Origin of the sequence: Pseudoxanthomonas koreensis (genome assembly GCF_010093225.1) — a bacterium.
Taxonomy (GTDB): domain Bacteria; phylum Pseudomonadota; class Gammaproteobacteria; order Xanthomonadales; family Xanthomonadaceae; genus Pseudoxanthomonas; species Pseudoxanthomonas koreensis.
On sequence record NZ_PDWM01000006.1, the window covers coordinates 1 to 57671 of the forward strand.

General features: G+C 70.0%; 41 protein-coding genes, 2 tRNA genes, 3 rRNA genes and 1 pseudogene (1 of these 47 running past the window's edge). 27 read left to right on the plus strand and 20 right to left on the minus strand.

The features are described 5' to 3' along the window. Positions 1-199 precede the first annotated feature (199 nt). From rrf to hemH, 8 genes are all read right to left on the minus strand, one after another. Positions 200-313 (minus strand): 5S ribosomal RNA (rrf, locus tag CSC64_RS03090). A gap of 145 nt (positions 314-458) precedes the next feature. After that, positions 459-3322: ribosomal RNA gene (locus CSC64_RS03095) — 23S ribosomal RNA — on the minus strand. A gap of 227 nt (positions 3323-3549) precedes the next feature. Further along, positions 3550-3626, minus strand: a tRNA-Ile gene (locus CSC64_RS03100). Between the two features lie 16 nt (positions 3627-3642). Beyond that, positions 3643-3718, minus strand: a tRNA-Ala gene (locus tag CSC64_RS03105). Positions 3719-3810: 92 nt separating this feature from the next. Beyond that, positions 3811-5355: ribosomal RNA gene (locus CSC64_RS03110) — 16S ribosomal RNA — on the minus strand. The 16S, 23S and 5S rRNA genes sit together here with 2 tRNA genes alongside, the layout of an rRNA operon. A gap of 584 nt (positions 5356-5939) precedes the next feature. Then, the gene (locus tag CSC64_RS03115) at positions 5940-6914 is read right to left on the minus strand and encodes an NAD(P)-dependent oxidoreductase (protein ID WP_162433865.1); all 975 of its coding nucleotides are present in this window, start codon (positions 6912-6914) and stop codon (positions 5940-5942) included. 79 nt (positions 6915-6993) lie between these two features. Continuing rightward, positions 6994-7836 carry an alpha/beta fold hydrolase gene (locus tag CSC64_RS03120; protein WP_425501658.1) on the minus strand — a complete coding sequence of 281 codons (843 nt, stop codon included), beginning with the start codon at positions 7834-7836 and terminating at the stop codon, positions 6994-6996. Positions 7837-7838: 2 nt separating this feature from the next. Continuing rightward, positions 7839-8801, minus strand: a complete 963-nt coding sequence (hemH, locus tag CSC64_RS03125; RefSeq protein WP_162433867.1) for a ferrochelatase — start codon at positions 8799-8801, stop codon at positions 7839-7841. A 165-nt stretch (positions 8802-8966) separates the two neighbouring features. Between hemH and CSC64_RS03130 the strand changes: the two genes are divergently transcribed. Genes CSC64_RS03130 through tatC form a run of 4 tightly spaced genes read left to right on the plus strand, consistent with a single transcriptional unit; the run spans position 8967 to position 11320 of the window. After that, positions 8967-9848, plus strand: coding sequence for a lipid-binding SYLF domain-containing protein (locus CSC64_RS03130; RefSeq protein ID WP_425501659.1), 882 nt, complete (start codon positions 8967-8969; stop codon positions 9846-9848). Between the two features lie 49 nt (positions 9849-9897). Beyond that, the gene (gene tatA / locus CSC64_RS03135; RefSeq protein ID WP_162433869.1) at positions 9898-10125 is read left to right on the plus strand and encodes a Sec-independent protein translocase subunit TatA; all 228 of its coding nucleotides are present in this window, start codon (positions 9898-9900) and stop codon (positions 10123-10125) included. Between the two features lie 21 nt (positions 10126-10146). Further along, positions 10147-10581: a Sec-independent protein translocase protein TatB gene (gene tatB / locus CSC64_RS14055; RefSeq protein WP_162433870.1), complete on the plus strand. Its 435-nt coding sequence runs from the start codon at positions 10147-10149 to the stop codon at positions 10579-10581. Beyond that, positions 10562-11320, plus strand: a complete 759-nt coding sequence (gene tatC, locus CSC64_RS03145) for a twin-arginine translocase subunit TatC (protein ID WP_162433871.1) — start codon at positions 10562-10564, stop codon at positions 11318-11320. The genes tatB and tatC overlap by 20 nt, the downstream gene beginning before the upstream one ends. 16 nt (positions 11321-11336) lie before the next feature. Here the strand turns inward: tatC and CSC64_RS03150 are convergent, their stop codons facing one another. Both CSC64_RS03150 and CSC64_RS03155 read right to left on the minus strand, forming a co-directional pair. Continuing rightward, positions 11337-12224 (minus strand): BPSS1780 family membrane protein, encoded by an 888-nt coding sequence (locus CSC64_RS03150; protein ID WP_162433872.1) that lies wholly within the window; start codon positions 12222-12224, stop codon positions 11337-11339. A 90-nt stretch (positions 12225-12314) separates the two neighbouring features. After that, a complete protein-coding gene (locus CSC64_RS03155) occupies positions 12315-13064 on the minus strand; it encodes a glutamine amidotransferase (protein ID WP_238389736.1) in 750 nt (249 codons plus the stop codon). 116 nt (positions 13065-13180) lie between these two features. Here CSC64_RS03155 and glyQ point away from each other — a divergent pair, with 116 nt between their 5' ends. From glyQ to CSC64_RS03185, 6 genes are all read left to right on the plus strand, one after another. Further along, positions 13181-14080: a glycine--tRNA ligase subunit alpha gene (gene glyQ, locus CSC64_RS03160; RefSeq protein ID WP_162433874.1), complete on the plus strand. Its 900-nt coding sequence runs from the start codon at positions 13181-13183 to the stop codon at positions 14078-14080. 14 nt (positions 14081-14094) lie between these two features. Next, positions 14095-16266: a glycine--tRNA ligase subunit beta gene (gene glyS, locus CSC64_RS03165; protein ID WP_162433875.1), complete on the plus strand. Its 2172-nt coding sequence runs from the start codon at positions 14095-14097 to the stop codon at positions 16264-16266. Between the two features lie 57 nt (positions 16267-16323). After that, entirely contained in the window at positions 16324-18102 is a 1779-nt protein-coding gene (locus tag CSC64_RS03170) for an autotransporter assembly complex protein TamA (RefSeq protein ID WP_162433876.1), read from the plus strand. Next, positions 18099-21908 carry a translocation/assembly module TamB domain-containing protein gene (locus CSC64_RS03175; protein WP_238389737.1) on the plus strand — a complete coding sequence of 1270 codons (3810 nt, stop codon included), beginning with the start codon at positions 18099-18101 and terminating at the stop codon, positions 21906-21908. Before CSC64_RS03170 ends, CSC64_RS03175 begins: the two co-directional genes overlap by 4 nt. Positions 21909-22031: 123 nt before the next feature. After that, the gene (locus tag CSC64_RS03180; RefSeq protein ID WP_162433934.1) at positions 22032-24170 is read left to right on the plus strand and encodes a S46 family peptidase; all 2139 of its coding nucleotides are present in this window, start codon (positions 22032-22034) and stop codon (positions 24168-24170) included. Positions 24171-24276: 106 nt separating this feature from the next. Beyond that, positions 24277-26676 carry a Tex family protein gene (locus tag CSC64_RS03185; RefSeq protein ID WP_162433877.1) on the plus strand — a complete coding sequence of 800 codons (2400 nt, stop codon included), beginning with the start codon at positions 24277-24279 and terminating at the stop codon, positions 26674-26676. A 76-nt stretch (positions 26677-26752) separates the two neighbouring features. On the opposite strand, the gene CSC64_RS03190 is transcribed toward CSC64_RS03185, so the two are convergent. Genes CSC64_RS03190 through CSC64_RS03200 form a run of 3 tightly spaced genes read right to left on the minus strand, consistent with a single transcriptional unit; the run spans position 26753 to position 27908 of the window. After that, the gene (locus CSC64_RS03190) at positions 26753-27109 is read right to left on the minus strand and encodes a carboxymuconolactone decarboxylase family protein (protein ID WP_162433878.1); all 357 of its coding nucleotides are present in this window, start codon (positions 27107-27109) and stop codon (positions 26753-26755) included. Positions 27110-27165: 56 nt separating this feature from the next. Further along, positions 27166-27522, minus strand: coding sequence for an ArsR/SmtB family transcription factor (locus CSC64_RS03195; RefSeq protein ID WP_238389738.1), 357 nt, complete (start codon positions 27520-27522; stop codon positions 27166-27168). A gap of 2 nt (positions 27523-27524) precedes the next feature. Next, the gene (locus CSC64_RS03200; RefSeq protein ID WP_162433880.1) at positions 27525-27908 is read right to left on the minus strand and encodes a rhodanese-like domain-containing protein; all 384 of its coding nucleotides are present in this window, start codon (positions 27906-27908) and stop codon (positions 27525-27527) included. 106 nt (positions 27909-28014) lie between these two features. On the opposite strand from CSC64_RS03200, the gene CSC64_RS03205 reads away from it, so the two are divergent. Genes CSC64_RS03205 through CSC64_RS03220 form a run of 4 tightly spaced genes read left to right on the plus strand, consistent with a single transcriptional unit; the run spans position 28015 to position 33244 of the window. Continuing rightward, positions 28015-28218 carry a YgaP family membrane protein gene (locus CSC64_RS03205; RefSeq protein WP_162433881.1) on the plus strand — a complete coding sequence of 68 codons (204 nt, stop codon included), beginning with the start codon at positions 28015-28017 and terminating at the stop codon, positions 28216-28218. Between the two features lie 10 nt (positions 28219-28228). Further along, positions 28229-29266, plus strand: a complete 1038-nt coding sequence (locus CSC64_RS03210; protein WP_238389739.1) for an efflux RND transporter periplasmic adaptor subunit — start codon at positions 28229-28231, stop codon at positions 29264-29266. A gap of 1 nt (position 29267) precedes the next feature. After that, the gene (locus CSC64_RS03215) at positions 29268-32573 is read left to right on the plus strand and encodes an efflux RND transporter permease subunit (RefSeq protein ID WP_162433882.1); all 3306 of its coding nucleotides are present in this window, start codon (positions 29268-29270) and stop codon (positions 32571-32573) included. Continuing rightward, positions 32570-33244, plus strand: coding sequence for a Tll0287-like domain-containing protein (locus CSC64_RS03220; RefSeq protein ID WP_162433883.1), 675 nt, complete (start codon positions 32570-32572; stop codon positions 33242-33244). The genes CSC64_RS03215 and CSC64_RS03220 overlap by 4 nt, the downstream gene beginning before the upstream one ends. Positions 33245-33341: 97 nt before the next feature. Here CSC64_RS03220 and CSC64_RS03225 read toward each other — a convergent pair whose 3' ends face one another. Further along, positions 33342-35516, minus strand: coding sequence for a TonB-dependent hemoglobin/transferrin/lactoferrin family receptor (locus tag CSC64_RS03225; RefSeq protein ID WP_162433884.1), 2175 nt, complete (start codon positions 35514-35516; stop codon positions 33342-33344). A 222-nt stretch (positions 35517-35738) separates the two neighbouring features. On the opposite strand from CSC64_RS03225, the gene CSC64_RS03230 reads away from it, so the two are divergent. Next, on the plus strand, positions 35739-37838 hold the full coding sequence (locus CSC64_RS03230; protein WP_162433885.1) for a cytochrome D1 domain-containing protein: 2100 nt from the start codon (positions 35739-35741) through the stop codon (positions 37836-37838). Between the two features lie 105 nt (positions 37839-37943). On the opposite strand, the gene mnmG is transcribed toward CSC64_RS03230, so the two are convergent. After that, entirely contained in the window at positions 37944-39839 is a 1896-nt protein-coding gene (gene mnmG, locus CSC64_RS03235) for a tRNA uridine-5-carboxymethylaminomethyl(34) synthesis enzyme MnmG (RefSeq protein WP_162433886.1), read from the minus strand. A 436-nt stretch (positions 39840-40275) separates the two neighbouring features. Further along, a complete protein-coding gene (locus CSC64_RS13920) occupies positions 40276-41022 on the minus strand; it encodes a hypothetical protein (RefSeq protein WP_238389743.1) in 747 nt (248 codons plus the stop codon). Between the two features lie 145 nt (positions 41023-41167). Here CSC64_RS13920 and CSC64_RS03245 point away from each other — a divergent pair, with 145 nt between their 5' ends. The 3 genes from CSC64_RS03245 to CSC64_RS03255 all read left to right on the plus strand — a co-directional run bounded on the left by CSC64_RS03245 (position 41168) and on the right by CSC64_RS03255 (position 43222). Beyond that, entirely contained in the window at positions 41168-42124 is a 957-nt protein-coding gene (locus CSC64_RS03245; RefSeq protein WP_162433887.1) for a pyridoxal-phosphate dependent enzyme, read from the plus strand. Then, complete coding sequence (locus CSC64_RS03250) at positions 42121-42732, plus strand: YdcF family protein (RefSeq protein WP_162433936.1); 612 nt, start codon at positions 42121-42123, stop codon at positions 42730-42732. The genes CSC64_RS03245 and CSC64_RS03250 overlap by 4 nt, the downstream gene beginning before the upstream one ends. Before the next feature lie 61 nt (positions 42733-42793). Continuing rightward, the gene (locus tag CSC64_RS03255; RefSeq protein ID WP_162433888.1) at positions 42794-43222 is read left to right on the plus strand and encodes a ketosteroid isomerase-related protein; all 429 of its coding nucleotides are present in this window, start codon (positions 42794-42796) and stop codon (positions 43220-43222) included. Positions 43223-43381: 159 nt separating this feature from the next. Here CSC64_RS03255 and bioC read toward each other — a convergent pair whose 3' ends face one another. From bioC to bioB, 4 genes and pseudogenes are all read right to left on the minus strand, one after another. Beyond that, positions 43382-44269 (minus strand): malonyl-ACP O-methyltransferase BioC, encoded by an 888-nt coding sequence (gene bioC, locus CSC64_RS03260; protein WP_162433889.1) that lies wholly within the window; start codon positions 44267-44269, stop codon positions 43382-43384. Between the two features lie 16 nt (positions 44270-44285). Further along, complete coding sequence (gene bioH, locus CSC64_RS03265; RefSeq protein WP_162433890.1) at positions 44286-45050, minus strand: pimeloyl-ACP methyl ester esterase BioH; 765 nt, start codon at positions 45048-45050, stop codon at positions 44286-44288. Between the two features lie 25 nt (positions 45051-45075). Continuing rightward, positions 45076-46265 (minus strand): annotated as a pseudogene (gene bioF, locus CSC64_RS03270) (8-amino-7-oxononanoate synthase). A gap of 37 nt (positions 46266-46302) precedes the next feature. Continuing rightward, positions 46303-47352, minus strand: coding sequence for a biotin synthase BioB (gene bioB, locus CSC64_RS03275; RefSeq protein WP_162433891.1), 1050 nt, complete (start codon positions 47350-47352; stop codon positions 46303-46305). A 247-nt stretch (positions 47353-47599) separates the two neighbouring features. Here bioB and CSC64_RS03280 point away from each other — a divergent pair, with 247 nt between their 5' ends. From CSC64_RS03280 to CSC64_RS03320, 9 genes are all read left to right on the plus strand, one after another. Then, on the plus strand, positions 47600-48310 hold the full coding sequence (locus tag CSC64_RS03280) for a ComF family protein (RefSeq protein ID WP_238389740.1): 711 nt from the start codon (positions 47600-47602) through the stop codon (positions 48308-48310). A gap of 361 nt (positions 48311-48671) precedes the next feature. Then, positions 48672-49226, plus strand: coding sequence for an HdeD family acid-resistance protein (locus CSC64_RS03285; protein ID WP_162433893.1), 555 nt, complete (start codon positions 48672-48674; stop codon positions 49224-49226). Positions 49227-49310: 84 nt separating this feature from the next. After that, on the plus strand, positions 49311-49853 hold the full coding sequence (locus tag CSC64_RS03290; RefSeq protein ID WP_162433894.1) for an HdeD family acid-resistance protein: 543 nt from the start codon (positions 49311-49313) through the stop codon (positions 49851-49853). Positions 49854-49957: 104 nt separating this feature from the next. Next, positions 49958-51001 carry a LacI family DNA-binding transcriptional regulator gene (locus CSC64_RS03295; protein WP_162433895.1) on the plus strand — a complete coding sequence of 348 codons (1044 nt, stop codon included), beginning with the start codon at positions 49958-49960 and terminating at the stop codon, positions 50999-51001. Between the two features lie 148 nt (positions 51002-51149). Next, a complete protein-coding gene (locus CSC64_RS03300) occupies positions 51150-52349 on the plus strand; it encodes an AGE family epimerase/isomerase (RefSeq protein WP_162433896.1) in 1200 nt (399 codons plus the stop codon). 29 nt (positions 52350-52378) lie between these two features. After that, a complete protein-coding gene (locus CSC64_RS03305) occupies positions 52379-53209 on the plus strand; it encodes a tyrosine-protein phosphatase (protein ID WP_162433897.1) in 831 nt (276 codons plus the stop codon). 127 nt (positions 53210-53336) lie between these two features. After that, complete coding sequence (locus tag CSC64_RS03310; RefSeq protein ID WP_162433898.1) at positions 53337-54041, plus strand: polysaccharide biosynthesis/export family protein; 705 nt, start codon at positions 53337-53339, stop codon at positions 54039-54041. A gap of 36 nt (positions 54042-54077) precedes the next feature. Next, a complete protein-coding gene (locus tag CSC64_RS03315; RefSeq protein ID WP_162433899.1) occupies positions 54078-56366 on the plus strand; it encodes a GumC family protein in 2289 nt (762 codons plus the stop codon). 8 nt (positions 56367-56374) lie between these two features. Next, a protein-coding gene (locus CSC64_RS03320) for a hypothetical protein (RefSeq protein ID WP_162433900.1) crosses the window boundary here: on the plus strand, positions 56375-57671 show its 5' portion. Its footprint extends 149 nt past the window's final position; only the first 1297 of its 1446 coding nucleotides appear in the window; the start codon lies at positions 56375-56377; the stop codon falls past the right edge of the window.

Sequence of the window (57671 nt, forward strand, 5' to 3'; positions counted from 1 at the left end):
AACGAGGAGCGACCCAAGAAGGCAATCGGCGGGCTCACCCCGGAAGCCTATGCCAAAACCCTGACCATCTCGGATACCCTAACCGCGGACTCCAAAGCCGACCGCTACTGAAAGCGGGGGGACGTCGGCGGAAACGCACTTCTCCAGGGCGGAAAAAGAAGAAACCCCCAGCCACAAGGCTGGGGGTTCCGGATAAAGACCCTGACGATGACCTACTCTCGCATGGGAAACCCACACTACCATCGGCGCTGTTGCGTTTCACTTCCGAGTTCGGGATGGGATCGGGTGGTTCCACAACGCTAATTTCATCAGGGAGACGGTTGGAGCGTGCTGGTGAACATGGCCGCCCGCAAGGGACCGACCGTGCATACCGCACCGTCTCGCATATTTACTTGTGATGTAGTGAGCGACGGATGGCTATCGACGTGTTCGTCGAGTCCAAGGCCACTTGAGGTTATATGGTCAAGCCACACGGATCATTAGTATCAGTTAGCTCAACGCATTGCTGCGCTTACACACCTGACCTATCAACCACCTAGTCTTGATGGTTCCTTCAGGGGGCTTGTGCCCCGGGAGATCTCATCTTGAGGCGCGCTTCCCGCTTAGATGCTTTCAGCGGTTATCGCTTCCGAACATAGCTACCCGGCAATGCCACTGGCGTGACAACCGGAACACCAGAGGTTCGTCCACTCCGGTCCTCTCGTACTAGGAGCAGCCCCTCTCAAATCTCCAACGCCCATGGCAGATAGGGACCGAACTGTCTCACGACGTTCTGAACCCAGCTCGCGTACCACTTTAAATGGCGAACAGCCATACCCTTGGGACCGACTACAGCCCCAGGATGTGATGAGCCGACATCGAGGTGCCAAACACCGCCGTCGATATGAACTCTTGGGCGGTATCAGCCTGTTATCCCCGGAGTACCTTTTATCCGTTGAGCGATGGCCCTTCCATACAGAACCACCGGATCACTAAGTCCTAGTTTCCTACCTGCTTGATCCGTCGATCTTGCAGTCAAGCACGCTTATGCCTTTGCACACAGTGCGCGATGTCCGACCGCGCTGAGCGTACCTTCGAGCTCCTCCGTTACTCTTTAGGAGGAGACCGCCCCAGTCAAACTACCCACCATACACGGTCCCCGACCCGGATTACGGGCCCAGGTTAGAACGTCAAGCACATCAGGGTGGTATTTCAAGGATGGCTCCATGCCAGCTAGCGCCGACACTTCAAAGCCTCCCACCTATCCTACACAGACGAACTCAACGTTCAGTGTAAAGCTATAGTAAAGGTTCACGGGGTCTTTCCGTCTTGCCACGGGAACGCTGCATCTTCACAGCGATTTCAATTTCACTGAGTCTCGGGTGGAGACAGCGCCGCTGTCGTTACGCCATTCGTGCAGGTCGGAACTTACCCGACAAGGAATTTCGCTACCTTAGGACCGTTATAGTTACGGCCGCCGTTTACTGGGGCTTCGATCAAGAGCTTCGCCTTGCGGCTGACCCCATCAATTAACCTTCCAGCACCGGGCAGGCGTCACACCCTATACGTCCACTTTCGTGTTTGCAGAGTGCTGTGTTTTTGATAAACAGTCGCAGCGGCCTGGTTACTTCGGCCTCCCCCAGCTATTAACCAGAAGAGGCGCACCTTCTCCCGAAGTTACGGTGCTATTTTGCCTAGTTCCTTCACCCGAGTTCTCTCAAGCGCCTGAGAATTCTCATCCTACCCACCTGTGTCGGTTTACGGTACGGTCTTCGTGAGCTGAAGCTTAGGAGCTTTTCCTGGAAGCGTGATATCAGCAGCCTCGCCCTAAAGGGCTGGTCCTTGGTCTCAACGTTGCGCTCCCGGATTTGCCAAAGAGCACCGCCTCAACCCTCTCACCGGGACAACCAACGCCCGGCCTGCCTAACCTTCTCCGTCCCTCCATCGCACTCACGCGAGGTGCAGGAATATTAACCTGCTTCCCATCGACTACGGCTTTCGCCCTCGCCTTAGGGACCGACTAACCCTGCGTCGATTAACGTTGCGCAAGGAAACCTTGGGCTTTCGGCGTGCGGGCTTTTCACCCGCATTATCGTTACTCATGTCAGCATTCGCACTTCCGATACCTCCAGCAGACTTCTCAATCCACCTTCACAGGCTTACGGAACGCTCCTCTACCGCGCACAACAGAGTTGTGCACCCCAAGCTTCGGTTTATCGCTTAGCCCCGTTAAATCTTCCGCGCAGACCGACTCGACCAGTGAGCTATTACGCTTTCTTTAAAGGGTGGCTGCTTCTAAGCCAACCTCCTGGCTGTCTGTGCCTTTCCACATCGTTTCCCACTTAGCGATAATTTGGGACCTTAGCTGTGGGTCTGGGTTGTTTCCCTTTTCACGACGGACGTTAGCACCCGCCGTGTGTCTCCCATACAGTCCGTCTCGGTATTCGGAGTTTGCAATGGTTTGGTAAGTCGCGATGACCCCCTAGCCATAACAGTGCTCTACCCCCGAGAGGATACATATGAGGCGCTACCTAAATAGCTTTCGAGGAGAACCAGCTATCTCCGGGTTCGATTAGCTTTTCACTCCTAATCACACCTCATCCCCTACCTTTGCAACGGGAGTGGGTTCGGGCCTCCAGTACCTGTTACGGCACCTTCACCCTGGGCATGACTAGATCACCCGGTTTCGGGTCTACAGCCCGCGACTATGCGCCCTATTCAGACTCGGTTTCCCTTCGCCTCCCCTATACGGTTAAGCTTGCCACGAACTGTAAGTCGCTGACCCATTATACAAAAGGTACGCAGTCACCCTTGCGGGCTCCTACTGCTTGTACGCACACGGTTTCAGGGTCTATTTCACTCCCCTCTCCGGGGTTCTTTTCGCCTTTCCCTCACGGTACTGGTTCACTATCGGTCGGTCAGGAGTATTTAGCCTTGGAGGATGGTCCCCCCATGTTCAGACAGGGTTTCACGTGCCCCGCCTTACTCGTCTTCACTGGAATGGCCCTTTCAAATACAGGGCTGTCACCTTCTATGGCCAACCTTTCCAGGTTGTTTTTCTAAAGCCATACCAGCTTAAGGGCTAGTCCCCGTTCGCTCGTCGCTACTTAGGGAATCTCAGTTGATTTCTTTTCCTCCGGTTACTTAGATATTTCAGTTCACCGGGTTCGCCTCCAGCAGCTATGTATTCACTGCAGGATACTGCCGAAGCAGTGGGTTTCCCCATTCGGACATCGCGGGATCAAAGCTTGTTGCCAGCTCCCCCGCGCTTTTCGCAGGCTGCCACGTCCTTCATCGCCTCTGACCGCCAAGGCATCCACCGTGTGCGCTTATTCGCTTGACCATATAACCCCAAGTCGCCTCGGAGTTAATGACGTGCCAGTGGGGTACAAAGCCACCAGCGCGAACATACGACTCAATTTTTAGGGGCTCGAAGCCCCCGCCTTAGCCTCAACGACACGTCGAGATAGACATCTCAAACGCTCGCTACATCACAAGTTTTAAAAGAACACGTACCGGGCCTCAGCGCCTGGCGCGTAAATAGAAAGTGTGTGCGCTTGCCATTCAGAGTGGTGGGTCTGGGAGGACTCGAACCACCGACCTCACCCTTATCAGGGGTGCGCTCTAACCACCTGAGCTACAGACCCAAAAGTCGAACTCATATGGTGGAGCCTGTCGGGATCGAACCGACGACCCCCTGCTTGCAAAGCAGGTGCTCTCCCAGCTGAGCTAAGGCCCCTAAAAGGGACTTGCCTAGCCCGCTACCGGGCCAGGAACTCTGAATGCAGGTGACTTGTGAGGACGCCCGACAGGATGGAGCTGTCGTGCTCAAAAGGAGGTGATCCAGCCGCACCTTCCGATACGGCTACCTTGTTACGACTTCACCCCAGTCATCGGCCACACCGTGGCAAGCGCCCTCCCGAAGGTTAAGCTACCTGCTTCTGGTGCAACAAACTCCCATGGTGTGACGGGCGGTGTGTACAAGGCCCGGGAACGTATTCACCGCAGCAATGCTGATCTGCGATTACTAGCGATTCCGACTTCACGGAGTCGAGTTGCAGACTCCGATCCGGACTGAGATGGGGTTTCTGGGATTGGCTCACCCTCGCGGGATTGCAGCCCTCTGTCCCCACCATTGTAGTACGTGTGTAGCCCTGGTCGTAAGGGCCATGATGACTTGACGTCATCCCCACCTTCCTCCGGTTTGTCACCGGCGGTCTCCTTAGAGTTCCCACCATTACGTGCTGGCAACTAAGGACAAGGGTTGCGCTCGTTGCGGGACTTAACCCAACATCTCACGACACGAGCTGACGACAGCCATGCAGCACCTGTCTCACGGTTCCCGAAGGCACCAATCCATCTCTGGAAAGTTCCGTGGATGTCAAGACCAGGTAAGGTTCTTCGCGTTGCATCGAATTAAACCACATACTCCACCGCTTGTGCGGGCCCCCGTCAATTCCTTTGAGTTTCAGTCTTGCGACCGTACTCCCCAGGCGGCGAACTTAACGCGTTAGCTTCGATACTGGGTTCCAAGTTGAACCCAACATCCAGTTCGCATCGTTTAGGGCGTGGACTACCAGGGTATCTAATCCTGTTTGCTCCCCACGCTTTCGTGCCTCAGTGTCAGTGTTGGCCCAGGTGGCCGCCTTCGCCACGGATGTTCCTCCCGATCTCTACGCATTTCACTGCTACACCGGGAATTCCGCCACCCTCTACCACACTCTAGTTGCCCAGTATCCATCGCAATTCCCAGGTTGAGCCCAGGGCTTTCACGACAGACTTAAACAACCACCTACGCACGCTTTACGCCCAGTAATTCCGAGTAACGCTTGCACCCTTCGTATTACCGCGGCTGCTGGCACGAAGTTAGCCGGTGCTTATTCTTTGGGTACCGTCATCCCTGCCGAGTATTAATCAACAGGATTTCTTTCCCAACAAAAGAGCTTTACAACCCGAGGGCCTTCTTCACTCACGCGGTATGGCTGGATCAGGCTTGCGCCCATTGTCCAATATTCCCCACTGCTGCCTCCCGTAGGAGTCTGGACCGTGTCTCAGTTCCAGTGTGGCTGATCATCCTCTCAGACCAGCTACGGATCGTCGCCTTGGTGGGCCTTTACCCCGCCAACTAGCTAATCCGACATCGGCTCATTCAATCGCGTGAGGCCTTGCGGTCCCCCACTTTCACCCGTAGGTCGTATGCGGTATTAGCGTAAGTTTCCCTACGTTATCCCCCACGACAGAGTAGATTCCGATGTATTCCTCACCCGTCCGCCACTCGCCACCCAGAGAGCAAGCTCTCCTGTGCTGCCGTTCGACTTGCATGTGTTAGGCCTACCGCCAGCGTTCACTCTGAGCCAGGATCAAACTCTTCACTTAAAACTACAGACCCGAAGGTCAATACTTTCAGCTGCAGAAGTTCTACCCAGCTACGTATCGCTTGCTTAAAGCATTTGACTTGTTGCTGTTAAAACGTCTGCAAGATGGACAGTCATCCTTCCTGCAGGCGTCCGCACAAGTTACCTGCGCACACTTTCAAAGAGCGTCGGAATCGGCCTCAGCGCCTTCATCCGTGTCCCGACGTTTCCGTCGAGGTGAGCCGCACATTCTGGCAGCTCGTTCTGGAAGTGTCAACACCGCGTTGCGGGGTTTTCATCTTCCCCTCATCTTCGGCGGCGAACCGCTTCCGGCGAGGTGAGCCGCACATTGTGCCGACTCGTTCCGGACCCGTCAACACCTCGTGAAGAGATTGTTTCGTTTCCGTTCCCAGGTGGCTGCGGACCGTAGTCCGTTTCCGCCTGAGGGAGCCGCCCATTATAGGGGGCTTCCGGAGAACTGCAACACCTTTTTTCGAGGGTCCTGTTCCCGGCCCTGCCGCATTCAGCTTCCCGGGGGATGCGTTCAGCGGCGAGGGGCGCGCATTGTGCACGGGTGCCCGCGGCTTGGGAAGCCCCCGCCCACGCTCAGGCGATGCCGGGGATGCGGCGGCATGCGATGCGGGCCTGCGCGCACTGCTGTTCCAGGCGTTCGCAGGCGGCTGCGGCACCTTCCGCGCCGTGCAGCAGCACTACCCGCGCGCCTTCTTGCGCCAGCTGCAGCGCGCGCTGCGCCGCCGCTTCGGGATCGGCGGCACGGATGTGCCTTGCATCGCGGCGGGCCGGCTCAAGCGCCGCGTCGTCTATGCCATCCATGCACACGATGACGTCGGCCTCGTTGAGCGCACGCAGCGCACGCAGCGTATACAGGTCGGGCGCGTGGCTGGCGGCGACCAGCGCCACCGAACCGGCGGCTTCAACCGCACCGGCCGCGTTCTCCAGCTCCTCGAGGAACAGCGCTTCGGCGCGCGCCGCGCCGCCGCCTTCGTACGCCTGCTCCATGCATCCGTCGAGCATGCGTTCGAACCAGCGCCGGCGCTGTGATGTGTCGGGCAGCTGCGCGCGGATCCGCTCGCGGTGGCGGCCGAACAATGCCGCCAGGGTGCCGAGCGAGGGATCCACCAGGGTTTCCAGCTTCTCGCGGATGCGCCGCGCCAGCATCGGCGCGGTGCCGGCCGAGGAGATGGCCAGCACCAGCGGCGCGCGGTCCACCACCGCCGGCACCTGGAAGGTGGACAGCGCCGCGTCATCGACCACGTTGATCAGGCGGCGCCGGCGCCCGGCTTCGGCGGCAAGCCCGGCGTTGAAGGCGACGTCGTCGGTGGCGGCGACCACCAGCCAGGCGGTGTCCAGCCAGGCCGGATCGAAGTCGCCGCCGAGGCGCGCGATGCGCCCGGCGGCCAGCGCCGCGGCCAGGTCTTCATGCAGGACTTCCAGGGCGTGCAGGCGCACCCGCGCACCGGCCTTCAGCAGTGCCGCCACCTTGCGCGCGGCCACTTCGCCGCCACCCACCACCAGCACTTCGCGTCCGTCCAGTTCGGCGAACAGCGGATACAACCCCATGCCCGGCCCCCGCCCATGCATTCCTGGCCGCATCCTGTCGGTCGCGGCGGCGCTTGTCGATGGCAGGCGCGACGCGGGGTCAGCCGGCGAGGAACCGGGCGAGCACGGCGGCGACCGCGGCGGGCTGGTCCATGTGCAGGTGGTGGTGGCCGGGCAGCACCTCGAGCCGGGCCTGCGGCAATGCGTCTAGGCGCCCGCGACGCACGGCGTCGGGGAAATAGGGCTGGGCCGGGTCGGCGTACAGCCCCTGCACCGGGCAGGTTACCGCTTCCAGCAGCACGCGCACCTGGGCTTCGGTGAGGCGCGTGGCCGCCGGCAGGGTCAGCCGCGGGTCGCTGCGCCAGACGGGGCCGCCGTCGACTTCGCGGGTGCCGCGTTCGACCAGCAGGCGGGCGCCGGACTCGCCGATCGGGCTGGCCTGGATCCGCGCGCGCACCGCCACGGCCAGGTCCGGGAACACGCGCAGCGACTTGCCCGGCCGCCCGCGCGCGGCGGCCACCGCCTGCTGCAGGCGGGTGGCGGTGTGTTCTTCCGCTTCGGCCAGCGGCCCCAGGGTTTCCAGCAGCGCGAGCCGCTCCACCCGGGCGGGCACCGCGGCGGCGACCAGCGCGGCGATCGCCGCGCCCATGGAATGGCCGAGCAGGCCGAAATGCTCCCAGCCCAGCGCGTCGGCCGCATCGAGGACGGCGTGCAGATGGGTGGTGAGGCCGTATTCGGCGCCCGGCGGCAGGTGCGCACTGTGGCCGTGGCCGGGCAGGTCGAGCAGGAGCAGGTCCAGTCCGGGCAGGTGCGGCAGCAGCGGCAGGAAGCTGGCGGCGTTGTCGAGCCAGCCGTGCAGGGCGATCAGCTTCGGCCGCCCGGGGCGCTCCAGGCGCAGGCCGGCCAGTGCGCCGAACGCGACCGGCACGGCCACCTCGCGCAGGTTCATGCCTCGCGGCCGGCGGCGCAGCGGGCCAGCCGGGCGAGTGCTTCGGCGTGGGCCGGCGCGTCGTTGAGGCAGGGGATGTAGGCCAGGCGGCCGCCCTTGGCCTGGAAGTGCTCGGCCAGCCCCAGCGCCACTTCCTCCAGGGTCTCGATGCAGTCCACGGCGAAACCGGGGCAGACCACGTCGACCTGGCGCTCGCCGGCGGCGGCGAGCCGGTCCAGGGCATCGACCGTGGCCGGCTCCAGCCAGCGCTCGCGGCCGAAGCGGGACTGGTAGGAAATCGACCACTGTTCCGGCGCCAGGCCCAGCGCCGCGGCGATCGCGGTCGCGCTGTCCTGGCAGCGCTGCGGATACGGGTCGCCGGCATCGGCCACGCGCTGCGGCAGGCCGTGGAAGGAGAACAGCAGGTGCCCGCCGGCGCCGTGCTGGTGGCGGTAGCGGGCGATCGAGGCGGCCACCGCCGCGACCCAGCCGGCATCGCGGGAGTAATCCTCGATCAGGATCACGTCCATGCCCTGGGTTTCCTCGGCGACCAGGTCGGCAACCGAGGCGGTGGTGGTGGTGGAGTACTGCGGGTACAGCGGCAGCACCACCAGCCGGCGCACGCCTTCGGCACGCAGGTCGCGCAGGGCCTGGCGCAGGGCCGGGGAGCCGTAGCGCATGGCCGGCAGCACCTTCCACTGCGGCAGGCAGTCCTGCAGCGCGGCGGCCAGACGCCGGGTGTAGACCAGCAGCGGCGAGCCGCCTTCCATCCACACCTTGGCGTAGTTGGCGGCCGAGCGCGGCCCGCGCAGCGGCAGGATCAGGCCGTACAGCAGCGGCTTCCACAGCAGCGGCGGAATCGAGACCACGCGCGGGTCGCCGAGGAATTCGGCCAGGTAGCGGCGCACGGCCGCGGCGGTGGGCGCATCGGGGGTGCCGAGGTTGACGGCCAGCAGTGCGGTATCGGTGGCGTGCGACATGCGCGCATTCTGACAGAGCCGCCGTGCCGCTTCGCGCCGCGCGCGGGAGCGGCGGCATGGACGGGGGCGCGGGCGTCATGCACGATTCATCGCGGCTTCATTAGCGTCGTTCGCATCGCGGCAGCGCCGCTGCCCGCAACGATCCGGAGTCCCTGCATGACGCGTCTGCCGAAGTTCCTGCTGTCGCTGCTCGTCCTCGCCGCCACGCAGGCCGTCGCCGGCCATGCCGTCGCCTCTTCCCAGGAGGAGGAGCGCGCGCGCAACGCGGTGCGGGTGATGCAGGAGATCCAGCAGATCCCCGAACAGGCCATCCCGGACAAGCTGCTCGACGAGGCGCGCGGGATCATCGTCATCCCCGACACGATCAAGGCCGGGCTGGTGCTCGGCGGCCGCCGCGGCCACGGACTGATGTCGGTCAAGGGCGCCGACGGCACCTGGTCCAACCCGGTGTTCGTGACCCTGACCGGCGGCAGCATCGGCTTCCAGGCCGGCGTGCAGTCGGCCGACGTGGTCCTGGCGTTCCGCAACGACCGCAGCCTGGACGACATCGTCAACGGCAAGTTCACCCTGGGCGCCGACGCCGGCGTGGCCGCCGGGCCGGTGGGGCGCAATGCCGCCGCGGCCACCGACGGGCAGTTCAAGGCCGAGATCTGGTCCTGGTCGCGCGCGCGCGGCCTGTTCGCCGGGGTCTCGCTGGACGGGGCGGTGCTGCAGATCGACCGCAAGGCGCAGGCGGCCGTCTACGGCCCCACCACGACGCCGCGCATGGTGTTCGAAGGCCGCTCGCAGGTGGTCCCGCCGGCGGCGGTGGTCGCCTTCCGCGACGAACTCGAGGAAGCCACCCACAGCGCGCGCGTGGCCCGTTCGGGCTCGGGCAGTAGCGCCTCGGCGCCGGCCGCGCCGGTTGCAGCGCCGGCGGCGGCGACCACCCAGGGCACCGCCCCGGTGCGGACCGTGGAACCGGCCACCACCGCCACCGGCCCGGCGCCGACCCAGGGCTTCGAACCGGTCGAGGACAGCGGCACCACCACCGAACCGCTGCCCTGAGCGCTGCGCTATCCTGTCGTCCTGTATTCCATACACATGTGAGCGCGCCATGGGTGGTTTGAGCATCTGGCATTGGATCATCGTGCTGGTCGTGGTGCTGCTGGTGTTCGGCACCAAGCGCCTGCGCAATGCCGGCAAGGACCTGGGCGAAGCGGTCAAGGGCTTCAAGGAAGGCATGCGCGACCCGGACGACAAGCCGGCCGGCCAGCTCGGCGACGAGCGTCGCGAAGGCGTGCAGGACAAGGCCGAGTCCGAGCGCGACCGCGCCCAGCACTGATCCCGCGTCGGTCGCACGCGGATGTTCGATATCGGCTTCGGCGAACTGCTGCTGATCGCGGTGGTCGCCCTCGTGGTGCTCGGTCCGGAGCGGCTGCCCAAGGCGGCCCGCTTCGCCGGGCTGTGGGTGCGCCGCGCACGCGCGCAGTGGTATTCGGTCAAGGCCGAGCTGGAGCGCGAACTGGAGGCCGAGGAACTCAAGCGCAGCCTGCACGACACCCAGGCGGCGCTGAAGCAGGCGCAGTCGAAGCTGCAGGACGAGCTCGGCCAGGCCCGGGCGACGGTGAAGGAAGGCGTGGATTCGGCCGGCAGGCAGCTGGACGAGGTCCGGCGCCAGGTCGAGGCGCGGCCGGCCGCGCCGGCGGACGCCGCCGGTGCGGCGGAAACCACGGGCGGAACCGGCGGGACGGCGGCGCGGCCGCCGGCGGAAGGAAGCGATGAGCCACCCCGGTCCTGACCGCCCCGAGGCGGATGCCGAAAGCAGCCTGATGGAGCACCTGCTCGAGCTGCGCACGCGCCTGCTGCGTGCGCTGGCCGGGCCGGTGCTGGTGCTGTTGCTGCTGCTGCCGTTCGCCAACCGGCTCTATGCGTGGCTGGCGGCGCCGCTGCTGGACAAGCTGCCGGCCGGCGGCCAGCTGATCGCGGTGCAGGTGGCCTCGCCGTTCTTCACCCCGCTCAAGCTGGCGTTCTTCGTCGCCCTGGTGGCGACCGCGCCGTGGCTGCTGTACCAGGCCTGGGCATTCGTCGCGCCGGGCCTGTACCAGCGCGAAAAGCGGCTGGCGGTGCCGCTGCTGGCCTCGGCGGTGGTGCTGTTCTACGCCGGCTGCGCGTTCGCCTACTTCGTGGTGCTGCCGTCGGTGTTCGGCTTCCTCGCCGCGATCAAGCCCGAAGGCGTGGCGATGATGACCGACATCAACGCCTACCTGGACTTCGTGCTGGTGATCTTCCTGGCCTTCGGCGCCAGCTTCCAGCTGCCGGTGGCGCTGGTGATCCTGGTGCTGCTGGGCTGGGTTACGCCCGAGCAGCTGCGCGAAGGGCGCGGCTACGCGATCGTGGGCATCTTCATCCTCGCCGCGCTGATCACCCCGCCGGACGTGGTCTCGCAGCTGCTGCTGGCGATCCCGATGTGCCTGCTGTACGAGGCCGGGATCTTCGCCTCGCGGCTGGTGGCGCCGAAGAACGGCGACGCCGCCTAGGCGGCGCGGCCGCCGCTCAGGCTTCCAGCTGCCCCGCCACCGGCGCGGCCGCCGCGGCCGCTTCGCCGAACAGCTGGATCCAGGCGGTATAGACCGCACCGGCCAGCAGCGGCATCAGCACCGCCATCATCAGCACCTGCGCCACCCACAGCGCCAGCATCGGCCCGGCCAGCAGCTGCAGCACCACGGTGACGATCAGCACGACGAAATAGATCGCGAACACCGACACCATCACCAGCAGAAAGAACACCGCGATCGCCGGCAGGTTGTGCAGGCAGGCGCGCAGGCTGTCGCCCATGGCGGCCAGGCCGTCGCGGCGGTCGAACAGGATCCGCGGCACCGAGACGAACACGGTCAGCGCCACCGCCACGGCGGCGGCGAAACCCAGCAGCAGCCACAGCAGGATGCGCCCGGCGGGCAGGTCGCCGATCAGCGCCTGGACCTCTTCCGGGGTGGGCTGCTGCCCGGCCTGGGCCATGGTGTTGAGCTGCTCGCTGACCTGGGCCAGGTGCTGCAGTTGCTGCGAACCGACCAGCACCAGCAGCAGCACGCCCAGCAGCAGGCCGGCGGCCAGTTGCGGCAGCAGGGTGGCCAGCAGCGCGGGGACGCGCCCCTCGTGCACACCCTGCAGCAGGTGCGCCGGCTGCGCAGCACGGCCGTGCGCGACCTCGCGCACCGCCCAGACCAGGCCAGCGAAGAGCACCGGTCCGGCCAGCGCGACCAGCAGCTGCAGCGCCGTGGCCAGCGCCGGCACGGCCGCGCCCAGGGTCACCACCAGCGAGGCCAGCAGGCCCCATAGCGCGCCCAGCATGCCCAGCGCCAGCGGCGCGCGGCGCAGCAGGGCGAACCCGCCCAGCACCCATTCGGCGCCGGCGGCGGCCGGCAGCTTGCGTATCGAGTCCATCGTCTTCCCGTTGCGGCGCACCCGCGGAGCCGGGGCACGTCATGGATTATCGGTGATCGGGCGGCGGATTGCCGCGCCCGCGCCGCGCTTTCAGAGGTGTCCGGAGCGCCCGTGGGCGCCGCGTGCATGCCGGACGAAGCGCCGCAGCAGCTGGCGCGCCTGCGGCGCGGCGCTGACCTCGCGGGCCACGGTGCGCGGGCAGCGGCCATGGTTGCGCAGGCAGTCGGCGCGCGCGTTGACGTAGCCGCGCATGTGGTGGGTGGCGAATTCGGGGTGGAACTGCACGCCCCAGGCCTGCGCGCCCCAGCGGAACGCGTGGCAGCCGTCCTGTTCGGAACGGGCCAGCACGGTCGCACCCTGCGGCGGCTGCAGCACCGTCTGCAGGTGGGTGGCGTGGGCGGCGAAGCGCGCCGGCATCGCCGCGAACAGCGGATCCTCGAACGCCGGCGGATGCAGGTCGATGAACACCGTGCCCGACTCGCGCCCGGCCGGGTTGTAGTCGACCTGGCCACCCAGCGCGTGGGCCAGCAGCTGGTGGCCGTAGCAGATGCCCAGCAGCGGGGTGCCGCCCTCGACCGCCTCGCGGATCCAGCCCGCGGTGCGCTCGCTCCATTCGGCGCGGTCGGTGACGAAGGCGGCCGAGCCGCTGACGATCACCCCGGCCAGGCCTTCGGGCGACGGCAGCGGGTCGCCGCGCTCGGCGTTGACCTCCAGCACCTCGCGCGCGCCGAGCCCGGCGGCCACCCGGATCCAGTGCGGGAAGCGGCCGTAACGCTTGAGGCTGTCCACCGGCTGGCCGGTCTCGACGATCAGGAAGGGCGCGCGGCGGGCTGCGTTCACGGGTAGGGGACGGACCGGCGGAAACGGGGAAAAAGTAGCGTCTGAAACGGTGGAAACCCGCATGGTGCGGGGCCCGGCCCTATACTAGCCCGCTTTTCCGCAGCGCAATAAAACCGATGACCGGACCGACTTTCCAGGGACTGATCCAGGCGCTCAACGCCTACTGGGCCGAGCAGGGCTGCGTGCTGATCCAGCCGCTGGACCTGGAGGTCGGCGCCGGCACCTTCCACCCGGCCACCTTCCTGCGCGCGCTCGGCCCGGAGCCGTGGAACGCGGCCTACGTGCAGCCTTCGCGCCGCCCCACCGACGGCCGCTACGGCGAGAACCCGAACCGGCTGCAGCGCTACTACCAGTACCAGGTGGTGATGAAGCCCAACCCGGACAACATCCAGGAGCTGTACCTGGGCTCGCTGAAGGCGCTGGGCATCGACCCGCGGGTGCACGACCTGCGCTTCGTCGAGGACAACTGGGAATCGCCCACGCTGGGCGCCTGGGGCCTGGGCTGGGAGGTGTGGCTCAACGGCATGGAGGTGACCCAGTTCACCTACTTCCAGCAGGCCGGCGGCCTGGAGTGCCGGCCGGTGCTGGGCGAGATCACCTACGGCCTCGAGCGGCTGTGCATGTACCTGCAGAACGTGGACAACGTCTACGACCTGGTCTGGACCACCGGCCCGCAGGGCGTGGTCACCTACGGCGACGTCTACCACCAGAACGAGGTCGAGCAGAGCACCTACAACTTCGAGCACGCCGACGTGGCCGAGCTGTTCCACCGCTTCGACGCCTGCGAGGCCGAGGCGATGAAACTGGTCGAAGCCGGGCTGCCGCTGCCGGCCTACGAGCAGGTGTGCAAGGCCTCGCACTCGTTCAACCTGCTCGACGCGCGCCGCGCGATCTCGGTGACCGAGCGCCAGCGCTACATCCTGCGCGTGCGCCGGCTGGCCCAGGCGGTGGCCGAGGCCTACCACGCGCAGCGCGAGAAGCTGGGTTTCCCCGGATTGAAGAAGGCGGTCGCCTGAGCATGGCCGAGCACATGAGCGAACAGAAACCCCTGCTGGTCGAACTGGGCACCGAGGAGCTGCCGGTCAAGGCGCTGCCGGGCCTGGCGCAGGCCTTCTTCGATGGCGTCCTGGCCGCGCTGGAGAAGCGCGGGATCGGCTTCGAGGCCGGCGATGCGCGCCCGCTGCACACGCCCCGCCGCCTGGCGGTGCTGCTGCCGGCGGTGGACACCGCGCAGCCCGAACAGGCTTCGGAAGTGTTCGGCCCCTACGTGAACATCGCGCTGGACGGCGAAGGCCGGCCGACGAAGGCGCTGGAAGGCTTCGCCGCCAAGGCCGGGGTGGAGTGGACCGCGCTGGAACGCGCCACCGACGCCAAGGGCGAGCGCTTCGTGCACCGCGCCGTGCGCGCCGGCGCGCGCACCGCCGACCTGCTGCCCGAAGTCGTCGCCGAGGCGATCGCCGGCATGCCGATCCCCAAGCCGATGCGCTGGGGCGACCACGACTACGCCTTCGCCCGCCCGGTGCACTGGCTGGTGCTGCTGCTCGGCGACCAGGTGGTGCCGGCGCAGGTGCTGGGCGTGAGCTCGGACCGGATGAGCCGCGGCCACCGCTTCGAGCACGACAAGCCGGTGTGGATCGGCCAGCCCGACGACTACATGGCCGCGCTGCAGGCCGCGCACGTGCTGGTCGACCCGGCCGAGCGCCGTGCGCGGATCCTGGCCGAGGCGCAGCAGGCCGCCGCTTCGGTCGACGGCAGCGCGCGCGTCACCGACGACAACCTGGAGCAGGTGGTGTGCCTGACCGAGTGGCCGTCGGCGGTGCTGTGCAGCTTCGAGCGCGACTTCCTCGCGGTGCCGCAGGAAGCGCTGATCGAGACCATGGAGGTCAACCAGAAGTTCTTCCCGGTGCTGGACCCGGCCGGGCGGCTCACCGAGCACTTCATCGGCATCGCCAACATCGAGTCGCGCGACGTGGCCGAGGTGCGCAAGGGCTACGAGCGGGTGATCCGCCCGCGTTTCGCCGATGCGCGCTTCTTCTTCGACGAGGACCTCAGGCAGGGCCTGGCGTCGATGGGCGAGGGGCTGAAGACGGTCACCTACCAGGCCAGGCTGGGCACGGTGGCCGACAAGGTCGCGCGCGTGGCCGCGCTGGCCGAGGCCATCGCCGCGCAGGTCGGCGCCGATCCGGCGCAGGCGCGCCGCGCCGCGGAACTGTCCAGGAACGACCTGCAGTCGCGCATGGTCAACGAATTCCCCGAGCTGCAGGGTATTGCGGGTCGCCACTACGCGCTGGCCGCCGGCGAGCCGAAGGAGATCGCGCTGGCGATCGACGAGGCTTACCAGCCGCGCTTCGCCGGCGACGACATCGCACTGTCGCCGCTGGGCAAGGTGCTGGCGATCGCCGAGCGGCTGGACACCCTGGCCGGCGGCTTCGCCGCGGGGCTGAAGCCGACCGGCAACAAGGATCCGTTCGCGCTGCGGCGCAATGCGCTGGGGCTGGCGCGGACGGTGATCGAGAGTGGGTTCGACCTGGATATGAGGACTTTCATCTATCGGGCTTACGAAGCGGTCCAGTTTTCCATGTCGGCAGTTGTGCTCCGTCAAAAGGAGCAGGCTGCCGAAAAGGCCCGCCGTGAAGGCGTTGACACTCCCAAAGGTCATTCCAACATCCGAAACTTGGGCGCGTCCGAGCTGGATGAGGTTTACGACTTCATCCTCGACCGCCTGCGCGGCTACTACGCCGACAAGGGCGTGCCGGCCGCGCATTTCAATGCCGTGGCGGAACTGAAGCCGTCCTCGCTGTACGACTTCGACACCCGGATCGACGCGATCGGCACCTTCGCCGCGCTGCCCGAGGCCGGGGCGCTGGCCGCGGCCAACAAGCGCATCGGCAACATCCTGAAGAAGGCCGACATCGAAATCCCCGCGATGGAGGATCCGGCGCTGTTCGCCGAAGCCGCCGAGCGCGCGCTGGGCGAGGCGGTGGAAGCGGCGCTGGACGACACCACCGCGGCCCTGCACCAGCGCGACTACGTGCGCGTGCTGGAGCGGCTGGCGCAGGTGCGGCCGCAGGTGGACGCGTTCTTCGACCAGGTGATGGTCAACGCCGAGGACCCGGCCGTGCGCGGCAACCGCCTGGCCCTGCTCAGGCGCCTGTCCGAGCGCTTCGGCGCGGTGGCGGCGATCGGGCACCTGTCGACCTGAACGCCGGCGCGCCGGGACGGGCTAACGGGGCCGGCGCGGGCCCGTTATCCTGAGCCCATGCGTCGCCTCCCCCTCCTCGCATTGCTGCTGGCCTCGGCGACCTTCCCCGCCTGGGCCCGCGGCACCATCCAGCGGGTCGAGATCCGCGGCCTGGAGCACGACGAGGCCATGGAGAACAACGTGCGCCTGGCCCTGGGCGTGAACAGCGAGATCGGCAAGACCCAGGGCGAGTCGCGGCTGGAGTTCCTGCTGCTCAATGCCGAGCGCGAGGCGCGGCAGGCGCTGGAACCGTTCGGCTACTACTCGCCGAAGATCACCGTGGACGCGCCGCGCGACGCCGACGACAACATCGCCGTCACGGTCAACGTCACGCCAGGCGAGCCGGTGCGGGTGCGCGAATCGCGGGTGGAGATCCTCGGCCCCGGCGGCGAGGACCAGTACCTGGCGCGCGACCTGGCCGGGTTCCGGCCCACGGTGGGCGAAGCGTTCGACCACGCCACCTACGACGCCAGCCGCGACGGCATCAGCCGCCGCCTGGCCGAGCGCGGCTACTTCGACGCGGACTTCATGTCGCGCGAGGTACGGGTGACCCGCGCCGACCATGCCGCCGACATCGACCTGGTGTGGGACAGCGGCTACCGCTTCGACATGGGCCCGACCGTGTTCCACCAGGACTACTTCCTGCCCGGCCTGCTCGAACGGCTGGTGACCTGGGAGGAAGGCAGCTACTTCCACCAGGGCAAGCTGGACCGGCTGCGCCAGTCGCTGGTCAAGCTCGATTATTTCAGCGCCATCGACATCCAGCCGCTCACCGACCAGGCCAGCGACGACCTGCGCGTGCCGATCGACGTCAACCTGGTGCTGGCCAAGCGCACCGTCTACACCGCCGGCCTGAGCTACGGTTCGGAGAGCGGCGCGGGCGTGCGCTTCGGCATGGAGCGGCGCTACGTCAACGAGCGCGGGCACAAGCTTGCCACCGACCTGGACTGGGCGCAGAACCGCAAGAACCTGCTGGTCCAGTACCGCATCCCGGCGTTCGCCTGGCTCGACGGCTGGTACACCGGGGCGTTCAGCGCCTACGACGAGCAGACCGACTACATCGACCTGCGCAACGTGCGCCTGCTGGCCAGCCGCAGCGGCGAGATCAACGAGCGCTGGATCGCGGCCGCGTCGCTGATCGCGCTGCGCGAACGCTGGAGCTACGACATGGACGCGGCCACCGGCCAGCGCCTGTACACGTACTCGACCCTGCTCTCCCCGGAAGTGACCGGCACCTACACCGGCGTGGACACCCGCCTGTTCCCGCGCCACGGGCTCAGCCTCAGCCTGGCCATGCGCGGCGGCGCCGAAGGCCTGGGCTCGGACACCAACTTCGTGCAGGGCTGGGCCAGCGGCAGCTGGTTCCAGGGCGTGGGCGCGGCGGACCGGCTGATCCTGCGCGGCGAGGCGGGCGCGACCTGGACTTCCGACCTGGTGGCGATGCCGCCGAGCCTGCGCTTCTTCGCCGGCGGCGACCGCAGCATCCGCGGCTACGCCTGGCGCGAGGTCGGCCCGCGCACGCCACCGCCGGACAATTTCGCGCTGGGCGGGCGCTACGTGCTCACCGGTTCGGTCGAGTACGAGCACTACTTCAAAGCCGGGCCCTGGGGCATGGCCGCGTTCGTCGATGGCGGCGACGCCTTCGATTCGCCCGACGAGTACAAGCTGCACCTGGGCGTGGGCGTGGGCGCGCGCTGGCGCTCGCCGATCGGCGGCGTGCGCATCGACATCGCCCATGGCCTGGATGACCCGGATTCGAGTTTCCAGATCTACCTGAGCCTGGGGGCGAACCTGTGAGCACGCCGGTGCCGCCGCCGGAAGCCAGGGCCGCCGCACCGGCGCCGCGGCCGCGCTTCTACCGGCGCCGCCGCTTCTGGGCGTGGTCGGGCCTGGGCGTGCTGGCAATGGTGGTCGGCGTGGCGGTGCTGCTGTACTGGCTGCTGCAGACCATTGCCGGGCGCGACGTGCTGCTGGCCCAGGTCATCTCGCGGCTGCCGGTGGGCGCCACGCTGAGCTGGGAAAAGGTGGAGGGCCCGCTGGCCGGGCCGCTGACCCTGCACGGGCTGGATTTCCGCTACCAGGACTACCGCTTCACCGCGCGCCGCGCCTACCTGGACCCGGACATCCGCCCGCTGCTGGGCCGGCGCCTGCGCCTGGACGCGTTCGAGATCGAGGGCGCGACCCTGGACCTGGCGCCCAGCGACGAACCGTTCGAGCTACCGCGCTGGCCCGAGTCGCTGCCGGCGATCGAAATGCCGATCGCGATCCAGGCCGACCGCATCGTCATCGACGGCTTCACCGTCCGCTCCGGCGGCGAACAGGTGATCGACATCCACCACCTGCGCGGCGGCATCGACATCGCCCATGGCTTCCTCCGCGCCCGGCAGCTGCAGGTGGACAGCGACCTGGGCCTGTTCTCGCTGCACGGCAGCTACGAGCCGGTGCACAACTACCGCAGCGACCTGCTGCTGACCGCGGTGCTGCCGGCGCCGCGCGGACACAGCGCGGCGCGGTTCGGGCTGCTGGCGCGCGGCGACCTGTCGAAGATGGAAGTCGGCATCGGTGGCCGCGCACCGGAACCGCTGCGCGCCACGCTGACCCTGGGCGGCGACAAGGATGCACCGGCCTGGCGCCTGGACGCACGCAGCGAAGGCCTGGATCCGGCGCTGCTGGCCGGCGGCGAACCTTCGCAGACCCCGTTCCGCTTCGACCTGCGCGCGCAGGGCACCGGCGGCGCGGCCGAGCTGTCCGGCCAGCTGGGCCATGGCGACGTGCAGGTGACCCTCGCGCCTTCGCGCGTGCAGCTGGAGGAGCAGGTGCTGACCGTGGCGCCGCTGGCGCTGGAGCTGTACGGGGGCACGGTGCAGCTCAAGGGACGCGCCGATTTCAGCGATCCGGAGGACGGGCGCTTCCGCTTCGCGCTCAATGCGCAGGACCTGGTGTTCGAGGCCACGGATCCGGCAACGCCGGCGATCGGCGTGGACGCTGCGCTGGGCCTGGCCGGCTCGCTGCGGAACTGGGCCGCCTATGGCGACGCGACCCTGCGCCGTGAGGGGCAGCAGGCTGACGTGGTGCTGGACGTGCGCGGCAACGACACCCGCGCGAAGATCCATTCGCTGCAGGCAAGCATGCCCGGCGGCACCCTGCGCGCCAGCGGCGAAGCCGGCTGGGATCCGGTGCTGGACTGGGACCTGGCGGTGCAGCTGGACGGGTTCGACCCGGGCTACTTCGTCCCGGGCTGGGACGGCAACGTCAACGGCCGCATCGCCACCGCCGGCCGCGCCCGCGATGGCGGCGACGGCGTCGATGCGCAGATCGAGGTGCAGTCGCTGGGCGGGCACCTGCGCGGCCGCGCGCTGGCCGGCAACGGGCGCTTCGTGGTCCGCGGCGGCGAGGCCGAGGGCGACCTCGCGCTGGAACTGGGCAACAGCCGCGTACGCGCCAACGGCCGCGTCGGCGAGCGCATCGATGTCAGCGCGCAACTGCAGCCGCTGCAGCTGGACGACCTGCTGCCGGACGCCACCGGCACCGTGCAGGGCTCGCTGCGGCTCACCGGCACCCGCCAGGCCCCGGACGTGCAGGCCGACCTGCAGGGCCGCGGCCTGCACTGGGACGAGTGGAGCGCCGAGAGCATCGACCTGCGCGGCCAGTTGCCCTGGCGCGGCGGCAACGGCGACTTCACCGCGCAGGGCACCGGCCTGCAGCTGGGCATTCCCGTCGCGCGGCTGGACGTGCGCGCGCAGGGCGCGGTGGAGGACCTGCGCCTGCAGGTGGACGCGGACAGCCCGCAGACCGCCGGCCTGTCGTTCGCCGGGCAGGTGCAGCGCCGCGGCAGCGCCTGGCAAGGCGCGCTGGAACAGATGCGGATCGAGCCGGCGCGCGGCAACCACTGGGCGCTGGCGGCCCCGGCCGCGTTCACCGTGAACGGCCCGCGCTTCCAGCTGCAACCGGCCTGCCTGGCCACCAGCGGCCACGGCGACGCGCAGGTGTGCGCACAGGCGGACTGGCCGTCCAAGGGCCTGGTGGTGAACAGCGAGCGGCTGCCGCTGGCGCTGGTCGAGCCCTGGCTGCCCGACCAGGGCGGCCGCGCGCTGGTCACCCGCGGCGAGTTCACCCTGGACGCGGACATCCGCCCGCAGGGCAACCGCTGGACCGGAAGCGTCCACCTGGCGTCGCCGCAGGGCGGCCTGCGCCTGGGCAACAACGCGCGCCGCGAGATCGCCCGCTACGACAACTTCAGCTTCGACCTGGCATTCGATCCGCAGAAGATCCAGGGCCGGCTCGGCACCGGCTTCCAGGGCGACGGCTACATCGACGCCACCTTCAACACCGGCTGGGAACCCTATTCGCCGCTCACCGGCGAGCTGTACACCTACATCTCGCAGCTGTTCTGGCTGGAGCTGTTCTCGCCGGAACTGGTGCGCCCGCGCGGCGTCGTGCGCGGGCACATGAGCGTGCGCGGCACCCGCGGCGAGCCGTTGATGGCCGGGCAGCTGCTGCTGGAGGATTTCCAGGGCGAACTGCCGGCGCTTGGCCTGAGCCTGAGCGACGGCCAGGGCAGCCTGGACGCACAGGCGGACGGCTCGGCGCGGTTCGCCGCCTCGGTCGGCACCGGCGGCGGCAAGCTGATGCTCGACGGCAGCCTGTCCTGGTTCGGCCAGGAAACGCCGCTGCAGCTGCACATCCACGGCCAGGACGTGCTGATCGCCGACACGCCGATGCTGGTGGCCACCGCCAATCCCGACATCCAGCTGAGCACGGACGGCCCGACCCTGGTGCTGCGCGGCCAGGTGGAGGTGACCGAGGCCGCGGTGAACCTGGAACGCTTCGAACAGGGCGTCTCGGTGTCCGAGGACGTGGTCGTGGTCGATCCGGTGGATCCGGAAGACCAGCGCGGCACGCCGCTGGACATGGACCTGGCCCTGGTCCTGGTGAACGACGTGACCGTCTCCGGTTACGGCATGCAGGGCACGATGAGCGGGCGGTTGCAGGTGCGCACGCGTCCGGGCCAGGAAATGATGGGCACCGGCGCACTGGAGATCGGCGGCCGCTACAAGGCCTACGGCCAGGACCTGACCATCACCCATGGCCAGCTCACCTGGAGCAACAACCGCATCGTCGACCCGCGCATCAACCTGCGCGCCGAGCGCCGCGTCGGCGACGTGGTCGCCGGCATCGACGTCAGCGGCCACGCCGACGAACCGCAGCTCAACGTCTGGTCCAACCCGTCGATGCCGCAGTCCGAGGCGCTGGCCTACCTGATGCTGGGCCGCAGCCTGGAAGGCGCGACCCGCGACCAGGCGCAGCAGGTCACCGCCACCTCGGCGACGATGTCGGCCGGCACCGGCCTGCTGGCCGCGCAGCTGGGCAGGCGCATGGGCTTCGACGACGCCGGGGTGATGCATTCGCGCGCGCTCGGCGGCGCGGTGGTGGGCGTGGGCAAGTACATCACCCCGCGGCTGTACGTGGGCTACGGCGTGTCGATGGTCGGCGCCGGCCAGGTGGTGATCCTGAAGTACCTGCTGCGCAAGGGCTTCGACGTGGAAGTCGAGTCGAGCACGCTGGAAACGCGTTCCTCGATCAACTGGCGCACCGAACGCTGACGCGGCGCGGGCATGACCTGCGGCGGTTGTCCGCCGCGGGCGTGGCCGCTACGGTTCCCGGTTCGCCTTGCAAGGAACATCCCGATGAGAACGAAGACGCCGGCACGCGCCGCGACGATCCGCATGAACGCCGGCCTGCCGCTGGCCTGCGTGGTGGCGCTGTCGGCCCTGTTCGCCAACGGCGCGCAGGCCGACGAAGGCATGTGGATGCCGTCGCAGCTGCCACGGATCGCCGCGCAGCTGGAACAGGCCGGTTTCGCCGGCGACCCGGCGGCGCTGGCCGACCTCACCGCCGCGCCGCTGAACGCGGTGGTGCGCACCGGCGGCGGCACCGGCGCCTTCGTCTCCGCCGACGGCCTGGTGCTCACCAACCACCACGTCGCCTATGGCGTGATCCAGTACAACAGCAGTCCGGAGCGCAACCTGATCGACAACGGCTACGTCGCCGCCGACCGCGCCGCCGAACTGCCGGCCAACCCGGATTTCCGCGTGCTGGTCACGGTCGGCTTCGACCGGGTAACCGATGAAGTGCTCGGCGCGGCCCGCGGCAAGTCCGGGCGCGCCTACTTCGACGCGGTCGATGCGGCCGGCAAGCGGATCGTGGCCGAATGCGAACGCGAGGCCGGGATCCGCTGCAGCGTGGCCAACATGTACTACGGCACCGACTTCTACCGGATCCGCCAGATGGAACTGCGCGACCTGCGCCTGGCCTACGCGCCGCCGCGCGCGATCGGCAACTTCGGCGACGAGATCGACAACTTCATGTGGCCGCGCCACACCGGCGACTTCACCCTGCTGCGCGCCTATGTCGGCCGCGACGGCAAGCCGGCCGCGTATTCGCCGGACAACGTCGCCTACCAGCCGCCGTCGCACCTGCAGGTGTCGCTGCAGGGGCCGCGCGAGGGCGATTTCGCCATGCTCGCCGGCTATCCGGGGACCACCTACCGCCACCGCACCGCCGCCGAATTCGCCCAGCAGGTCGAATGGACGCTGCCGGCGCGGGTGGCGGTGTTCGACCAGCTGCTGGCCGCGATCGATCGCGCCACCGCCGGCGATGCCGCGGCCGCCACCCGCTACGCCTCGCAGGTGCAGTCGCTGAAGAACAATCGCAAGCGCGCCGCCGGCGAACTGGAAGGGTTGCTGCGCAGCGACGCGGTGCGGCAGCGGGCCGCGGACGAGCGCGGGATGCGCGGAGTGACGTCGGAGGGCGACCGGCCCGATCTCGACGCCCTGGACCAGGTGCTGGCGCAGGCCTCGGCGGTGCGCGAGCGCGACCTGCTGCTGGGGCTGGTCGCCAGCCAGACCCAGCTGCTGCGCTCGGCCCTGCAGCTGGAGCGGCTGCGGATCGAGTCGGCCAAACCCGACGCGCAGCGCGAGAGCGGCTACCAGGCCCGCGACCTGGCCCTGATCGAGGGCATGCTGAAACAGCTCCAGCGCCGCTACGACCCGAAGGTGGAGAAGGCGCTGCTGTCTGCGCTGCTCGGCCGCTACCTGGCGCTGCCGCCGGAGCAGCGGGTGCCCGAATTCGACGCCGCCTTCGGCCGCACCCCGGCCGCGCTGGAGAAGGCGCTCGACGCGCTGTACGCCGGCACCACCCTGGGCGAGGAATCCGCGCGCCTGTCGCGTCTGGCGGCCGCGCGCGAAGGCCAGGCGCTGGCGCCCGACCCGCTGCTGGCGCTGGCCGCCACCCTGGTGCCGGCGCAGATCCGCCTGGAAGACGAGCGCAAGGCCCGCGACGGCGAACTGCTGCGCCTGCGCCCGTCTTACATGTCCGCGCTCACCGGCTGGCGCGGCGAGCAGGGCCGCGCGATGTACCCCGACGCCAACGGCACCCTGCGGGTCAGCTACGGCCGCCTGCAGAGCCTGCAGCCGCGCGACGCGGTGACCTACGCGCCGGTGACCACGGTGGCCGGCATTGTCGAGAAGCACACCGGCCAGGCCCCGTTCGACGCACCGCGGCCGCTGCTGGAAGCGATCGCCAGGGGCGACTTCGCCGGCACCGCCGATCCGGCGCTGGGCACGCAGACGGTCAACTTCCTGACCAACCTGGACACTACCGGCGGCAACTCCGGCTCGCCGGTGCTCAATGCCCGCGGCGAACTGATCGGCCTGAACTTCGACAGCAACTGGGAGTCGGTCAGCGCCAGCTGGTGGTTCGACCCGCGCTACAAGCGCGCCGTCCACGTCGACATGCGCTACATGCGCTGGCTGATGGGCCAGGTCTACCCCGCGCCGCACCTGCTGCGGGAGATGGGGCTCTAGCGGCCGCCCGGGAGGGATGCTGGCCGCGCGCTTGTCAACGGGTTACATCGCCGCGGCGCGGTTGCCACAATCCACGATCCGCTTTCCGCCGCAGATCCCGCTGTCCATGACCGAAATTTCCGCCGCGCTCGCGCGCAAGATCGCCCAGACCATCGCCGGGGAAATCGGCGCGCAGACCGCGCAGGTCGTCTCCGCCGTCGGCCTGCTCGACGAAGGCGCGACCGTGCCGTTCATCGCCCGCTACCGCAAGGAAGTCACCGGCGGCCTGGACGACACCCAGCTGCGCAACCTCGAGGTCCGGCTGGGTTACCTGCGCGAGATGGAAGACCGGCGCGCCGCGATCCTGGCCAGCATCGAAGAACAGGGCAAGCTGACCGGTGAACTGCGCGCCGACATCGAGGCCGCCGACAGCAAGTCGCGCCTGGAAGACCTGTACCTGCCGTACAAGCAGAAGCGCCGCACCCGCGCCCAGATCGCGCGCGAGGCCGGGTTGGAGCCGCTGGCCGACGGCCTGCTGGCCGATCCGTCGCAGGTGCCAGAGGAATTCGCCGCCGCCTTCGTCGATGCGGAGAAGGGCGTGGCCGACGCCAAGGCCGCGCTCGAAGGCGCGCGCGCGATCCTGATCGAGCGCTGGGGCGAGGACGCCGCGCTGCTCGGCGAACTGCGCCAGTGGCTGGATACCAACGGCGTGATCCGGGCGAAGGTGGTCGAAGGCAAGGAAGCCGCCGGCGAGAAGTTCCGCGACTACTTCGACCACGCCGAGCCGCTGGCGAAGATCCCTTCGCACCGCCTGCTCGCCCTGTTCCGCGGCCGCCGCGAGGAATTCCTGCAGCTGGAACTCGAGCCGGGCAGCGATGTCGACGCCGGCAACGCCTACGCCGAGGGCCGCATCGCCCTCCGCGCCGGCATCGAGGACCGCGGCCGCGCCGCCGACGCCTGGTTGCGCAACGCCTGCCGCCTGGCCTGGCGCGCCAAGATCCACCTGCACCTGCTGCTGGACCTGTTCAACCAGGCGCGCGAGAAGGCCGAGGCCGAGGCCATCCCCGTGTTCGGCGACACCCTCAAGGCCCTGCTGCGGGCCGCGCCCGCCGGTCCGAAGGCCGTGCTCGGCCTGGATCCGGGCCTGCGCACCGGGGTCAAGGTCGCCGTGGTCGACGCCACCGGCAAGCTGGTCGCCACCGACACCATCTACCCGCATGAACCGAAGCGGCAATGGGACGCCTCGCTGGCATCGCTGCGCAAGCTGTGCGTCTCCCATGGCGTGCAGCTCATCGCCATCGGCAACGGCACCGCCTCGCGCGAAACCGACAGGCTGGCCGGCGACCTGCTCAAGCTGGTGCCGGAACTGAAGGCGCAGAAGATCGTGGTCAGCGAAGCCGGCGCCTCGGTGTACTCGGCCTCGGAGCTGGCGGCGAAGGAATTCCCCGGGCTCGACGTGTCGCTGCGCGGCGCGGTTTCGATCGCCCGGCGCCTGCAGGATCCGCTGGCCGAACTGGTCAAGATCGAGCCCAAGGCCATTGGCGTGGGCCAGTACCAGCACGACGTCGACCAGTACCGGCTGGCGCGCGCGCTCGACGCGCGCGTGGAAGACTGCGTGAACGCGGTCGGCGTGGACGTGAACACCGCCTCGGCCGCGCTGCTGGCGCGCGTGTCGGGCCTGTCCTCGACGGTGGCCGAGAACATCGTTTCGTTCCGCGACCAGAACGGCGCCTTCGCCTCGCGCAAGTCGCTGCTGAAAGTGCCGCGGCTGGGCGAGAAGACCTTCGAGCAGTGTGCCGGCTTCCTGCGTATTGCAGATGGCGAACAGCCGCTGGACGCCTCTTCGGTGCACCCGGAAGCCTACCCGGTGGTCGAGCGCATCCTCGCCGGCAGCGGCCGCCAGGTGAAGCAGATCATCGGCGACAGCGCCTTCCTGCGCGCGCTCCGGGCCGAGCAGTTCACCGACGAAAAGTTCGGCCTGCCGACCGTGCGCGACATCCTCAAGGAGCTGGAGAAGCCCGGCCGCGACCCGCGCCCCGAGTTCAAGGCAGCGAAGTTCGCCGACGGCGTGGAGGACATCAAGGACCTGCGCCCGGGCATGGTGCTCGAAGGCGTGGTCAGCAACGTCGCCGCGTTCGGCGCGTTCGTCGACATCGGCGTGCACCAGGACGGCCTGGTCCACATCTCGGCGCTGTCGGACCGCTATGTGAAGGATCCGCGCGAGGTCGTGAAGGCCGGCGACATCGTCAAGGTCAAGGTGCTGGAGGTCGACGTGGCGCGCAAGCGCATCGCCCTGACCCGGCGCCTGGACGACGAACCCGGGCAGGCGCAGCCGCGTGCGGGCGAGCGCGACGCGCGCCGCGACGGCGGGCGCCCGGGCAGCGCGCCGCGCGGCGAACGCGGCGGCGCATCGGACCGTGGCAATGCATCCGACCGCGGACGCAGCAACGCACCACGCCCGCAACAGCAGGCCGCGCCGTTCAACAGCGCGATGGCCGACGCCCTCAAGGGCCTGCGCCGCAGCTGACCCGTAGAGCCGGGCTTGCCCGGCTACCCACGCCTGAAGGACGAGAGGCTGGAAGAGCAGCGGGGCAAGCCCCGCTCTACGCCGCGGCCGTCGAGAACTCTTCGAACGCGGCCAGCGCATTGGCGGCATACATCAGCGACGGCCCGCCGCCCATGTACACAGCCACGCCCAGCATTTCGCGGAACTCCTCCGGGGTGGCGCCCAGGCGCACCAGCGCCTTGGCGTGGAAACCCAGGCAGGCATCGCAACGGTTGGCGACCCCGATCGCCATCGCGATCAGCTCCTTGGTCTTCTCGTCCAGCGCGCCGGGCGCCAGCGCCGCCTTGCTCAGGGCACCGAAGCCCTGCATCACCTCGGCATTGTGGGTGCGCAGCGCGGTGAGGTTGCGCGAGACCCCGCGGGTCAGGTCGGTATAGGAAAGATCGGCGGACATGGTTTTCTCCTCGGTGTCCAAGGGTTGCTGGCCGGGCGGCGACCCGGGCCGGACGCTCATCGTTTCCTGCCGCCGGCACCGCGGCGCCGCACCGGTGCGCAGTAGATCCCGTGCAGGGTCTGCATCACCGCCGCGGCCGGCCCCGGCGCAATCGAATAGAAGATGCTCTGGGCGTCGCGCCGGGTCAGCACCAGGCCTTGCTCGCGCAGCACGGCCAGGTGCTGCGACAGCGCCGACTGGCCCAGATCGAGCTGGCCCTGCATCTCGCCGACCGAGCGCTCGCCGCCCGCCAGCAGGCACAGCACCTGCAGCCGTTTCTCGTTGGCCAGCGCCTTGAGCAGCTGCGCCGCGTCGCCGGCATGGGCCTGCATCGCCTCCAGGTCGAAGGCCGGTTGCGCCTGGGTACGGGCCATCGTCATTCCATGCTCACGGGCAGGCCTGCATTGCGCCACGCCTGGAACCCGCCGGCAAGCGACCGGACGTCCCCGAAGCCGAGCTGGCGCAGGCTGTCGGCCGCCAGCGCGGAACGGCCGCCGCTGAGGCAGTAGAGCAGCAGCGGCCGCGACGGCTGCGCCAGCGCATCGCTGGTGCTGCACGCCATCGCCGGATGCGCATGCACCTGGAACTCGAGCACGCCGCGCGGCAGGTTCACCGCCCCGGGCAGGTGGCCGCCGGCGAACTCGGCCGGCTCGCGCACGTCGATCAGCACCACCTCGCCGGCAGGCCAGGCCGCGCACTCGCCCGGCTCGACCTCGCGGATGCGCGAGCGGGCGGCGGCGACCATTTCATTCACGGTCATGGGCACGGGAAGTTCCTGATATCAGTTGACGCTAATATAAGACAATGCTAATTTGATTGCAAGCCGATGGAACCCGTCCATCGCATCGCAGACAAGGAGATCTCCCATGAACATCGATCGCGCCGTCCTCGCCTTCGCCGGCACCATGATCCTGGCCAGCGTGGCGCTGGTGTATTTCGTCTCGCCGTGGTGGTTGCTGCTGACCGCCTTCGTCGGCGTCAACCTGCTGCAGTCCAGCGTCACCGGCTTCTGCCCCACGGCGGTCGTGCTCCGCAAGCTGGGCGTCTCCAGCGGCAGCGCGTTCAAGTGAGGCCGATGCCGTGAGGACGGATGCGACCGGCGCCCTGCGCCTGCTGGCTCCGCTGGCACTGGCCGTCGCGCTCGCCGCCTGCGGCGGCACCGGGGACATGCCCGCGCCGGCGCCGATCGAAGGCCTGGAGACGCAGGTGGTGTCCACCGCCGCGGACGGCGGCGCGCGCGCCTGGGACGGCGTGGTCGAGGCCGTCCGCGAAGCCGGGCTGACCGCGCAGACCCGCGGGCGGGTCGCCGAAGTCCTGCACGACGTCAACGACCGCGTGGCCGCCGGCGAGGTACTGGTCCGGCTGACCGCGGTCGAACAGCAGGCCGGCGTCGATGCCGCCCGCGCGCAGCTGCAGCTGGCCGAGGCCACCTACAGGCGCATGGCCGGCCTGGCCGAGAACCAGTACGTGTCGAAGATGCAGCTCGACCAGGCGCGCGCCGAGCGCGACGCGGCGCGCGCGCGCCTGGTCGATGCCGGCCAGCAGAGCACCTACACCACGATCCGCGCGCCCTACGCCGGCATCGTCAGCGCGCGCGAGGTCGAGCCGGGCGAGAGCGTGGGCATCGGCCAGCCGCTGATGACCGTATTCGCGCCCGATGCGCTGCGCATCGAGTTGAGCGTGCCGCAGTCCGATGCCGATGCGATCCGTGCGGATCCGGCCGCACGGATCGCCTTCGACGATGGCCGCAACGTCGGTGCCACCGACGGGGTCGTGTTTCCCGCCGCCGACGTGGCGACCCACGCGGTCAGGGTGCGCGTGCAACTGCCGCAGCTCGCCCCGGCGCCGCAGCCGGGCATGACCGCCAAGGTCGCCTTCCCCGCGCTGGCCGGCGCCGCACGGCCGCGCGTGCCCGCCTCGTCGCTGGTGCGGCGCGGCGAGGTCAATGCGGTCTACGTCCTGGCCAACGGACGGCTGATGCTGCGCCAGCTGCGACTGGGCGCCCGCGACGGCGACAGCGTCGAAGTGATCGCCGGGCTGGAGCCGGGCGAGGTCATCGCCGCCGATCCGGTGGCCGCGGTGCAGGCACTGGTGGCCGCGCGCAGGAACGAAAAGTGACATGAATGCGCACGACAGCCCCCGCCTGGGTATTTCCGGCCGCATCGCCCGCGCCTTCCAGGAAAACCCGCTCACGCCGATCCTGGCGATCGTGGGCCTGCTGCTCGGCCTGGTCGCAGTAGCGATCACCCCGCGCGAGGAAGAGCCGCAGATCGACGTGACCATGGCCAACGTCATCGTGCCGTTCCCCGGCGCCGATGCGCGCCAGGTCGAACAGATGGTGGCCTTCCCGCTGGAGCAGAAGCTGGCGGAGATCGAACAGGTCAAGCACACCTATTCGATCAGCCGCCCGGGCATGGCGGTGCTGACGGTCGAGTTCGAAGTCGGCGTGGAGCGCCAGCCGGCGCTGGTGCGCCTGTACGACAAGGTGTTCTCCAACCAGGACTGGATGCCGCAGGGCCTGGGCGTGGGCCAGCCGGTGATCAAGCCCAAGGGCATCGACGACGTGCCGGTGATGGCGCTGACCCTGTGGACCGACGATGCCGATGCGTCGGCACGCCAGGGCTTGCCGTGGCGCAGCGCCATCGAGCTGGCCGAAGTGGCGCACAGCCTGGAGAACGAGCTCAAGCGCATCCCCGGCACCCGCGACGTGGCCACCATCGGCGCCCCGGAGCGGGCGCTGATGGTGACCCTGGATCCGGCGCGCCTGGCCAGCCACGGCCTGACCGTGGGCGACCTGGCCGGTGCCCTGCAGGCGGCCAACCTGGCCCGCCAGGCCGGCGAACGGGTCGGCGGCGACGGCGTATCCCAGGTCACCTCCGGCCAGTTCCTGGCCGACCGCCAGGACGTGGCCAGCCTGGTCCTGGGCATGTCCGGCGGCCAGCCGGTGCGGCTGCAGGACGTGGCCACGATCACCGATGCGGCCGACACCCCCGCCCGCTACGTCTGGCACGGTGCGCCGGCCGGCCGCGACGGCCCGGCCAGCGGCATGGCACCGGCGGTCACCCTGGCCATCGCCAAGAAGCCGGGCGCCAACGCGGCCGACATCACCGGCGCGGTGCAGGAGCGGGTCCAGGCGCTGCGCGGCCAGGTCATTCCCGAAGGCGTCCAGGTCACCGTCACCCGCGACTACGGCCAGTCGGCCAGCGACAAGGCCTGGACCCTGATCAAGAAGCTGTTCTTCGCCACCAGCCTGGTGGTGCTGCTGGTGCTGTTCGCGCTGGGCCGGCGCGAGGCGATCGTGATCGGCTCGGCGGTGGTGCTGACCCTGGCGGTGACCCTGTTCGCCTCCTGGGCGATGGGCTTCACCCTCAACCGGGTGTCCCTGTTCGCGCTGATCTTCTCCATCGGCATCCTGGTCGACGACGCGATCGTGGTGGTGGAGAACATCCACCGGCACATGGCCCGGGGAGGCAAGACCCTGCGCGAGGCGATCCCTCCGGCAGTGGACGAGGTCGGTGGCCCGACCATCCTGGCCACCTTCACCGTGATCGCCGCGCTGATGCCGATGGCCTTCGTCAGCGGCCTGATGGGCCCGTACATGCGCCCGATCCCGGTCAACGCCTCGGTCGGCATGCTGCTGTCGCTGCTGATCGCGCTGGTGGTCACGCCGTGGCTGTCGCTGAAACTGCTCAAGCGGCATGGCCCGGCGCTGGCCGATGGCGCGCACGCCGATGACGGGCGGGGCGACGGACACGCGACCGGGACGATGGCCGCGCGCCTGCACCGCCTGTTCGAGCGCCTGATGGGGCCGTTCCTGGATCCGGAACACGGCACCCGCCGGCGCCGGCTGCTGTTTGCCGCGATGGCCGCGCTGGTGCTGCTGGCCGCCAGCCTGGCCGGATTCAGGCTGGTGGTGCTGAAGATGCTGCCGTTCGACAACAAGTCCGAGCTGCAGGTCGTGGTCGACCTGCCCGAGGGCCGCACCCTGGAGGACACCTCGGCGCTGCTGGCCGAGCTGGCCACCGTGCTCGACCGCACCCCGGAAGTGCTCCACTACCAGGGCTATGCCGGCACCGCCGCGCCGATCAACTTCAACGGCCTGGTGCGCCAGTACTACCTGCGCCAGGGCGCCAACGCCGGCGACCTGCAGGTCAACCTGGTCGACCGCCACCAGCGCAGGCGCAAGAGCCACGACATCGCCGTGGCGCTGCGCCCGCAGTTGTCGCGGATCGGCGAGCGGCACGGCGCCTCGGTGAAGGTGGTGGAAGTGCCCCCGGGGCCGCCGGTGCTGTCGCCGATCGTGGCCGAGGTCTACGGCCCGGACTACGACCGCGTCCGTGCCCTGGGCCGGGCGCTGGAACAGCGCTTCCTGGCCACCGAAGGCATCGTCGACGTCGACACCAGCGTGGAGGCCGACGCTCCCCGCGAAATGCTGCTGGTCGACCGCGTCCGCGCCGCGCGCCTGGGGGTGTCGCAGGCCGACATCGCCCAGACCCTCGCGTCCGGCCTGCAGGGCCTGGATGCCAGCCACCTGGTCGACGGCAGCTCCAAGTACCCGAGGCCGATACGCCTGCGCCTGCCACCGGCAGACCAGGCCAGCCTGGACGGCCTGCTCGCGCTGCGCGTGCGTGGCGGCACAGGCCAGCTGGTGCCGCTGTCCGAACTGGTGCAGGTGCGCCGCGACGGCTGGGACGGCGCGATCCACCACAAGGACCTGCTGCCGGTGGTGTACGTGACCGGCGACGAGAGCGGCGACGCGGACAGCCCGCTGTACGGCATGTTCGACCTGGTCGGCCAGGTGGCCGGCAACCGCATCGCCGGGCAGGTCCTGTCGCAGTCCTTCATCCGCCAGCCGGCCGATACCGCCGGGTTCTCGATCAAGTGGGACGGCGAATGGCAGATCACCTACGAGACCTTCCGCGACATGGGCATCGCCTACGCGCTGGGCATGGTCCTGATCTACCTGCTGGTGGTGGCGTACTTCCGCGACTACGTGGTGCCGCTGGTGATCATGGCCCCGATCCCGCTGACCGTGATCGGGGTGATGCCCGGCCACGCATTGCTGGGCGCGCAGTTCACCGCCACCTCGATGATCGGCATGATCGCCCTGGCCGGGATCATCGTGCGCAACTCGATCCTGCTGGTGGATTTCATCAACCACCTCGTCGCGCGCGGGCACGCGCCCGGGCAGGCGGTGATCGATGCCTGCGCGGTGCGCGCCCAGCCGATCGCGCTGACCGCGCTGGCGGCCATGGGCGGGGCGCTGTTCATCCTCGACGATCCGATCTTCAACGGCCTGGCCATCTCGCTGGTGTTCGGCATCCTGGTCTCGACCGTGCTGACCCTGGTGGTCATCCCGCTGCTGTACTACTCGCTGCTGTCGTTCCGTTCGCGCAAGTGCAAGCCCGAGGAGTCCTTCGCATGAACCCGACCCCGTTCCGCTTCACCGCCCTGGCCGCGTGCCTGGCTATCGCCACCACCGCCGGTTGTGCGCGCCTGCCCGCGGCCGCCGCCACTGCCAGCGATGCCGGCACGCCGACGCCCGCTGCACCGGTGGCCGCCGACAACGATGCCGGCCTGGCCCGGGCCAGCGCCGCCGCCATGGCCTTCAGCAGCCAGTTACGCAGCGAACTGCTGGCGGCGATGGCCGCCGGTGGCCCGGTCGCCGCAGTGGACGTGTGCCACACCCGCGCCCCACGCATCGCCGGGATGGTGATGACCGAACACGGCGTGCAACTGGGTCGGGTCGCCCTGCCCGGTCGCAACCGCAATCCAGCCCAGGCCGCCGACGACTGGAGGCTGGCCACGCTGCAGGTGTTCCAGCAGGCGGTGGACGCTGGCGCACCGGCGGCCGAACAGGTCTCGGTGGTCCGCGACGGCCTGCCCGACGGCGTGGCGTTGCGGATGATGCGCGGCATCGCGACCGAGCCGGCCTGCCTGGCCTGCCATGGCAGCGAAGTGGCCGGTCCGGTCCGCGCAGCCATCGCCAAGCGCTATCCCGGCGACCAGGCCACCGGCTTCGCCGTCGGCGACCTGCGCGGCGCGTTATGGGTGGAGGTGCCGACCCCCGCCGCGCCAGGACCGGCCGCGCCGTAGGCAGCCTGCCGATCCGGACTGGCGCACGTCCGCGGAGATGATCGCCTGGCCTGCGTTGCAGCCGCCCTCCAGGCCACGCGGCCGCGCACGGCGGCGGCTACCACTCCAGCGTCAGGTTGACCGCGAAGCTGCGCCCCGGCTGGGTGTGGAAGCCGATGCCGTCGTCGTCGGCCGTGACCCCGCGCACGCCGGCCCACTCCCAGTAACGGCGGTCGGCGAGATTGAGCAGCGCGGCGTTGACGCGCACGCCCGGCCGGGGCTCGAACCAGCCGTACAGGTCGAAGCGTGCGTATCCCGGCGGCGCGAACAGCTCGCCGGTGCTGTGGTCGATGCGCTGCTTGCCCTGCACCGCCACCAGCACGCCCTCGCCGCCCCAGCGGCCGCCGCCGTCGTCGTAGCTCAGCCCCAGCGTGGCCCGCGGCGGATCGACGGTGTTCAGCGGCAGGTCGCGGCGGGGGTCCTCGCCCCCGCTCCAGGCCACCGCGCGGCGGACCTGCCAGTCGCCTGCGCTCGCGGCCGCGACCGGCAACTGCCACAGCAACTCGGCCTCGATGCCGTGGATGCGGGCGCGGTCGCGGTTGACCGACTGGAACACCAGCGAACCGGTGCCCGGATCGATCCCCAGGTTGGCGCGCGACTCGATCAGGTCGCGGTAACGGTTGTCGTACAGCGCCGCGCTGGCGCGGACCTGCCCGCCGACGTAGCGCCAGCCCAGTTCCAGGCCCTGGCTGTGCTCCGGGCGCAGGTCGGGGTTTGCACGGACCTCGTAGTTGTAGACCGGCAGCGACAGCCCGATGTTGACGTCGCCGAACGGCGGCGCGCGGAAGCCGCGCGCGTACTGGACGAACACGCTGTGGCCGTTGCCGAACATCCAGCGCAGCGCCAGCCGCGGCGTGGCCTGGCGCGTCTCCACGTCGACCGGCGGATTGTCCGGGTAGTCCTCCAGGTACACCGCGTCCGGATGCGCACGCAGCCGGTTCCATTCCGCGCGCAGCCCCGGCACCACGGCGAAGCGCTCGCCCAGGCCGATCTCGTCCTGCCAGAACAGCGCGGCGCTGTCGGCGTCGGTGTTGGGGAAGTCGCGCACCGGCAGCTGCTCGCCCAGGATCGTCGTGCTGGTCTGGCCGGTGCGCAGGTTGGTTTCCAGGCCATCGCGCAGGCCTTCGTAGCGCGTGCTGGCCAGGTCCAGGCCGTAGACATGCCAGTGCCGCGCGCGCGCGCCCTCGTGGCGCGCCTGCGCCAACAGCGAAATTCCGGCCGCGTCGGCGGCGTAGTCGAAGCGGCGCCAGCGCAGCGATTCGAACGGAGTGACGCGATCGGGCAGGCGGTACTGCTCGCTGTCCTGGCGGATATCGGTGCCCTGCCAGTACAGCTGCGCCTCCAGGTCCTGCATCCACGCGCGCGCCAGGGGCCATGCGCCGGCCAGGCTCGCCCGGGCGCGGCGCTGGCGGTCGTCGGCGCCCAGGCGGTAGGTGGTGTTGAAGCGGCCGCTGCCGAAGCGCAACGAGTTGACCTCGGTCTGCCGTGACGCGTCGCTGGCCTCCAGGGCCAGCGTATAGCGGCCGCCCGCGGCGGCGTCGCCGTGCGCCAGCTTGGCGAGCATGCCGCGGCGGTAGTAATCGGTCGGGTTGGGCGCGTCCTCCGCTCGCCAGGCGCGGTTGCCGGCCTCGTGGCCGCGACGCTCGGCGGCCATCGCCATTGCCTGCCAGCCCTCGGCCGATTCGCCCGCCCAGCTGGCCGACAGCAGGCGGCTGTCGTCGATGTCGTCGTAGCCCAGGCGCACGCCCAGGTAGCGGTTGCCGCCCTTGCGCGCCAGCAGCGCCTCCGGGTCGAGGGTGCGGAACGCGACCACGCCGGCCAGCGCGTCGCTGCCGTACAGCGTCGAGGCCGGGCCGCGCTGGACCTCGACCCGCTCCACCGCCTCCAGGTCGACCAGGTCGCGCCCGGCCGAGGCGAACTGGCCGATGCTGTAGTCGTCGGCCAGCGGAATGCCGTCGACCAGGATCCGCACCCGGTTGCCTTCAAGCCCGCGGATCGAAAAGCCGCGCGCGCCCCAGCGGTGGCCGTCGGCGACCACCGCCACGCCGGGCACGTAGCGCACCAGGCTGGCCGGGTCGCGTACCAGGCGCCGGTCCAGTTCCTCGCGCTCGATCTTGGACACGCTGGCCACGACCTGGCTGATCGGCTCCGGCGCGCGGCTGGACACCACCACCACGGTGTCCAGGGTGGTGGTCCGGTCCGCTTCGCCGACGACCTCGGCGGCGGCGGCCACGCCGGCGCCGGCCAGGAGCAGGGGAGCGATGAGCAGTGTGGCCAGGGACCCTCCGCGTCGTCCGTTGAACCCGGAAGTAGTATGGTGCACGCGTGTACTGGCCGCCCTGACCCGAGTCAATCCCTATCCGCGCGGCGCTTGACCTGGATCAAGGCCGGCGGTCGGCGCGAGCGGAGAATCAGGCCTGCCCGCAACCCAGCGTGCCCAACGTACGGAGCGTCCATGAACCGCTCGATACTCGCCCTCGCGGTCGTCCTGACCCTCGCTGCCGGCAGCTACCGGATTGCCACCCACGACGCCTTCGCCGCCCCGGGCGATGCCGCCCAGCCCAGCGGCGAAAAGGTGTACCTGGACAACTGCTCGGCCTGCCACCAGCCCGATGGCAAGGGCCTGGCGGGTGCCTTCCCGCCGTTGGCCAAGTCCGACTGGATCGCCGGCAAGTCCCCGGCCGAGGTCGCCGCCACCGTGCTCAAGGGCCTGGAAGGCGAAGTCGTGGTCAACGGCGTGACCTACAACAGCCTGATGCCCGCGCAGAGCCACCTGAGCGACGCCGACATCGCCGCCGCCGTCACCTATGTCCGCAGCCAGTGGGGCAACCCCGGCGGCGGCATCGATGCCGACGAGGTCAAGGCGCTGCGCAGCACGCTGGCCGTGTCCAGCGACCCGGCCCAGGGCGAAATCCATCCCGGCACCAGCCAGGCCCAGGCCGCCTACGAGGGCGCGCCGTCCACGCTCAAGGGCGCCGACGTCAAGCAGGTGCGCACGCCCGGCGCACCGGACATGACCGAGGCCGAATTCGCCCGCGCCAGCGAGATCTTCTTCCAGCGCTGCGCCGGTTGCCATGGCGTGCTGCGCAAGGGCGCCACCGGCAAACCGCTGACCCCGGACCTGACCCAGGCCCGCGGCACCGACTACCTCAAGGCGCTGATCACCTACGGTTCGCCCGGCGGCATGCCCAACTTCGGCACCGGCGGCGAACTGAGCGCCGACGAAGTCAACCTGATGGCGCGCTTCCTGCAGCACACCCCGCCCAATCCGCCGGAGTGGGGCATGAAGGAAATGCTCGCCAGCTGGAAGGTGTTCGTCCCGGTGGAGAAGCGCCCGACCAGGCAGATGAACAGCTACAACCTGGACAACATCTTCGCGGTGACGCTGCGCGACTCGGGCGAGGTCGCCCTGATCGACGGCGACACCAAGGAAATCGTCAACATCCTCAAGACCGGCTACGCGGTGCACATCTCGCGCGTGTCGCATTCCAGCCGCTACATCTACACCATCGGCCGCGACGGCAAGATCGACCTGATCGACCTGTGGATGAAGGTCCCCGAACGCGTCGCCGAGATCAAGATCGGCCTGGAAGCGCGCTCGGTCGAAACCTCCAAGTTCAAGGGCTTCGAGGACAAGCTGGCGATCGCCGGCGCCTACTGGCCGCCGCAGTACGTGATCATGGACGGGCCGACCCTGGAGCCGATCAAGATCGTCTCCACCCGCGGCATGACCGTGGACACGCAGGAGTACCACCCCGAGCCGCGCGTGGCCGCGATCGTCGCCAGCCACGAGCACCCGCAGTTCATCGTCAACGTCAAGGAGACCGGCCACATCCTGCTGGTCGACTACTCGGACCTGGACAACCTCAAGACGACCCGGCTCCAGGCCGCGCGCTTCCTGCACGACGGCGGCTGGGACGCGAGCAAGCGCTACTTCCTGACCGCGGCCAACAACAGCGACAAGATCGCCGTGGTCGACTCGCGCCTGGAGAAGATGGTCGCCCTGATCGACGTCGACAAGATCCCGCACCCGGGCCGCGGCGCCAACTTCAACCATCCGAAGTTCGGGCCGGTGTGGGCGACCTCGGCGCTGGGCAACGAGAACATCACCCTGATCGCGACCGATCCGGAGAAGCACCCGCAGTACGCCTGGAAGGCAGTCGACGTGCTCAAGGGCCAGGGTGGCGGCTCGCTGTTCGTGAAGACGCACCCGAACTCGCGCAACCTGTGGGTCGACACCACGCTCAACCCCGACGCGGCGATCAGCCAGTCGATCGCGGTGTTCGACACCGGCAACCTGGACAAGGGCTTCGAAGTGCTGCCGATCGCCGAATGGGCCAACCTCGGCGAAGGCCCGAAGCGGGTGGTGCAGCCGGAGTACAACAAGGCCGGCGACGAGGTCTGGTTCTCGGTGTGGAACGGCAAGGACCAGCGCTCGGCGATCGTGGTGGTGGACGACAAGACGCGCAAGCTCAAGGCGGTGATCGACGACAAGCGGTTGATCACGCCGACCGGCAAGTTCAACGTCTACAACACCGTCAACGACGTGTATTGATCTGCTGACGGGGATCCAGGGCACGGGCGCGGCGCAAGCCGCGCCCGTTTCTTTTCCCGGCAACCAGGAAGCCGGCGGGACGGGCGGTTGCCCCTGATGGCGTGGCTACACCGCGACGCGGGTACTGCGCCGCTGCCGCTCCAGGTGCACCAGCAGCAGCGAGATCGCCGCTGGGGTCATGCCGGGGATGCGCTGGGCCTGGCCGATGGTCTGCGGGCGTACCCGCTCCAGCTTCTGCTGCACTTCGGCCGACAGGCCGCGCACGGCGGCGTAGTCGAACTGCGCGGGAATCGCGGTTTCCTCGTGGCGCTGCTGGCGCGCGATCTCCTCGCGCTGGCGGTCGACGTAGCCGGCGTACTTGACCCCGATCTCGACCTGCTCGGCCACCCGCGCATCGTCCACGCCCGGGCCCAGCGAGGGCACCCGCATCAGCGCCGCGTAACCCAGCTCCGGGCGCCGGATCAGGTCCAGCGCACTGGTCTCGCGGCTCACCGCCACGCCCAGCGTCGCTTCCACTTCGCGGCCCAGTGCGTTGGCCGGCGTGGCCCACAGCGCGCGCAGGCGCGCGGTTTCCGCCTCGATCGCCTCGCGCTTGGCGGCGAAGCGCGCCCAGCGCGCATCGTCGACCACGCCCAGTTCGCGGCCCTTCGCGGTCAGGCGCAGGTCGGCGTTGTCCTCGCGCAGCTGCAGCCGGTACTCGGCGCGGCTGGTGAACATGCGGTACGGCTCGCTGGTGCCGTGGGTGACCAGGTCGTCGACCAGCACGCCCAGGTAGGCCTCGTCGCGGCGCGGCGCCCAGCCTTCCTGCCCGCGCACATGGCGCGCGGCGTTGAGGCCGGCGAGCAGGCCCTGCGCGGCGGCTTCCTCGTAGCCGGTGGTGCCGTTGATCTGGCCGGCGAAGAACAGGCCCGCCACCGCCTTGGTCTCGAGCGTGGCCTTCAGCCCGCGCGGGTCGAAGAAGTCGTACTCGATCGCGTAACCGGGCCGGGTGATGTGCGCGTGCTCGAAGCCGCGGATGCTGCGCACCAGTTCCAGCTGCACGTCGAACGGCAGCGAGGTGGAGATGCCGTTGGGATAGATCTCGGCCACGTCCAGCCCCTCGGGCTCGACGAAGATCTGGTGCGAAGCCTTTTCGGCGAAGCGCACCACCTTGTCCTCGATCGACGGGCAATAGCGCGGGCCGACGCCTTCGATCTGGCCGCTGTACAGCGGCGAGCGGTCCAGCGCGCCGCGGATGATCTCGTGGGTGCGCTCGCTGGTGTGGGTGATCCAGCACGGGACCTGGCGCGGGTGCTCGCCCGCGTCGCCCAGGAACGACATCACCGGCAGCGGGTCGTCGCCGGGCTGTTCGTCCATCACCGAATAATCGAGCGTGCGCCCGTCGATCCGCGGCGGGGTGCCGGTCTTGAGCCGGTCCACCGCGAACGGCCGTTCGCGCAGGCGCGCGGCCAGGGTGGTGGCCGGCGCGTCGCCCATGCGCCCGGCGCTGTACTGGGTCTGGCCGATGTGGATCCTGCCGGCGAGGAAGGTGCCGGCGGTGAGCACCACCGCGGGCGCCTCGAAGCGCAGGCCGGTGCTGGTGACCGCGCCACGCACGGCGTCGCCTTCGATGAGCAGGTCGTCGACCGCCACCTGGAACACGGCCAGGTTTTCCTGCGCCTCGACGATCCGCCGGATCGCGCTGCGGTACAGCGCGCGGTCGGCCTGGCAGCGGGTGGCGCGCACCGCCGGGCCCTTGCTGGCGTTGAGCGTGCGCCACTGGATACCGGCCAGGTCGGCCGCGTGGGCCATCGCCCCGCCGAGCGCGTCGATCTCCTTCACCAGGTGGCCCTTGCCGATGCCGCCGATGGCCGGGTTGCAGCTCATCGCGCCCACGGTCTCGATGTTGTGGGTCAGCAGCAGGGTGCGCGCGCCGGCGCGCGCCGAGGCCAGCGCGGCCTCGGTGCCGGCGTGGCCGCCGCCGATCACGATCACGTCGTAGCGGTGGAAGGAGGAATTCATCGGGGTGTGACGCGGATCACGATGGAAGAAAACGGCGCGATTCTACGCCAGCGCCTGGCAGCGACTTGGCACGCTTCCTGCGGTAACTATCCCGTGCACCCACCGCGGCAAAGTGTCGGGGGACGCCGGCTGGAATTGGAACAGGGGCCAGCCATGCGCGCGGAGGGGAAGCCGAGGGGCCGGCAGTCGGGGGACTGCCGGCCCCTGTTTTTTTGCGCGGGCGCCGCGTCCGTGAATCGCGTCACGAAAACAGGCAGCCCGGCCAGGGGCCGGGCTGCGGAAAGGGCGTCGACGTCCGACAGGGCCGGAACAGGGGGGATCCAGATTTCCCTGCCGGACATCGACATGGTCGTAGCCGTGCGGGTCAGAACCTGACGCGTCCGGTCACTTCGCCGGGCTAGCTTGCGACCAGTCCACGGCCAAAGCAAGGCCTTTCTCAGGGGTTCTCCGTGCTCTCCGTCGCATTCTGGCGCCGGCTCGTGGAATTGCGCGAGTGGCCGGCGGGACGCGAATCGCCGCGCGCTTCGGCCCGCCGCTCGCGCGGCTGCGCCTGCCGCGGTGACGGCTCCGCTTCGCGGTTGGCGAAGCGTGGGCCGACGGCGGCACCGGTGCGTGGACCGGCGTCGCCCCCCTGGTAGCCAGGACGCGGGCCAGCGAACGGACGCTGCGCCGGTGAAGGACCGCGACCGGCCTGGCCATCGCTACCCGTGAATTCCCCGGCACCGATCGCGCCGGCGCGCGGCGTCCGCGGCGGGCGCGGTGCGTTGCCATCGACGATCCGGTCCAGGTCCCGCCAGGGTGCGCGGTCCAGCGGCGGATTGGCGCCGGCGTGCGGCGGCGGACGGTCGGGCTGGCCGCCAGGGCGCGGCGGATGCACGGGCGGACGCGGGTAGTGGTGCGGCGGCCGGTAATAGCCGCCTCCCGGGTAGGCGTAGGGCCGCGAGTAGTAGTACGGAGAGCCGTAGCCGACGCCGAGCGCCCAGCCCGGGGTGTAGCGGTAGCCGTAATAGGGCGAACCGTAGCCGTACACGCCATAGCCGTAACCGCCGTAGCCCGGCACGTGGTTGTACTGCACCGACGAGCCGCCGCTGTAATAACCGCCGCCGTCGTCGACGTAGCCGTAGCTGGCGCAGCCGCCCAGGGCCAGCGCGCATGCCAGGCCGGTGAACAGTCGCAGTTTCATGGCGCCCCCCTCGGTGTTACATGCAATTACACGATGCGGCCAGCATCGGCAGCGCGGATTGAATCCGTGCTTAACCCCGCCCGGACCTTGCTGTACCGCTCAGCCCGCGGACAGCCGCCCCGGCCCATACGTTAACCTTTGCCGCATGAGCGACGACCTCCCGACCGCCGACGACGTCCTCGCCGCCGCCGCGCGGATCGCCGGCCACGCCAGCCTCACCCCGGTGCTGCGCTCGCGCACCCTCGACGCGCTGGCCGGCTGCGAGCTGCATTTCAAGGGCGAACACCTGCAGCGCGGAGGCGCGTTCAAGTTCCGCGGCGCCTGCAACGCGGTCTGGTCGCTGCCCGAAGCCGAGGCCGGCCGCGGCGTGGTCACCCATTCCTCCGGCAACCACGGCGCGGCCCTGGCCCTGGCCGCGCGCAGCCGCGGCATCCCCTGCCACGTGGTCGTGCCCGACGGCGCGGTCGCGGCCAAGCTGGCCAACATCCAGCGCCACGGCGCGACCCTGTGGCGCTGCGAGGCGACCCAGGCCGCGCGCGAGGCCACCTGCGCCCAGGTCCAGGCCTCCACCGGCGCGCACCTGGTCCATCCCTATGCCGACGCGCGGGTGATCGCCGGCCAGGGCACCGCGGCGCTGGAACTGGTGGCCCAGGCCGGGATCCCGGACATCGTGGTGGTGCCGGTGGGCGGCGGCGGGCTCGCCGCCGGTACCGCCCTGGCCCTGGCCAGCGCCGCACCGGGCTGCCGCCTGGTACTGGCCGAACCGGCCGGCGCCGCCGACACCGCCCGTTCGCTGACCGCCGGCGAGCGCCGCATCGATTTCGTCCCCGACACCGTCTGCGATGGTCTGCGCGGCGCACTGGGCGCGCCCAACTTCGCCCTGCTGCAGGCCAGCGGCGCCGAGGCCATCGTGGTCGACGACGCGGCGACCCTGGCGGCGATGCAGCTGGCCTGGCAGGTGCTGAAGCAGGTGATCGAACCGTCTTCGGCGATCGCGCTGGCCGCGGTGCTGGCCGAACCGGCGCGTTTCGCCGGCCGCCGCGTCGGCGTGGTCCTGTCCGGCGGCAACGTCGACCTGGGGGCGCTGCCTTGGCGCGGCTGAAGGGCGCCGGCAAGACGCGTCGCCGCGGCATCGGCGGCTGGCTGTGGCGCCTGCTGCTGCTGGCCGTGCTGTGGCTGGCGGCGGTGGCGGCATGGATCGTCTGGGTGGGCCAGCGCGACCAGGCCGCGCAGGCCGACGCGATCATCGTGCTCGGCGCGGCGGCCTACGACGCGCGGCCTTCGCCGGTGTTCGAGGAGCGCATCCGCCATGGCCTGGACCTGTACCAGCGCGGCTACGCGCCGGTGCTGATCTTCACCGGCGGCTATGGCAACGGCGCGCGCTTCGCCGAATCGCAGGTGGCGCGCCGCTATGCGCTCAGGCGCGGGGTGCCGGAGTCGGCGATCCTGATCGAATCGGCCTCGCGCACCACCCGCCAGAACCTGGTGCAGGCTCGCGCGCTCATGCAGAAGCGCGACCTGCACCGGGTGATCGTGGTCAGCGACCCGCTGCACATGTCCCGCGCGCTGCGCCTGAGCGACGAACTGGGCATCGACGCGCTGGGCTCGCCCACGCCGAGCACGCGCTTCCGCACGGTGCAGACCCAGTGGCGCTTCCTGCTGCAGGAGGTGTACTTCTTCCACCGCGACCTGGTGGCCCGGGCGGCGTGACGAAACGCGGCGTGGCTGTGCGTATCATGGCCGCGCCCCAACCATGCTCCGCAGGCGAACGATGAAGATCGATGGCACCCGCCGCCAGGACCGCGCGATCGAACTCGTGCTGGGCTACTACGCCGCGTTCAACCGCGGCGACCGCGAAGGCATGCTCGCGCTGCTGGCCGACGGCGTGATCCACGACCTCAACGAGGGCGAGCGCCAGATCGGCAAGGAGGCGTTCGCCGCGTTCATGCAGCGCATGGACGCCAGCTACCGCGAACAGCTGCGCGACATCGTCGTGTTCGCCAGCCAGGACGGCGACCGCGCCGCGGCCGAGTACGTGGTCCACGGCGAATACCTGCGCGACGACGAGGGCCTGCCACCGGCGAAGGGCCAGAAGTACGTGCTGCCCGGCGGCGCCTTCTTCGACATCCGCGACGACCGCATCGCGCGGGTGACCAACTACTACAACCTGCAGGACTGGATCGGCCAGGTTTCGCGCTGACGCTTTTCCTGTAGGAGCCCACTTCAGGGGGCGACCCGACGACGCTGGAAGGCGCTGCGCTCAACGCGTCGCTTCCGGATGGGTTGCGTTGAACGTGGTTCCTGCCCGACTCCACCGGGTCGCCCCCTGAAGTGGGCTCCTACAGGAAGGCAGGTGCCGTCAGGGCTGGGGGCGGCGGCGGATGGGGATGCGGGACAGGGGGACGGCGGCGATCTCGTGGCCGCCTTCGCGGATCGGAGCTCCCGGCGGCGGCGCCCAGGCGTGCGCGTAGAGCACTTGCCAGGTGCTGGGCAGGCGACCTTCGCCGGTGCGCAGGGTTTCGTAGGCCGCGGTCGCCGCGGCGAAGCGCGCGCGGCCGGTGAGGCTGCGGCGGCGCGCGGCCATGGCGTTGGTCGCGCCGATCACGCGCAGTTCGTGCATCAGCGCCGGCAGGTCCGGATAGGTGAGGGTGAACAGGTCGCGGTCCAGCACCGGGTCGCGGAATCCCGCCGCCACCAGCGCATCGCCGAACTGGGCGATGCTGGCGAACGGACTCACGTGCGGCACGGCATCGGCCTGGGCGAACGACTCGCGCAGCTCGCCCAGCGTCTCCGGTCCGAAGCTCGAGCACAGCAGCAGCCCGCCCGGCCTGAGCACGCGGCGGAACCCGGCGAACACCGCCGGCAGGTCCTCCACCCACTGCAGGCACAGGTTGCTGAAGACCACGTCCACGCTGCCTTCGGCCAGCGGCAGCGCGCGCGCATCGGCGCACACGCGCGCGAACGGCTTCCACCAGCCGGCCTGCTTCTTCGCCTGGCGCAGCATCGGCAGCGCCAGGTCCAGCGCGACCACCTGCGCCTTGGGCCAGCGCTTGCGCATCGCCGCGGCGGCGTGGCCGGTGCCGCTGCCCACGTCCAGCACCACCTGCGGCACCTTGTCTTCCAGATAGGCCAGCGATTCGAGCAGGCGCGCGAGCACTTCCTGCTGCAACGCCGCCGCGGCGTCGTAGCCGGCGGCCGCACGGGAAAAGGCGCGGCGCACGTGGCGGGGGTCGAACAGCGGATCCATGCGGGGAATGCGTGCGTCAGGGCGCGCTATTGTCGGCGAAAGCGGCCAGTTCCGCCGCCACCGCGTCGACATGGCCCAGGAACGGCGCGTGCGCGGCCCCGGCCAGTTCGACGAAACGCGAGCGCGGCGCCAGCGCGGCGGCCGCTTCCATCCCGCGCGGATGCACCAGGCGGTCGCGGCGCCCGCCCAGCCACAGGCTGGGCACGCGCAGGGACGGCAGGCTGCGGCGCAGGTCGCTGGATTCGAGCAGGCGCAGGCCCTGCTGCAGCGCTTCCGGATCCGGCGCACCGCGCTCGGACAGCAGCGCGCGCAGCAGCTTCAGTTCGGCGCGGCCGTGCTCGGAGCCGAGCGTGTCCAGCGCGATGAAACGGTCCAGGGTGCCGGCGTAGTCCTCGCCCAGTTCCTGGCCGAAGCGCGCGAACACCTCCGGCGCGACCGCGTGCGGCCAGTCCTCGGCGCGGACGAAGCGCGGCGTGGCCGCGACCATCGCCAGCCCGCGCACGGTCGGCAGCGTGGCCGCCGCGCGCAACGCGAACAGCCCGCCCAGCGACCAGCCCAGCCACACCGCCGGCGGCACCCGCGCGGCGATCGCGCTGGCCACGGCCGCCAGTTCCAGCGGCGTGCCGGGATCGCGGCTGAAGCCGTGCCCGGGCAGGTCGACCAGGTGCAGGCGGAAGCGCGATGCCAGGCGTTCGGCCAGCGGCGCGAACACACCGCCGTGCAGCGCCCAGCCGTGGATCAGGACCAGGTCCGGGCCGCTGCCGAGGGTTTGGATGTGCATCGCGCCATTGTCGCCGACGCAGGGCTCAGGCGGCGGCGCGGGCGGCGTGGGCGCGGGCTTCGGCGAGGGCGCCGAGCAGGGCGTTGACCTGCTGCGGGGTGTGCAGCGCCGACAGGGTCACGCGCAGGCGGGAGCGGCCTTCGGCGACGGTCGGCGGGCGGATCGCGGTGACCAGGAAGCCGGCCTGCTCCAGCGCCGCGGACATCGCCGTGGCGGTGGCTTCGGCGCCGCACAGCACCGGCTGGATCGGCGTGTTCGAGGCCATCAGTTCCAGCCCCAGGCGCCCGGCGCCGATGCGGAACTGGCCGACCAGCTCCTGCAGGCGCGCGCGGCGCCAGTCGTCGCGGCGCGCCAGCTTCACCGCCGCCAGGGTCGCGGCGGCCAGCGCCGGCGGCAGCGCGGTGGTGTAGAGGTAGGGCCGGGCCACCCCGGCCAGGTGCTCGATGAGGTCGGCATCGCCGGCCACCACCGCGCCGTAGCCGCCCAGGGCCTTGCCCAGGGTGGCCAGCTGCAGCGGCACCTCGGCCACGCCCAGGCCAGCCTCGGCCACCGTGCCGCGGCCCTGCGGGCCGAGCACGCCGACGCCGTGGGCATCGTCCACGTACAGCAGCGCGTCCTGCGCCCGCGCCACCAGCGACAGCGCGCGCAGCGGGGCGACGTCGCCGTCCATGCTGAAGACGCCATCGGTGGCCAGCATCGCCGCGCCGCCGGACGCGTTGCGCAACTGGCGCATCGCCCCTTCCGGATCCAGGTGCGGGTAGCGGCGCAGGCGCGCGCCGGCCAGGCGGGTGGCATCGATCAGGCTGGCATGGTTGAGCCGGTCCTGGACGCAGCGTCGTCGTCCTCCAGCAGCGCCTGCTGCACCGCCAGGTTGGCGGCAAACCCGCTGCCGAACAGCAGCGCGCGCGGCACGCCGAGCCATTCGGCCATCTCGCGCTCGAGCTGTTCATGCAGCGCATGGTGGCCGCAGACCAGGTGCGAGGCGGTCGAGCCGGTGCCCTCGCGCGCCACCGCGTCCTGCAGTGCGGCGCCGACCTCGAACTGCGAGGCCAGGCCCAGGTAGTCGTTGCTGCAGAAGCCGGTCAGCCAGCGGCTGTCGACTTCCACGCGCACGCCGTCGCGGCGGTCGATGGTGCGGCGCTGGCGCAGGCGACCCTGCGCGGTGCGCAGGCGCCGCAGCGCTTCGATGCGTTCGTGGATGTCGATCCGTGCCATGGTGTCTGCCCCTCCCCCCCGGGAGCGCCGTGCATGCTCAGGCCGCGCATCCGCACGCGGATGCCGGCTCGGTGATGTCGGCATGCACGGTAGCGCCTGTGGCCGCCACGGTTCCGTGACCGGGCTCACATCGGGAGAGCGGCATCGGCCGCAGGCCCAGCCGCGCGAACAGCGCCTGGTCGCGTTCCACGTCCGGATTGCCGGTGGTCAGCAGCTTCTCGCCGTGGAAGATCGAGTTGGCGCCTGCGGCAAAACACAGGGCCTGCAGCTCATCGCTCATCTGTTCGCGCCCGGCCGACAGCCGCACCATCGAGCGCGGCATGGCGATGCGCGCCACCGCGACCATGCGCACGAACTCGAACGGATCCAGTTCGGCGGTGCCGGCCAGCGGCGTGCCGGCCACCTGCACCAGGCGGTTGATCGGCACCGAATCCGGGTGCGCGGGCAGGTTCGCCAGCGCCTGCAGCAGCCCGGCGCGCTGCTCGCGGGTCTCGCCCATGCCGACGATGCCGCCGCAGCAGGTCTTCAGCCCGGCCTCGCGCACGTGGTCCAGCGTGTCCAGGCGGTCCTGGTACTGGCGGGTGTGGATCACCTCGCCGTAGAACTCCGGCGCGGTGTCCAGGTTGTGGTTGTAGTAGTCCAGGCCGGCGTCGCGCAGGGCGCCGGCCTGGTCGGCCGAGAGCATGCCCAGGGTGGCGCAGGTTTCCAGGCCCAGCGCCTTCACCCCGGCGATCATCGCCGCGACCTTGGGGATGTCGCGGTCCTTCGGGCTGCGCCAGGCCGCGCCCATGCAGAAGCGCGAGGCGCCGGCATCGCGCGCCTGGCGGGCCTTTTCCAGCACCTGCGCGGTGTCCATCAGCTTGCCCGCGTCCACGCCGGTGGCGTAGCGCTGCGCCTGCGGGCAGTAGCCGCAGTCCTCCGGGCAGCCGCCGGTCTTCACCGAGAGCAGGGTCGAGACCTGGACTTCGGCCGGGTCGAAGTGCTCGCGGTGCACCGCGGCGGCCCGGTACAGCAGCTCCGGCAGCGGCAGGGCGAGCAGGGCGAGCAGTTCCTCGCGGCGCCAGTCGTGGCGGATTTCCGTGGGCATGGGGGTGGTTTTCCTGACGGCGGCGCGGGGGCGGACGCGGGCAGTCTGGGAAGCCGGCTGCGGGGCTGTCAACCAGAAACGCAATTATCCGGTTTACAGCAGCCGCCGGCAGGGCACGGGGAAGCCCTACCTCCGGCCGGTGCGGTGGCCGATACCGCGCACGGGACCGCCGCGGGATGGTGTGCACCCCTGTCGCGGCAGCACGGCCTTGCACTGGATCGAAGGAAAATCCCGGCCGGCGATACGCGTGCCGGGCATCGTCGCGTTGGCCGGGTGGCTCGACCGGCTGCTGCCGGCGCGCTGCCTGGTCTGCACCGGGCCGGGCGAGGATGGACTGGACCTGTGCCTGGCCTGCCGGCAGGCGCTGCCGGTGGAAGCGCATGCCTGCCGGCGCTGCGCCTTGCCGCTGCCGCCCTTGCCGCTGCCCGCCGACGGCCTGTGCGGGCGCTGCCTGCGGCAGCCGTCGCCACTGCAGGCGACCCATGCGGCCTTCGCCTACGCCGCGCCGCTGGACCGGCTGCTGCCGCGTTACAAGTTCCACCACGACCTGGCCGCCGGGCGCCTGCTCGCGCAGCTCATGGTCCCGGCCCTGGCCGGCGCGGACCGGCCGCAGGCGCTGGTGCCGGTGCCGCTGCATCGGCGGCGGCTGCGCGAACGCGGCTACGACCAGGCGCTGGAACTGGCGCGGCCACTGGCACGCAGCCTGGGCCTGCCGCTGCAGGCGGGGCTGCTGAGAAGGCTACGATCGACGCTGCCGCAGTCGGAACTGGATGCGGACGCGCGGCACGCCAATCTGCGCGGGGCCTTCGAAGCGCGCTGTCACGGCACGCCGCCGGCGCACGTGGCCCTGGTCGACGATGTGATGACGACCGGGGCGACGCTGCATGCGGCGGCGCAGGCGCTGCGGCGCGCTGGCGTCACGCGGGTGGATGCATGGGTGTGTGCGCGGGTGCCGTGACATGGCGGGACAGACCGGTGCCGTGACATGGCGGCGCGGCGGCGGATTTCCTGTAGGAGCCCACTTCATGGGGCGACCCGGTTGCGTCTGCACGCAGCCACGATCAACGCAACCGGGCCGGCGATGAAGCAACCGATCCGGAGATTCCGCGTTCAACGTGGCGCGTTCCGGCGCCGACGGGTCGCCCCCTGAAGTGGACTCCTACAGGGGGCGTGCGTCGGGATGTCGAGGCGCCGCGGCGGCGGGACGTTGGAGTGTCGGGGCGGCGTGGCGGCAGGGGCTCCATTTGACAGTGGCCGAGCGGGCGGGGTATGCCGTGGCCGGGCCATTCCGGCTCCCGTCACGAAAGGCAGGACGCACCATGGAAGCAGGTACCACCGAGGAAGTGCGCCGCACCTGGTGGGTGTCGGTACTGTTCGGGCTGATCGCCATCGCCTTCGGCCTGATCACCATGGCCAAGCCGTTCCAGGCGCTGGTGGCGATGGCCTGGGCGTTCGGCATCCTGGCCCTGGCCGATGGCATCGCCAGCCTGCTGGCGCTGTTCGACAAGCGCGTGGCCATTCCGAAGATCTGGCTGCTGTTCTACGCGGTGGCGTCGATCGCCTTCGGCCTGATCGCCGTGGCCAACCCCAAGGCCACCGCCGGCATCCTGTTCCTGATGCTGTCGTTCTGGCTGATCGTGGCCGGCGTGTTCCGGATCATCTTCGCCATCCGCGTGCGCAAGGAGATCGTCGGCGAATGGCTGATCGCGCTCAGCGGCGTGCTGGCGATCGTGCTGGGCATCATGTTCCTGCGCAACCCGGCCATCGGCCTGTTCGCCACCGCGTTCTGGATCGGCGCCGGCGCGCTGGTCTACGGCCTGTTCCAGGTGCTGGCGGGCTTCCGCTTCCGCACGCACAAGCCGCTGGCGGCCTGACGTCGACTGTCGCAACCGCGTCATCCGCGCCGGCGACCGTGTTCGCCGGCGTGGTTCCTTCCCGTCGCCGTCCTGGAGTCCGTCATGTCACGAGCCTGGTGGGTGTTCCTGCTCTACGGGTTGCTTGCGATCGCCTTCGGCCTGTTCGCGCTCATCCGGCCGCAGTCCACGGTGTGGGTGATGATCATGGCCTTCGGCCTGCTGGCGCTGGGCGATGGCGTGGTCAGCATCATCAGCGTGCTGCGCAAGCAGGTGGCGCTGCCGAACTGGCTGCTGGTGGTGTACGGCCTGGCCTCGATCGGCTTCGGCATCCTGGCGCTGTTGCAGCCGCAGATGGTGGCCACCGCGCTGGTGTGGCTGCTGGCGATCTGGCTGGTGGTCGCCGGCATCGCCCGCATCGTGTTCGCGGTGCAGATGCGGCGGCTGGTGGAAGGCAACTGGCTGCTGGCGCTGAGTGGCCTGCTGGCGCTGCTGCTGGGCCTGCTGTTCCTGCTGCAGCCGGACATCGGCGTGGCCACCATCGCGATCTGGCTGGGCATCGGCGCGCTGCTGTTCGGCGTGCTGCAGCTGGCGCTGGCGTTCTACCTGTACCGGCGCTCGCGGCAGCTGACCACCGTCGGCCACTGAGCGGGCGGCTGGCCAGGCGCCGGGCTGGCGGCCGCGGCGGGTTACGCTAGGCGCGGCGGCGGCATCCACGCACGCCGCCGCGCCTCTTCCCTTCCGGTCCCCGCATGGCCCCGCGCAAACGCACGACTACCCGCGCCGTCACCATCCTCGACGTGGCCCGGCACGCGGGCGTTTCGCCGATGACCGCCTCGCGGGTGATCAACGACAACCCGCGGGTGGCGCCGGAGCTGCGCGAACGGGTGCAGGCCTCGGTGCGCGAGCTGGGCTACCGGCCGAACCTGGCCGGGCGCTCGCTGCGCACCGCCGGCACCGCGCGGGTGGGCGTGCTGTATTCCAACCCCAGCGCGGCCTATCTCAACGAACTGATGCTGGGCATCCTCGAGCAGAGCAGCGCCAACGGCGTGCAGGTGCTGGTGGAGAAGTGCGGCGGCATCCACAGCCAGCGCGCGGCGCTGCAGCGGCTGCTGCAGGCCGGCGTGGACGGGATCATCCTGCCGCCGCCGCTGTGCGACTCGGCGCAGACCCTGCGCGAACTGGAGCAGCGGCGGATCCCGGTGGTCGCCGTGGCCACCGGCGCACCGGTGCCCGGGGTGGCCTCGGTGCGGATCGACGACTACCAGGGCGCCCGCGCCATGACCCGGCACCTGCTCGAGCTCGGCCACCGCCGCATCGGCTTCGTCCAGGGCGACCCGAAGCACACCCCGGCCGGGCTGCGCACCGCCGCCTTCCTCGAGACCATGGCCGAGGCCGGACTGCCGGTGCCGGCCGAGCTGCTGGCCGAAGGACTGTTCACCTACCGCTCCGGCCTGGCCGCCGCCACGCAGCTGCTGGCACGGCAGCCGCGCCCGACCGCGATCTTCTGCAGCAACGACGACATGGCCGCCGGTGCGATGGCGGTGGCCCACGGCCTGGGCCTGCGCATCCCCGGCGAACTGACCGTGGTCGGCTTCGACGACACCCCGGTGGCCACCACCCTGTGGCCGCAGCTGACCACCGTGCGCCAGCCGGTCAGCGCCATGGGCAAGGCCGCGATCGAGCTGGTGCTGGAGCAGATCCGGCGCCAGCGCGAAGGCCGCAGCGGCGAGGCGGTGCACCAGGTGATGAAGTACACCCTGGTCAAGCGCGATTCGGCGGCCGCACCGGGCTGAACGCGGCGGCGTGTCGCGCCGCCAGCACCCGCACCACGCCGACCGGCAGCACCGCAGTGCAGCATGTCGCTGAAATCCCGGGCTGGTAACCTTACCTCGGACCCGGCACAGGACTGCCGGCGGGCAGCCAACGGCGAGGGCGCTGAGGATGACGGCAGCACAGGCAGGCGCGGGTGCGACGCCCGATTTCCGCTCGCGCGAATTCCTGCTCGGGCACGTGCGCGACACGATGGCCTTCTACCACCCGCGCTGCATCGACCCGGCGGGCGGCTTCTTCCACTTCTTCAAGGACGACGGCCGCGTCTACGACCGCCGTACCCGCCACCTGGTCAGCAGCACCCGCTTCGTCTTCAACTACTCGATGGCCTGGCAGGCCTTCGGCGAACCGGCGTACCGCGACGCGGTGGCGCATGGGCTGGCGTTCCTGCGCGAGGCACACCGCAACCCGGACACCGGCGGCTACGTCTGGCTGCTGCACGACGGCCAGGTGCAGGACGCGACCAACCACTGCTACGGCCTGGCCTTCGTCGTGCTCGCCTACGCCAAGGGGCTGGAGGCGGGATTCGAGCAGGCGCGCGGATGGCTCGACGAAACCTGGGCGCTGATGGAGCGCCATTTCTGGGAACCGCAACACGGCCTGTACGCCGACGAGGCCAGCGCCGACTGGGTCGTGTCCGGCTACCGCGGCCAGAACGCGAACATGCACGCCTGCGAAGCCTGGCTGGCCGCGTTCGAGGCCAGCGGCGAGGAGCGCTACCTGCAACGCGCTGCATTGCTGGCCGAGAACATGACCGGCCGCCAGGCCGCGCTGGCCGGCGGCCTGGTCTGGGAGCACTACGACCGCGGCTGGCGGGTGGACTGGGACTACAACCGCGGCGACCGCAGCAACATCTTCCGGCCGTGGGGCTTCCAGCCCGGCCACCAGGTGGAGTGGGCCAAGCTGCTGCTGCAACTGGACCGGCATGCACCGGCCGCCTGGCGCCTGCCGCGCGCGCGCAGGCTGTTCGACCGCGCCGTGGCGATGGCCTGGGACGGACAGCACGGCGGCCTGGTCTACGGCAACGAACCGGACGGGGCCTTCTACGATGAAGACAAGTACTTCTGGGTGCAGGCCGAAGCGCTGGCCACCGCTGCGCTGCTGGGCGACCGCAGCGGCGAGGCCGCGTACTGGGACTGGTACGAGCGCATCTGGGCCTACAGCTGGACCCACTTCGTCGACCACGAACACGGCGCCTGGTACCGCATCCTCGCCCCGGACAACGGCAAGCTGACCGACGAGAAGAGCCCAGCGGGGAAGACGGACTACCACACGATGGGGGCGTGCTACGAAGTGTTGAAGGTGGTTTGAGGCGGCAGGGGCTGGCATACACTGCGCCCATGCTCGACCTGCACTACCACCTGCTGCCCGGCATCGACGACGGCGCCACCGACCTGGCGATGGCGCTGGAGATGGCGCGCATGTCGGTGGCCGATGGGGTCACCACGGTGGCCTGCACCCCGCACATCTATCCGGGGCTGTACGACAACACCCGCGACGGCATCGTCGACGCGATCGCCCGGCTGCAGGCGGCGCTGGACGATGCCGGCATCCCCCTGCGCCTGGTCGAGGGCGCCGACGTGCACCTGGATCCGGGCCTGGTCGAGGGCATCCGCGGCGGCCGCATCCCGACCCTGGCAGGCTCGCGCTACCTGCTGCTGGAACCGCCGCACCATGTCGCCCCGCCCAACTTCGAGGGCGTGGTGTTCGAGCTGATGGCCGCCGGCTTCATCCCGGTGGTCACCCATCCCGAGCGTCTCAGCTGGGTCGAGACCCACTACGACCTGTTCGTGCGCCTGGCCCGGCGCGGGGCCTGGATGCAGATCACCGCCGGCGCGCTGACCGGCCGCTTCGGCCGCCGCCCCGGCTACTGGGCCGCGCGTTTCGTCGACGAAGGCCACTGCATGATCCTGGCCACCGACGCCCACCACCCGCGGCGGCGCCCGCCGCTGCTGGCCGAAGCGCACGAGGCGGCGATCGCCCGGGTCGGCGCCGAGGAGGCCCGGCACATGGTCCAGACCCGCCCGGCCGGGATCGTCGCCAACCTGGCCCCGCACGAACTGCCCCCCGCGCTGGACGGCCGCCTGCCGGCGGACCGCGAAGGCGCGCGCGGCCCAGGGCCGCTGACACGGATGCTGCGCCGGGTGGGCATCGGCCGCCGCGCGATGTGAAAAGTGTGAACCGTGGAGCGGATTCCGGGTTGCGGCTATGATCGTGGCCTGTCCCGGGGGGGATCCAGTCGCCACGCCGTCGCCGGCAGCCCCGGGCCCGTCTGTCCGTGATGTCCTGGAAGCCGCCGTGAAAGCCGTCCTGTACCGCCTGTCCACTCCCTTGCTGCTGGTCCTGCTGGCCGGCTGCGTCAGTTCCGGCGAGATCCGCAACGTGGAGCAGGGCAGTTCGTTGCCGCCGCCGGACACCACCAACGCCATCGGCGCCTACGAAGGCACCAGCGAGTACCGGCTGGGCGCCAACGACCAGGTCGAGATCACCATCTTCGGCGTCGAGGAACTGACCAAGACCGTGCGGATCAACTCCAACGGCCAGATCTCGCTGCCGCTGATCGGCAGCGTGCCGGTCGGCGGCATGACCATCCCCGAGCTGGAGACGGAGCTGACCCGCCGCTACGCCGCCAGCTACCTGCAGGACCCGCAGGTCACCGTGTACGTGAAGGAATTCGCCAGCCAGCGGATCACCTTCGAGGGCGCGATCAAGCAGCCGGGGATCTATCCGCTGACCGGCAAGACCACCCTGCTGCAGGGCATCGCCACCGCCAAGGGCCTGGACACGCTGGCCGACATGGGCGGCGTGGTGCTGTTCCGCGAGGTCGACGGCAAGAAGATGGCAGCGGTCTACGACATCCGCGACCTGCGCAGCGGCAGGGTCGAGGACCCGCAGCTCTACGGCGACGACATCGTCGTGATCGAACAGTCGGGCAGCAAGACCGCGCTGCGCCGCTTCATCGAATCGGTGCCGGCGATCGGCTTCTTCCTGACGCCGTTCTGATCCCGTCTTCGCTTTCGACCCGGACACTCCCGCCGCATGAACAACCCGAACCTGCCTGTCGGACCATTGGGTGAAGACCCGATGCAGCTTCCGGCGCGACGCGATGTCGAACAGGGGCTCGCTCCCCACCACAGCGCCGTGGTGCTGGACCTGCTCCGCGAAGGCCAGAAGGACAACCCCGACGAGATCGACCTGCTCGCCTACTGGCGGATGCTGGTCAAGCGGCGCTGGCTGGTGCTGTCGGTGGTGGCCGCCTGCGCCGCCATCGCGCTGGTGATGACGCTGATGGCCACGCCGATGTACCGGGCCACGACGGTGGTCAAGGTCGACAGCGTTTCGTCGCAGATGGTGCAGATCGGCGAACTCAGCACCCCCTTGTGGGGCGGTTGGGATCCCGAGTTCCTCACCACCCAGGTCGGCATCCTGACCAGCCGCAACCTGGCCGAGCGGATCGCCGAGGACCTCAGGCTGGATCGCACCGCGCTGGCGAAGCTGCGCCCACCGTCCTGGCTGGAACGGCTCAAGGGCACCGTGCGGCCCACCGAAGCGGCCACCGACGCCGTGCCCCCGGCCAGCGACGCGAAGATGGCCGCGGCCGATCTTGCGGCCGGCACCGGCACGATCATGGGCGGCCTGTCGGTCGAGCCGCAGCTGAACTCCAAGCTGGTCAACATCTCCTATTCCAGCCCGGTGCCGCAGTTCGCGGCGCGAGTGGCCAACGCGGTCGCCGATGGCTATATCGCCGCGGAACTGGAACGCGCCTACGGCGCCAACGCCTACGCCAAGAAGTACCTGGAAGACCAGTTGCAGGAGACCAAGGCCAAGCTCGAGCAGTCCGAGCGCGCACTGGTCGAATTCGCCCTGAAGGAAAACCTGGTCAACCTCGGCGAGGGCCAGTCGCTGGCCGGGCAGAACCTGGGCACGATCAACACCTCGCTGGCCGAGGTCCAGGCGCAGCGCATCCGCGCGCAGGCACGCTGGACGCAGCTGCAGGCCAACGACAGCCTGCCGCAAGACCTGATGGGCAGCTCGCTGGTGCCGACCCTGCGCCAGCAGCGCGCCGACCTGCAGCGGCAGTACCAGGAGAAGCTGCTGGTATTCAAGCCGGACTACCCGGACATGCAGCGGCTCAAGGGCCAGATCGACGAGATGGACCGGCAGATTTCCGCGGAGATCGGCAACGTGCGCCGTTCGGTGCGCGCCGAGTACGATGCTGCCATTGCCCAGGAAGAACTGCTGAAGGGCCAGCTGGCCTCGCTGCGCACCGAGTCGCTGGACACCGACAGCCGCAGCATCCAGTACAACATCCTGCGCCGCGAGGCCGACACCAGCCGCCAGCTCTACGACAGCCTGCTGCAGCGCTACAAGATGATCGGCGCGGCCAGCGACATCCGCCCCAACAACATCGCCGTCATCGACCGCGCCCAGGTCCCGGGCGGCGCCTACAGCCCCAACAGCACCACGAACCTGGCCGCCGGCCTGTTCATCGGCCTGCTGCTGGGCGTGGCCCTGGCGCTCCTGCTCGAGTTCCTGGACGACACGCTGAAGACCCCGGAAGACGTCGAGCAGAAGCTGCGCATGCCGGTGCTGGGCATCATCCCCAAACTGGGCGCGAAGCAGTCGGTGGCCGAGGCGACGAAGGACCTGCGCTCGGCATTCTCCGAGGCCTACCGTTCAGTGCGCACCGCGCTGCAGTTCTCCACCGACCACGGCGTGCCGAAGGTACTGCTGCTCACCAGCTCCGTCCCCGGCGAGGGCAAGTCGACCTCGGCGCTGGCGCTGGCACGCAACTTCGCCCAGCTCGGCAAGCGCGTGCTGCTGATCGAGGCGGACATGCGCAACCCGTCGCTGCACCGGAGCCTGGCGCAACGCAGCGACCAGGGCCTGAGCAACCTGCTGGCCGGCGCGGCCACCCTGCAGGACGTGATCATCGACAGCGGCGACGCACGCCTGGACGTGATCCTCTCCGGCCCACTGCCGCCCAATCCCGCCGAACTGCTGTCCGGCTCGCGACTGGTGTCGCTGCTGAGCATCGCCGCCCAGCACTACGACCAGGTTGTGATCGACGGCCCGCCGGTGATGGGTATTGCCGATGGCCCGCTGCTGGCCAGCAGCGCCGACGCCACGATGCTGGTGGTCGATTCCGGGCGCACCAAGATCAGCAACGCGCAGACCGCACTCAAGCGCCTGCTGTCGACCCGTTCGCACGTGATCGGGGTGCTGCTGACCAAGTACGACGCCAAGGCCGCCGGCTACGGCTACCAGTACGAGGGCTACTACGCGTACGGCGGCGCCCCGGCCCGCCTCCCCGGGAAGAAGCGCTAGGCGACCGCATGCCCAGGGAAGGTGCGCTGGCGCTGGCGATCGCCCTGTTCCAGGAACCGGGCCTGCGCCACGACTGGCGGCTGGAACCGCTGCCGGCGGACATCGGCCGGCTGCTGGCCCTGGTCGGTGGCGAACCGCGCCGGCTGGAACAGGCCGCCGCCGCGCTGGATACCGGGCCGGAGGACCTGCTGCAGGCGGCGCGGTTCTACGTCCAGGAGATCCTGCTGTTCGCCGGCGCCGACGACCGCCGCCTGCTCGGGCTGGCCGCCGGCGACGGCCCGGAGACCCTCCGCAGCCACTACCGCTACCTGCAGTCCTGGCTGCACCCGGACCGTGGCGGCGAGGGGCGCGCCGAAACCATCCACGCCGCCCGGATCAACGCAGCATGGAACCGGCTGCGTGCCGCCCCCTTCGAGACGGTCGCCCCGGCGCCCGAAGCGGGGGGAAGCCCCGGGCACGCGCCCGTGGCGATGCCGGCCACCCGCGTCCAGCACTGGGTGCGGGTGGAGGAAGAAGCGGAGCGGCGGCCCCGGCGCTGGTTGCTGGCGATCCCGGTGGCCATCGCCATCGGCGGTGGCTGGCTGTGCCTGGCCTCGCCCCCGCCGACCGCGCACGGCGACGCCTGGCCCGGCAACGGGGAAGGCGAAACGGCCGCGGCCACAGTGACGGCCGTCCGGCCAACCTCAGCGGACGCAACTCCCGCGTCCGAAGTGCCGCAGCAGGCTCTCACCATCCCGCAGCCTCCGCACCATGCCGGCGAAACGCCACACGGCATTCCAGCGGCGGTCCGGCCACCGGGGCCCGCGCCCCCCAGCACCTGGCGCCCCGCCACGGCGCATCCCGCGACATCCGTCGCAACCATGCCCGCCCCCGCCGATGCCCGATCGTCGCCTCGCGACGGGGTCGCCGACATCGCCGCAGGCGCCGCACACCCGATCCCGCCGGTTCCCGCGTCCGGCCTGCCGGCCGCCGTGCACGCCACCGCCACCGCCGCGACGCGGCCCCCCGGCACATCCGTTTCCGGCGAAGCCCCGGCCCCGGCGGCGAACGGGCAAGCACCACCGAACACGGACGCCACGGGACCGGTCTTCGCCGCCGCCGTCCCCGACCTCGCCGCACCCGACCTGGCCGGGCGCGACCTCGCCGCCCAGCGGCGCGGCGACACGCTGCTGGCCTACCTGACCCGCCGGCAAGCCACGCCACCGCCGATCTGGCACAGCGGCCAGGCACTGGACGCCGCCACCGCGATCCAGCGCGACCTGGCCGCAGGCGGCAGGCGCCGGCCGCAGGTCCTCCACGCCCAGG

Coding starts and splice junctions, on each gene's coding strand:
- CSC64_RS03170 (WP_162433876.1), top strand. CDS start 16,324: ATGCGTCGCCTCCCCCTCCTCGCATTGCTGCTGGCCTCGGCGACCTTC.
- CSC64_RS03300 (WP_162433896.1), top strand. CDS start 51,150: ATGACGGCAGCACAGGCAGGCGCGGGTGCGACGCCCGATTTCCGCTCG.
- CSC64_RS03305 (WP_162433897.1), top strand. CDS start 52,379: ATGCTCGACCTGCACTACCACCTGCTGCCCGGCATCGACGACGGCGCC.
- CSC64_RS03285 (WP_162433893.1), top strand. CDS start 48,672: ATGGAAGCAGGTACCACCGAGGAAGTGCGCCGCACCTGGTGGGTGTCG.
- tatB (WP_162433870.1), top strand. CDS start 10,147: ATGTTCGATATCGGCTTCGGCGAACTGCTGCTGATCGCGGTGGTCGCC.
- CSC64_RS03230 (WP_162433885.1), top strand. CDS start 35,739: ATGAACCGCTCGATACTCGCCCTCGCGGTCGTCCTGACCCTCGCTGCC.
- CSC64_RS03220 (WP_162433883.1), top strand. CDS start 32,570: ATGAACCCGACCCCGTTCCGCTTCACCGCCCTGGCCGCGTGCCTGGCT.
- CSC64_RS03180 (WP_162433934.1), top strand. CDS start 22,032: ATGAACGCCGGCCTGCCGCTGGCCTGCGTGGTGGCGCTGTCGGCCCTG.
- glyQ (WP_162433874.1), top strand. CDS start 13,181: ATGACCGGACCGACTTTCCAGGGACTGATCCAGGCGCTCAACGCCTAC.
- glyS (WP_162433875.1), top strand. CDS start 14,095: ATGAGCGAACAGAAACCCCTGCTGGTCGAACTGGGCACCGAGGAGCTG.
- hemH (WP_162433867.1), bottom strand. CDS start 8,801: ATGTCGCACGCCACCGATACCGCACTGCTGGCCGTCAACCTCGGCACC.
- bioC (WP_162433889.1), bottom strand. CDS start 44,269: ATGGATCCGCTGTTCGACCCCCGCCACGTGCGCCGCGCCTTTTCCCGT.
- CSC64_RS03185 (WP_162433877.1), top strand. CDS start 24,277: ATGACCGAAATTTCCGCCGCGCTCGCGCGCAAGATCGCCCAGACCATC.
- CSC64_RS03315 (WP_162433899.1), top strand. CDS start 54,078: ATGAACAACCCGAACCTGCCTGTCGGACCATTGGGTGAAGACCCGATG.
- CSC64_RS03215 (WP_162433882.1), top strand. CDS start 29,268: ATGAATGCGCACGACAGCCCCCGCCTGGGTATTTCCGGCCGCATCGCC.
- CSC64_RS03115 (WP_162433865.1), bottom strand. CDS start 6,914: ATGGGGTTGTATCCGCTGTTCGCCGAACTGGACGGACGCGAAGTGCTG.
- CSC64_RS03245 (WP_162433887.1), top strand. CDS start 41,168: ATGAGCGACGACCTCCCGACCGCCGACGACGTCCTCGCCGCCGCCGCG.
- CSC64_RS03255 (WP_162433888.1), top strand. CDS start 42,794: ATGAAGATCGATGGCACCCGCCGCCAGGACCGCGCGATCGAACTCGTG.
- CSC64_RS13920 (WP_238389743.1), bottom strand. CDS start 41,022: ATGAAACTGCGACTGTTCACCGGCCTGGCATGCGCGCTGGCCCTGGGC.
- CSC64_RS03205 (WP_162433881.1), top strand. CDS start 28,015: ATGAACATCGATCGCGCCGTCCTCGCCTTCGCCGGCACCATGATCCTG.
- CSC64_RS03195 (WP_238389738.1), bottom strand. CDS start 27,522: ATGGCCCGTACCCAGGCGCAACCGGCCTTCGACCTGGAGGCGATGCAG.
- mnmG (WP_162433886.1), bottom strand. CDS start 39,839: ATGAATTCCTCCTTCCACCGCTACGACGTGATCGTGATCGGCGGCGGC.
- CSC64_RS03200 (WP_162433880.1), bottom strand. CDS start 27,908: ATGACCGTGAATGAAATGGTCGCCGCCGCCCGCTCGCGCATCCGCGAG.
- CSC64_RS03295 (WP_162433895.1), top strand. CDS start 49,958: ATGGCCCCGCGCAAACGCACGACTACCCGCGCCGTCACCATCCTCGAC.
- tatC (WP_162433871.1), top strand. CDS start 10,562: ATGAGCCACCCCGGTCCTGACCGCCCCGAGGCGGATGCCGAAAGCAGC.
- CSC64_RS03190 (WP_162433878.1), bottom strand. CDS start 27,109: ATGTCCGCCGATCTTTCCTATACCGACCTGACCCGCGGGGTCTCGCGC.
- CSC64_RS03150 (WP_162433872.1), bottom strand. CDS start 12,224: ATGGACTCGATACGCAAGCTGCCGGCCGCCGCCGGCGCCGAATGGGTG.
- CSC64_RS03290 (WP_162433894.1), top strand. CDS start 49,311: ATGTCACGAGCCTGGTGGGTGTTCCTGCTCTACGGGTTGCTTGCGATC.
- tatA (WP_162433869.1), top strand. CDS start 9,898: ATGGGTGGTTTGAGCATCTGGCATTGGATCATCGTGCTGGTCGTGGTG.
- bioB (WP_162433891.1), bottom strand. CDS start 47,352: ATGCCCACGGAAATCCGCCACGACTGGCGCCGCGAGGAACTGCTCGCC.
- bioH (WP_162433890.1), bottom strand. CDS start 45,050: ATGCACATCCAAACCCTCGGCAGCGGCCCGGACCTGGTCCTGATCCAC.